The 55,627-nt window shown below is 61.5% G+C and carries 54 protein-coding genes, 1 pseudogene and 1 riboswitch (2 of these 56 only partly in view); of the genes and pseudogenes, 30 read left to right on the top strand and 25 right to left on the bottom strand.

What is annotated here, in order from left to right:
• The 3 genes in view from QMO82_RS15155 to QMO82_RS15145 are tightly spaced (each overlapping or abutting the next) and all read left to right on the top strand, a layout consistent with a single transcriptional unit that may run on beyond the window.
• Positions 1–646: the 3' portion of a metal ABC transporter ATP-binding protein gene (locus tag QMO82_RS15155; protein ID WP_183606773.1), read on the top strand. The gene continues 314 nt to the left of window position 1, outside the view; 646 of the gene's 960 nt are visible here — the last part of the coding sequence; its start codon lies off the left edge, out of view; its stop codon occupies positions 644–646.
• On the top strand, positions 639–1,454 hold the full coding sequence (gene znuB / locus QMO82_RS15150) for a zinc ABC transporter permease subunit ZnuB (RefSeq protein ID WP_183606774.1): 816 nt from the start codon (positions 639–641) through the stop codon (positions 1,452–1,454). The genes QMO82_RS15155 and znuB overlap by 8 nt, the downstream gene beginning before the upstream one ends.
• Positions 1,451–1,849: a Fur family transcriptional regulator gene (locus tag QMO82_RS15145; protein ID WP_003564680.1), complete on the top strand. Its 399-nt coding sequence runs from the start codon at positions 1,451–1,453 to the stop codon at positions 1,847–1,849. Before znuB ends, QMO82_RS15145 begins: the two co-directional genes overlap by 4 nt.
• A 228-nt stretch (positions 1,850–2,077) precedes the next feature.
• On the opposite strand, the gene QMO82_RS15140 is transcribed toward QMO82_RS15145, so the two are convergent.
• Entirely contained in the window at positions 2,078–3,334 is a 1,257-nt protein-coding gene (locus QMO82_RS15140) for a hypothetical protein (protein ID WP_183606775.1), read from the bottom strand.
• A gap of 191 nt (positions 3,335–3,525) precedes the next feature.
• Between QMO82_RS15140 and QMO82_RS15135 the strand changes: the two genes are divergently transcribed.
• The 4 genes from QMO82_RS15135 to QMO82_RS15120 all read left to right on the top strand — a co-directional run bounded on the left by QMO82_RS15135 (position 3,526) and on the right by QMO82_RS15120 (position 5,953).
• Positions 3,526–4,101, top strand: a complete 576-nt coding sequence (locus QMO82_RS15135; protein WP_183606776.1) for a transglutaminase-like cysteine peptidase — start codon at positions 3,526–3,528, stop codon at positions 4,099–4,101.
• A gap of 87 nt (positions 4,102–4,188) precedes the next feature.
• Positions 4,189–4,587, top strand: coding sequence for an ester cyclase (locus QMO82_RS15130; RefSeq protein ID WP_183606777.1), 399 nt, complete (start codon positions 4,189–4,191; stop codon positions 4,585–4,587).
• A gap of 169 nt (positions 4,588–4,756) precedes the next feature.
• Positions 4,757–5,158, top strand: a complete 402-nt coding sequence (locus QMO82_RS15125) for a hypothetical protein (protein ID WP_183606778.1) — start codon at positions 4,757–4,759, stop codon at positions 5,156–5,158.
• A gap of 87 nt (positions 5,159–5,245) precedes the next feature.
• Complete coding sequence (locus tag QMO82_RS15120) at positions 5,246–5,953, top strand: isoprenylcysteine carboxylmethyltransferase family protein (protein ID WP_183606779.1); 708 nt, start codon at positions 5,246–5,248, stop codon at positions 5,951–5,953.
• Positions 5,954–6,191: 238 nt separating this feature from the next.
• On the opposite strand, the gene QMO82_RS15115 is transcribed toward QMO82_RS15120, so the two are convergent.
• A complete protein-coding gene (locus tag QMO82_RS15115; protein ID WP_183606780.1) occupies positions 6,192–6,722 on the bottom strand; it encodes a gamma carbonic anhydrase family protein in 531 nt (176 codons plus the stop codon).
• A 10-nt stretch (positions 6,723–6,732) separates the two neighbouring features.
• Positions 6,733–7,428: a fumarylacetoacetate hydrolase family protein gene (locus QMO82_RS15110; RefSeq protein ID WP_183606781.1), complete on the bottom strand. Its 696-nt coding sequence runs from the start codon at positions 7,426–7,428 to the stop codon at positions 6,733–6,735.
• Between the two features lie 284 nt (positions 7,429–7,712).
• Here QMO82_RS15110 and QMO82_RS15105 point away from each other — a divergent pair, with 284 nt between their 5' ends.
• Positions 7,713–8,465, top strand: coding sequence for a nucleotidyltransferase domain-containing protein (locus QMO82_RS15105; protein WP_183606782.1), 753 nt, complete (start codon positions 7,713–7,715; stop codon positions 8,463–8,465).
• A 41-nt stretch (positions 8,466–8,506) separates the two neighbouring features.
• Complete coding sequence (locus QMO82_RS15100) at positions 8,507–9,046, top strand: GNAT family N-acetyltransferase (protein WP_183606783.1); 540 nt, start codon at positions 8,507–8,509, stop codon at positions 9,044–9,046.
• 114 nt (positions 9,047–9,160) lie between these two features.
• Here QMO82_RS15100 and QMO82_RS15095 read toward each other — a convergent pair whose 3' ends face one another.
• Both QMO82_RS15095 and QMO82_RS15090 read right to left on the bottom strand, forming a co-directional pair.
• Positions 9,161–10,141 carry an SDR family oxidoreductase gene (locus tag QMO82_RS15095; protein ID WP_183606784.1) on the bottom strand — a complete coding sequence of 327 codons (981 nt, stop codon included), beginning with the start codon at positions 10,139–10,141 and terminating at the stop codon, positions 9,161–9,163.
• 156 nt (positions 10,142–10,297) lie between these two features.
• Positions 10,298–10,855, bottom strand: a complete 558-nt coding sequence (locus QMO82_RS15090) for a DUF308 domain-containing protein (protein ID WP_183606785.1) — start codon at positions 10,853–10,855, stop codon at positions 10,298–10,300.
• A gap of 140 nt (positions 10,856–10,995) precedes the next feature.
• Here QMO82_RS15090 and QMO82_RS15085 point away from each other — a divergent pair, with 140 nt between their 5' ends.
• On the top strand, positions 10,996–11,583 hold the full coding sequence (locus QMO82_RS15085) for a TetR/AcrR family transcriptional regulator (protein WP_183606786.1): 588 nt from the start codon (positions 10,996–10,998) through the stop codon (positions 11,581–11,583).
• A 130-nt stretch (positions 11,584–11,713) separates the two neighbouring features.
• Here the strand turns inward: QMO82_RS15085 and QMO82_RS15080 are convergent, their stop codons facing one another.
• Both QMO82_RS15080 and QMO82_RS15075 read right to left on the bottom strand, forming a co-directional pair.
• The gene (locus tag QMO82_RS15080; RefSeq protein ID WP_183606787.1) at positions 11,714–13,678 is read right to left on the bottom strand and encodes a CHASE2 domain-containing protein; all 1,965 of its coding nucleotides are present in this window, start codon (positions 13,676–13,678) and stop codon (positions 11,714–11,716) included.
• A complete protein-coding gene (locus tag QMO82_RS15075) occupies positions 13,678–17,436 on the bottom strand; it encodes a FecR domain-containing protein (protein ID WP_183606788.1) in 3,759 nt (1,252 codons plus the stop codon). The genes QMO82_RS15080 and QMO82_RS15075 overlap by 1 nt, the downstream gene beginning before the upstream one ends.
• A gap of 127 nt (positions 17,437–17,563) precedes the next feature.
• Here QMO82_RS15075 and QMO82_RS15070 point away from each other — a divergent pair, with 127 nt between their 5' ends.
• Complete coding sequence (locus QMO82_RS15070; RefSeq protein ID WP_183606789.1) at positions 17,564–18,103, top strand: Pycsar system effector family protein; 540 nt, start codon at positions 17,564–17,566, stop codon at positions 18,101–18,103.
• Between the two features lie 138 nt (positions 18,104–18,241).
• Here QMO82_RS15070 and QMO82_RS15065 read toward each other — a convergent pair whose 3' ends face one another.
• Positions 18,242–18,730 (bottom strand): RidA family protein, encoded by a 489-nt coding sequence (locus QMO82_RS15065; RefSeq protein WP_183606790.1) that lies wholly within the window; start codon positions 18,728–18,730, stop codon positions 18,242–18,244.
• Positions 18,724–19,449: an SDR family NAD(P)-dependent oxidoreductase gene (locus QMO82_RS15060; protein WP_183606791.1), complete on the bottom strand. Its 726-nt coding sequence runs from the start codon at positions 19,447–19,449 to the stop codon at positions 18,724–18,726. The genes QMO82_RS15065 and QMO82_RS15060 overlap by 7 nt, the downstream gene beginning before the upstream one ends.
• A gap of 188 nt (positions 19,450–19,637) precedes the next feature.
• Between QMO82_RS15060 and QMO82_RS15055 the strand changes: the two genes are divergently transcribed.
• Both QMO82_RS15055 and QMO82_RS15050 read left to right on the top strand, forming a co-directional pair.
• Entirely contained in the window at positions 19,638–20,540 is a 903-nt protein-coding gene (locus QMO82_RS15055; RefSeq protein WP_183606792.1) for a LysR family transcriptional regulator, read from the top strand.
• Between the two features lie 152 nt (positions 20,541–20,692).
• On the top strand, positions 20,693–21,469 hold the full coding sequence (locus tag QMO82_RS15050) for a DUF1194 domain-containing protein (RefSeq protein ID WP_183606793.1): 777 nt from the start codon (positions 20,693–20,695) through the stop codon (positions 21,467–21,469).
• 141 nt (positions 21,470–21,610) lie between these two features.
• Here QMO82_RS15050 and QMO82_RS15045 read toward each other — a convergent pair whose 3' ends face one another.
• The gene (locus QMO82_RS15045; protein ID WP_183606794.1) at positions 21,611–22,300 is read right to left on the bottom strand and encodes a VOC family protein; all 690 of its coding nucleotides are present in this window, start codon (positions 22,298–22,300) and stop codon (positions 21,611–21,613) included.
• Between the two features lie 238 nt (positions 22,301–22,538).
• Complete coding sequence (locus QMO82_RS15040) at positions 22,539–22,973, bottom strand: 6,7-dimethyl-8-ribityllumazine synthase (RefSeq protein ID WP_183606795.1); 435 nt, start codon at positions 22,971–22,973, stop codon at positions 22,539–22,541.
• 79 nt (positions 22,974–23,052) lie between these two features.
• Positions 23,053–23,195: riboswitch (FMN riboswitch) on the bottom strand.
• 305 nt (positions 23,196–23,500) lie between these two features.
• Between QMO82_RS15040 and QMO82_RS15035 the strand changes: the two genes are divergently transcribed.
• Together QMO82_RS15035 and QMO82_RS15030 are read left to right on the top strand one after the other, a co-directional pair.
• Complete coding sequence (locus QMO82_RS15035; RefSeq protein WP_183606796.1) at positions 23,501–23,947, top strand: SRPBCC domain-containing protein; 447 nt, start codon at positions 23,501–23,503, stop codon at positions 23,945–23,947.
• A gap of 183 nt (positions 23,948–24,130) precedes the next feature.
• Positions 24,131–24,439 (top strand): GCG_CRPN prefix-to-repeats domain-containing protein, encoded by a 309-nt coding sequence (locus tag QMO82_RS15030; RefSeq protein ID WP_183606797.1) that lies wholly within the window; start codon positions 24,131–24,133, stop codon positions 24,437–24,439.
• A gap of 87 nt (positions 24,440–24,526) precedes the next feature.
• Here the strand turns inward: QMO82_RS15030 and QMO82_RS15025 are convergent, their stop codons facing one another.
• Entirely contained in the window at positions 24,527–24,733 is a 207-nt protein-coding gene (locus tag QMO82_RS15025; protein ID WP_183606798.1) for a hypothetical protein, read from the bottom strand.
• A 239-nt stretch (positions 24,734–24,972) separates the two neighbouring features.
• Here QMO82_RS15025 and QMO82_RS15020 point away from each other — a divergent pair, with 239 nt between their 5' ends.
• The 3 genes from QMO82_RS15020 (at position 24,973) to QMO82_RS15010 (ending at position 28,037) form a co-directional block, all read left to right on the top strand.
• A complete protein-coding gene (locus tag QMO82_RS15020; protein ID WP_183606799.1) occupies positions 24,973–26,085 on the top strand; it encodes an adenylate/guanylate cyclase domain-containing protein in 1,113 nt (370 codons plus the stop codon).
• 72 nt (positions 26,086–26,157) lie between these two features.
• A complete protein-coding gene (locus QMO82_RS15015) occupies positions 26,158–26,796 on the top strand; it encodes a helix-turn-helix domain-containing protein (RefSeq protein WP_183606800.1) in 639 nt (212 codons plus the stop codon).
• Positions 26,793–28,037 (top strand): MFS transporter, encoded by a 1,245-nt coding sequence (locus QMO82_RS15010; protein ID WP_183606801.1) that lies wholly within the window; start codon positions 26,793–26,795, stop codon positions 28,035–28,037. The genes QMO82_RS15015 and QMO82_RS15010 overlap by 4 nt, the downstream gene beginning before the upstream one ends.
• Here QMO82_RS15010 and QMO82_RS15005 read toward each other — a convergent pair.
• Positions 28,034–28,960 carry a LysR family transcriptional regulator gene (locus QMO82_RS15005; protein ID WP_183607668.1) on the bottom strand — a complete coding sequence of 309 codons (927 nt, stop codon included), beginning with the start codon at positions 28,958–28,960 and terminating at the stop codon, positions 28,034–28,036. The two genes, QMO82_RS15010 and QMO82_RS15005, sit on opposite strands and share 4 nt — an antisense overlap.
• 217 nt (positions 28,961–29,177) lie before the next feature.
• Positions 29,178–30,101, bottom strand: a complete 924-nt coding sequence (locus QMO82_RS15000) for a phytanoyl-CoA dioxygenase family protein (protein WP_183606802.1) — start codon at positions 30,099–30,101, stop codon at positions 29,178–29,180.
• Positions 30,102–30,198: 97 nt separating this feature from the next.
• On the opposite strand from QMO82_RS15000, the gene QMO82_RS14995 reads away from it, so the two are divergent.
• Entirely contained in the window at positions 30,199–31,023 is an 825-nt protein-coding gene (locus tag QMO82_RS14995) for an AraC family transcriptional regulator (RefSeq protein ID WP_183606803.1), read from the top strand.
• A 3-nt stretch (positions 31,024–31,026) separates the two neighbouring features.
• Here the strand turns inward: QMO82_RS14995 and QMO82_RS14990 are convergent, their stop codons facing one another.
• Positions 31,027–32,049, bottom strand: coding sequence for an LLM class flavin-dependent oxidoreductase (locus tag QMO82_RS14990; protein WP_183606804.1), 1,023 nt, complete (start codon positions 32,047–32,049; stop codon positions 31,027–31,029).
• 231 nt (positions 32,050–32,280) lie between these two features.
• Here QMO82_RS14990 and QMO82_RS14985 point away from each other — a divergent pair, with 231 nt between their 5' ends.
• From QMO82_RS14985 to QMO82_RS14970, 4 genes are all read left to right on the top strand, one after another.
• Positions 32,281–33,108, top strand: coding sequence for a class I SAM-dependent methyltransferase (locus QMO82_RS14985; RefSeq protein WP_312863026.1), 828 nt, complete (start codon positions 32,281–32,283; stop codon positions 33,106–33,108).
• 402 nt (positions 33,109–33,510) lie between these two features.
• Positions 33,511–34,332: a FecR domain-containing protein gene (locus tag QMO82_RS14980; RefSeq protein WP_277546197.1), complete on the top strand. Its 822-nt coding sequence runs from the start codon at positions 33,511–33,513 to the stop codon at positions 34,330–34,332.
• Between the two features lie 46 nt (positions 34,333–34,378).
• Positions 34,379–37,159 (top strand): EAL domain-containing protein, encoded by a 2,781-nt coding sequence (locus QMO82_RS14975; protein ID WP_183606807.1) that lies wholly within the window; start codon positions 34,379–34,381, stop codon positions 37,157–37,159.
• A 133-nt stretch (positions 37,160–37,292) separates the two neighbouring features.
• Positions 37,293–37,934 carry a metallophosphoesterase family protein gene (locus QMO82_RS14970; RefSeq protein ID WP_183606808.1) on the top strand — a complete coding sequence of 214 codons (642 nt, stop codon included), beginning with the start codon at positions 37,293–37,295 and terminating at the stop codon, positions 37,932–37,934.
• A gap of 82 nt (positions 37,935–38,016) precedes the next feature.
• Here QMO82_RS14970 and QMO82_RS14965 read toward each other — a convergent pair whose 3' ends face one another.
• Together QMO82_RS14965 and QMO82_RS14960 are read right to left on the bottom strand one after the other, a co-directional pair.
• Entirely contained in the window at positions 38,017–38,379 is a 363-nt protein-coding gene (locus tag QMO82_RS14965; protein WP_183606809.1) for a hypothetical protein, read from the bottom strand.
• A gap of 5 nt (positions 38,380–38,384) precedes the next feature.
• Positions 38,385–39,182: a DUF899 family protein gene (locus tag QMO82_RS14960; RefSeq protein WP_183606810.1), complete on the bottom strand. Its 798-nt coding sequence runs from the start codon at positions 39,180–39,182 to the stop codon at positions 38,385–38,387.
• Positions 39,183–39,299: 117 nt separating this feature from the next.
• Here QMO82_RS14960 and QMO82_RS14955 point away from each other — a divergent pair, with 117 nt between their 5' ends.
• Complete coding sequence (locus QMO82_RS14955) at positions 39,300–40,520, top strand: helix-turn-helix domain-containing protein (protein ID WP_183606811.1); 1,221 nt, start codon at positions 39,300–39,302, stop codon at positions 40,518–40,520.
• Positions 40,521–40,583: 63 nt separating this feature from the next.
• The gene (locus tag QMO82_RS14950; protein WP_183606812.1) at positions 40,584–41,216 is read left to right on the top strand and encodes a PQQ-binding-like beta-propeller repeat protein; all 633 of its coding nucleotides are present in this window, start codon (positions 40,584–40,586) and stop codon (positions 41,214–41,216) included.
• Positions 41,217–41,284: 68 nt separating this feature from the next.
• Here QMO82_RS14950 and QMO82_RS14945 read toward each other — a convergent pair whose 3' ends face one another.
• A complete protein-coding gene (locus QMO82_RS14945) occupies positions 41,285–41,827 on the bottom strand; it encodes a GNAT family N-acetyltransferase (protein WP_183606813.1) in 543 nt (180 codons plus the stop codon).
• Positions 41,828–41,918: 91 nt separating this feature from the next.
• Here QMO82_RS14945 and QMO82_RS14940 point away from each other — a divergent pair, with 91 nt between their 5' ends.
• Together QMO82_RS14940 and QMO82_RS14935 are read left to right on the top strand one after the other, a co-directional pair.
• A complete protein-coding gene (locus QMO82_RS14940) occupies positions 41,919–43,664 on the top strand; it encodes an ATP-binding protein (RefSeq protein WP_183606814.1) in 1,746 nt (581 codons plus the stop codon).
• An 11-nt stretch (positions 43,665–43,675) separates the two neighbouring features.
• Positions 43,676–44,077 carry a response regulator gene (locus tag QMO82_RS14935; protein ID WP_183606815.1) on the top strand — a complete coding sequence of 134 codons (402 nt, stop codon included), beginning with the start codon at positions 43,676–43,678 and terminating at the stop codon, positions 44,075–44,077.
• Between the two features lie 276 nt (positions 44,078–44,353).
• Here QMO82_RS14935 and QMO82_RS14930 read toward each other — a convergent pair whose 3' ends face one another.
• Positions 44,354–45,766, bottom strand: a complete 1,413-nt coding sequence (locus QMO82_RS14930) for a PLP-dependent aminotransferase family protein (RefSeq protein ID WP_183606816.1) — start codon at positions 45,764–45,766, stop codon at positions 44,354–44,356.
• Positions 45,767–45,856: 90 nt separating this feature from the next.
• On the opposite strand from QMO82_RS14930, the gene QMO82_RS14925 reads away from it, so the two are divergent.
• The gene (locus QMO82_RS14925; protein ID WP_183606817.1) at positions 45,857–46,720 is read left to right on the top strand and encodes a DMT family transporter; all 864 of its coding nucleotides are present in this window, start codon (positions 45,857–45,859) and stop codon (positions 46,718–46,720) included.
• Between the two features lie 227 nt (positions 46,721–46,947).
• The gene (locus QMO82_RS14920; RefSeq protein WP_183606818.1) at positions 46,948–47,403 is read left to right on the top strand and encodes a DUF4168 domain-containing protein; all 456 of its coding nucleotides are present in this window, start codon (positions 46,948–46,950) and stop codon (positions 47,401–47,403) included.
• 72 nt (positions 47,404–47,475) lie between these two features.
• Here QMO82_RS14920 and QMO82_RS14915 read toward each other — a convergent pair whose 3' ends face one another.
• The 3 genes from QMO82_RS14915 to QMO82_RS14905 all read right to left on the bottom strand — a co-directional run bounded on the left by QMO82_RS14915 (position 47,476) and on the right by QMO82_RS14905 (position 49,179).
• Entirely contained in the window at positions 47,476–48,090 is a 615-nt protein-coding gene (locus QMO82_RS14915; protein ID WP_183606819.1) for a 3'-5' exonuclease, read from the bottom strand.
• A gap of 286 nt (positions 48,091–48,376) precedes the next feature.
• Positions 48,377–48,763: a cupin domain-containing protein gene (locus QMO82_RS14910; RefSeq protein WP_183606820.1), complete on the bottom strand. Its 387-nt coding sequence runs from the start codon at positions 48,761–48,763 to the stop codon at positions 48,377–48,379.
• 149 nt (positions 48,764–48,912) lie between these two features.
• Entirely contained in the window at positions 48,913–49,179 is a 267-nt protein-coding gene (locus QMO82_RS14905; RefSeq protein ID WP_183607669.1) for a DUF2277 domain-containing protein, read from the bottom strand.
• A gap of 100 nt (positions 49,180–49,279) precedes the next feature.
• Here QMO82_RS14905 and QMO82_RS14900 point away from each other — a divergent pair.
• Positions 49,280–50,573 (top strand): annotated as a pseudogene (locus tag QMO82_RS14900) (beta-galactosidase trimerization domain-containing protein); the annotation flags it as partial.
• 251 nt (positions 50,574–50,824) lie between these two features.
• Here QMO82_RS14900 and QMO82_RS14895 read toward each other — a convergent pair.
• The 3 genes from QMO82_RS14895 to QMO82_RS14885 all read right to left on the bottom strand — a co-directional run.
• Positions 50,825–52,669, bottom strand: a complete 1,845-nt coding sequence (locus QMO82_RS14895; RefSeq protein WP_183606821.1) for a UvrD-helicase domain-containing protein — start codon at positions 52,667–52,669, stop codon at positions 50,825–50,827.
• Entirely contained in the window at positions 52,666–54,795 is a 2,130-nt protein-coding gene (locus QMO82_RS14890; protein WP_183606822.1) for an ATP-dependent endonuclease, read from the bottom strand. The genes QMO82_RS14895 and QMO82_RS14890 overlap by 4 nt, the downstream gene beginning before the upstream one ends.
• Positions 54,796–55,201: 406 nt before the next feature.
• On the bottom strand, positions 55,202–55,627 hold the 3' portion of the coding sequence (locus tag QMO82_RS14885) for a hypothetical protein (protein WP_183607670.1). It continues 177 nt past the right edge of the window; the window shows 426 of its 603 coding nt (coding positions 178–603); its start codon lies beyond the right edge, outside the window — the gene reads right to left on this strand; it ends in the stop codon at positions 55,202–55,204.

Raw genomic sequence — 55,627 nt, 5'->3', positions numbered from 1 at the left:
CGGCCCGCTGCCCGAGCGCGACATGCGCGCCGCCCTCGAAGCCGCCGGCATCGATCATATGCTCGATGCCGAGGTGCAGCACCTCTCCGGCGGCGAATTCCAGCGGGCGCTGATGGCGCGCGCCATTGCCCGCAAACCGGATCTGCTGGTGCTCGACGAGCCGGTGCAGGGGGTGGATTTCTCCGGCGAGATCGCCCTCTACGATCTCATCAAGTCGATCCGCAACGCCAGCGGCTGCGGCATCCTGTTGATCTCGCACGATCTCCACGTCGTCATGGCCGAGACCGACACCGTCATCTGCCTCAATGGTCATGTGTGCTGCCGCGGCACGCCGGAATCCGTCAGCCGCAGCCCGGAATATGTGCGCCTGTTCGGCAGCCGAGCGGCGCAGACGCTGGCCGTCTACAGCCATCATCACGATCATACGCACCTGCCGGATGGGCGCGTGCAGCATGCGGACGGCACGGTCACCGATCATTGTCACGCCGATGATGGGCATCACGCCCATGACGGCAGCATAGCGCACGCTCACGACCATAATCATGAGCATGATCACGATCACGCCGGACATGACCACGGGCATGCCGGACATGACCACGCTCATCCGCACGCCCATGAGCAGACAGCGGGAGATCGCCATGCTTGACGATTTCTTCGTGCGCGCCATCCTTGCCGGTGTCGGGCTGGCGCTGACGACGGGGCCGCTCGGCTGCTTCATCATCTGGCGGCGCATGGCCTATTTCGGCGATACGATCGCCCATTCGGCGCTGCTGGGGGTCGCACTGTCGCTGCTCTTCGAACTGAACCTGACGCTGGCCGTCTTCGCCGTCGCCGCCCTGGTATCGGTGCTGCTGCTTTTCCTGCAGAAGCGCCAGGCACTGTCGGCCGATGCGCTGCTCGGCATCCTCTCGCACGCGACACTGGCGATCGGCCTCGTCATGGTCGCCTTCATGAGCTGGGTGCGGATCGATCTCATCGCCTTCCTGTTCGGCGATATCCTTGCCGTCTCGACGACCGACATTGCGCTGATCTGGGGCGGAGGGCTCTTCGTGCTCGCCGCGATGGCCTGGCTGTGGCGGCCGCTCCTGGCGGCCACAGTCAATGCCGAGCTTGCCGAAGCCGAGGGGCTTAGACCTGAGCGGGCGCGGCTGTTCTTCATGCTTTTGATGGCCGTCGTCATCGCCATCGCCATGAAGATCGTCGGCATCATGCTCATCACCTCGCTGCTGATCATTCCGGCTGCCGCGGCACGCCGCTTTTCGTCGACGCCGGAGATCATGGCGGTGCTCGCCTCGCTGATCGGGGCGGCTGCCGTCGTCGGCGGGCTGTTCGGCTCGCTCACCTACGACACGCCCTCCGGTCCCTCGATTGTGGTCGCGGCGCTGATCCTCTTCATGCTCAGCCTGCTTCCCCTCAGGCGCCATCGCGCGGTCATGCAAGGACAAGGCTCATGACGACACCGCAACTCACCAAGAACCAGTCGTTGGTCTTCGACGTGCTCGAAAAGGCCGAAGGGCCGCTCAGCGCCTACACCATCCTCGACAAGCTGCGCGACCATGGTTTCCGCGCGCCGCTGCAGGTCTACCGGGCGCTGGAAAAGCTGCTCGAATACGGCGTCGTGCACCGGCTCGAAAGCATCAATTCCTTCGTCGCCTGCGCCCATCCGGGCGACGACTGCCACAGCCACGGCATCGTCGCCTTCGCCATCTGCGAAAGCTGCGGTCAGGTGATGGAGTTCCACGACCACGAGGTCGACCACCGGCTGATGGGCTGGGTGCGGGGGCAGAAGTTCAAGCCGGAGAAGACAACAATCGAGATCCGCGGTCTGTGTGAGGCGTGTGCGGCGTAAAGCGCGCGGGCCGGAATGAGGTCGCTTCACCTCCCTCGTTGCTGCGCTTGTCGCAGGAATCCATTCACCGCGCGTCCGCGCGGTGAATGGATTCCATGAATGCAAAGATTATCTTCCTGAAAGCGGTGGAGCCGAGGGAAACGCAACGTGACAAAAAGATGAGGCTGGAAAACCGACCTCATCTTTGCATTCTTTCGCCGGTCGAGTTTAATCCCGGCCAGCGTTAGGTCAGCCCTTGCCCTGGCCGCCGTTGTCGCTCTTGTCCTGGCTACCATTGTCGCTCTTGCCCTGGCCGCCGTTGTCGCTCTTGCCCTGGCCGCCATTGTCGCTCTTGCCCTGGCCGCCATTGTCGCTCTTGCCCTGGCCGCCATTGTCGCTCTTGTCCTGGCTACCATTGTCGCTCTTGCCCTGGCCGCCGTTGTCGCTCTTGCCCTGGCCGCCGTTGTCGCTCTTGCCCTGGCCGCCATTGTCGCTCTTGCCCTGGCCGCCATTGTCGCTCTTGTCCTGGCCACCATTGTCGCTCTTGCCCTGGCCGCCGTTGTCGCTCTTGCCCTGGCCGCCATTGTCACTCTTGCCCTGGCCGCCATTGTCGCTCTTGCCCTGGCCGCCGTTGTCACTTTTGCCCTGGCCGCCATTGTCGCTTTTGCCCTGGCCGCCGTTGTCGCTTTTGCCCTGGCCGCCATTGTCGCTCTTGTCCTGGCCGCCGTTGTCGCTTTTGCCCTGGCCGCCGTTGTCGCTCTTGCCCTGGCCGTCGTTGTCACTCTTGCCCTGGCCGCCATTGTCGCTCTTGCCCTGGCCGTCATTGTCGCTCTTGCCGGGACCGCCGTTGTCGCCTTTGCCGTGGCCGTCGTTGTCACCCTTGCCCTTGCCACCCTTGCCGCCGCCGTGATCATCGCGGTCCTTGCCGCCGTGATCGTCCTTTCCGTGGTGGCCCTTGCCATCCTTGCCGTGGTCGTGGTCTTTTCCGCCCTTGCCGCCGCCGTGATCATCGCGGTCCTTGCCGCCGTGATCGTCCTTTCCGTGGTGGCCCTTGCCATCCTTGCCGTGGTCGCGGTCTTTTCCGCCCTTGCCGCCGCCGTGATCATCGCGATCCTTGCCGCCGTGGTCATCTTTTCCGTGGTGGCCATCCTTGCCGGGGTCTTGATCTTTTCCACCGGTGTCGTCGCCTTGATCTCCACCGGTGTCGTCGCCTTGATCAACGCCTTCGCCGTTGCCACCGCTATTGCCATCATTCCCATTGCTGGCGACCGAGCCGGTGTTGGATGTCTTCTTGCCGCCACCAACGTTTTGGCTGCCGTGATCGCTATCGTTCGGGCTGAACTTGCTATCGGCCTGAATTGCTCTGGTCGGCATGCACAGCCTGTATTCGAGTGTGCCGCGAACCGCGCTGTTGCAATTAACGACTGCCGGCGCGGCCGTTGCCAGACTGCTGCTTGCCAGAAGGGAAGCAACGGCAAGGCCGAATTTCGATGCTCTGCTGATCATTTCACTCATCTCCCAAGGTTAACCGAATGTTAATTGGGAGATCATTTATACTAACGATGAATTAATACGAAGAACAAAGAATGGTTAATCTGTTCAAATCATCTAATACAGTTAAGTTTACAAGTATAAAATTTTAATAAATTTTTATACTGACTGTGTTATTCTCTCGTTACGAACAGAGGGAATCGGCTATGAAGCGTCTCCTTTCTCTTGCTGCCTTTTTGGTGATTATTCCGCATTTTCAAGCAGTTGCCGGATCGTCTCTGCCTGTGACGCGAAGCATCGGAGCGCCGGTGGGATTTGCCGGGGCCTGCGCCAAGTACAAGTGGCTTTGCGGCAGGGTGGCGGTGCAACAGTTGGACGAGCAGGCTGCGATTGCGCTGCTTCAGAAGGTCAATCGTGCCGTAAACGGACGTATCGTTTCGGCAGAAGATCGCTCGTCTTCCGGAAACGGGGATGTCTGGTCTCTGCCGGTTGCCGGCCGTGGCGACTGCGAGGACTACGCCCTCCAGAAGATGAAGGACCTGATCGAGGCTGGTTATCCATCGAACAGGTTGGCGCTCTCCGTGGTCATCGGACCGCATGATCAAAACCACGTCGTTCTCGTTGCTCGGACGGACCGCGGCGATTATGTGCTCGATAATCTGACCGGCGCCGTGAAGCCCTGGCGCATGACTGGCTATACGTTTCTGGCCACCCAGGATTTCCAATCGCGAACGGGTTGGCGCGTGACGCTTGCTGGTCCCCGCGCAGGTGAGTTCTCCTGAAGTAAAACTATCGAGGCGGCGCGCTCGCTGCTGGCAAGTGCAGATCCCGGCGCTATTTTTGCCTGAGAGCCTAGCCAGGACGATCGTGTGACGAAAACCGAACTCGCGGAGATATATCGCGGCTACATCGCCTGCCTGAACAGGCAGGACTGGTCCAATCTCGGGCAGTTCGTCGGCGACGATGCTGTTCATAACAGCCGGCGGCTCGGGCTGTCGGGTTACGTCGCCATGCTCGAGCGGGACTTCGATGATATTCCAGACCTTTATTTCAAAGTGCTGATGCTGATCGCCGACCCGCCTTACGTGGCTTGCCGGTTGGGCTTCGATTGCACGCCGAAGGGAAAGTTCCTCGGCCTCGAGTTGAACGGCAGGCAGATTTCCTTCACTGAGAACGTCATCTACGAATTTCGCGGCGGCAAGATCGTCGAGGTATGGTCGGTCATCGACAAGGCGGCGATCGAAGTCCAGCTTCGTGGCGATCGGTAGCAGGTTGCGGTAAATTCGACGAAGAATTGTGTGCTCGACGGGTGGCTCGGCGAGTGTTTGGTGTAAGAATCGGAAACACTTTGTGACTAAGTGTCTCCAAAAGCTGCGTTTTTCGACTTGCTGCGCGCGACGACATGACGGATATTGTTTAGACGTTGAGGAAGCCGTCATGATCAGAATGATTGAAAACCCTGCCGAGCTGGCTGGCGAAGATATCACCGGCAAATATATTCTCCGGAAGCTGAACTATCATTGGTTCGCTTACGGCAAGGCAGCTATCGTGACCGCTTGCAAGGGAACGATCCTGCATCTCGAGCGGGAAGAGACGGTCCATTCCGAGCGTTGGGGCCGCCGCGCCTATACTGGCACCGGCAAACGTTATCCCGGCGGCATCTGTCCGATTTCGGCGGTCGCCTGCGTTTGCGATACGCCCGACGACGTCAATGCCGTCATCCAGCTGGATGTCGAAGCACAGGACGAATTCTATCAGCTGATCGCCAAGGCCGAAGCCAGGGTTCAGGCGCTTGCCGCTTCCTCACGAAACAGCCAGTTTCTCGAAGCCGCTGAGTAGGGCGGTTTCTTCAATGAAATCCGCCAGGTGCAGCGTCCTTCTGTGCGTCTAAAGACGCGGAGAGCTGTAATGGAACGGAGCGCGATCATGACGCAGCGAGACACTCGGCCCGGTCACGCATTCGCCGCGGCACCATCGCTCGGATCGCTCGCCATCACCATTGCGGTGATGTTTGTCGCGTTGTTCTGGCCAGCCGGCACGCTCGACTGGCCGCGCGGCTGGATCTTTCTCGGCCTGTTCCTTGTGCTGACTGTTGTCGCAGTCATCTGGATCTGGCGGACGAATCCGGAGCTTTTTGCGGCGCGCAGCCGATACCAGAAGGGTACCAAACCCTGGGACGCCGTGGTGGCGACGCTGACGATCATTCTCTTTGCCGCCATTCTTCCGGTCGGCGCATTCGACGACGGGCGTTTCCACTGGGCGCCGCAGCCCGATTGGGTCGTCCTCATCGGTTATCTCCTGATGACATCAGGTTATCTCGGCCTGACCTGGGCGCAATCGGTCAACCGGCATTTCGAGCCGACGGTGCGCATTCAGACCGAGCGCGACCACAAGGTGATCGACACCGGACCCTATGCCGTAATCCGCCATCCCGGATACGCAACCGCCATCGTGCTCAGCGCCGGCATGGCGCTGTCGCTTGGATCGCTCTACGCGCTGATCCCCGCCGGCCTGCTTGTCGTCGTCCTGTTCGGCCGCACACTCGGCGAGGAAGCCGAACTGCGCAAGGGCCTCGAAGGCTATGCGGACTATATGGCGCGTGTGCGCTGGCGCTGGATTCCGGGAGTCTGGTGAGTGGAGAGGGGGCTTCGCCACCCGCCCCGTCCTTCGAGGCTCCGGCCTTTGGCCTATGCGCCTCAGGATGAGGGCCAATCGGAGTGCCGTACGGCTGGGGGCTGATGGATGCGCTGTGTATCTGGCAAGCTGAGGCGTTCGCGACTGTCATCCGCGGCCCTCTCTCCAGCCTCATCCTGAGGCGCCCCGCAGGGGCCTCGAAGGACGGGGCTGGCCACCCGCCTCCGCGTTACCTGTGTTACCCGATCTGCCTGAGATCGCGCGCGAAACGTTGCCAGTTGGCGACGTAGTTTTCCGCTGAGCGGCGAATGCCCTCGACCGCCTTCTCATCCAGCACCCGCACGAGGCGGGCAGGCGCTCCGACGATCAGGGAATTATCAGGGAATTCCTTGCCTTCGGTCACCAGCGCATTGGCTCCAACGAGGCAGTTGTTGCCGATTTTCGCACCGTTCAGGATGGTGGCGCCCATGCCGATCAGCACGTTGTCGCCCAGCGTACAGCCGTGAAGGATGGCATGGTGGCCGATGGTGCAGCTTTTGCCTGTTGTCAGCGGGAAGCCCATGTCGGTATGGGCGATCACGCCTTCCTGGACGTTGGTGCCTTCGCCGATCGTGATCTTTTCATTGTCGCCGCGCAGCACGGCGCCGAACCAGATGCCGACATTCTCGCCGAGTTCGATCTGGCCGATGATGTTGGCATCCGGTGCGATCCAATAGAGGCCGGCGGCGGGCAGTTTCGGCGTTGATCCGCCGAGCGCATAGACGGGCATGGCTCTCTCCTCACACGACCTCGACTGATAGGGTGGCGATACCGTCGATGCCGCAATTGATGCGATCGCCCCGGGCGACGGCCCCGACGCCGGCGGGCGTGCCGGTCATGATGATATCGCCGGGCGTCAGGGTGAAAAGCTTCGACAGCTCGGCGATGATCTCCGGCACCTTCCAGATCATCTGGTTGAGATCCCCGTCCTGAACGCGTTTGCCGTTCTGTTCCAGCCAGATCCTTGCCTGCGTGGGGTGGCCGAGGCTGCTTGCCGGAACGATTGGCGACACAGGGGCCGAATGTTCGAAGGCCTTGCCGATTTCCCAGGGGCGGCCGAGCTTCTTGGCCTCGCCCTGCAAGTCACGACGGGTGAAATCGATGCCGACGGCATAGCCGTAAATGCAGTTGAGCGCGTCTGCAGCCTGAATGTCTGCGCCGCCGGATTTCAACGCCAGCACACATTCGACTTCGTAATGCACGTCTGATGACAGCGGCGGATAGGGAAAGGCGTTGCCTGCCGGCAGCAGGTTATCGGCATTCTTCTGGAAGAAGAATGGCGGCTCGCGGGTGGGATCATGACCCATCTCGATCGCGTGGTCGGCATAGTTGCGCCCGACGCAATAGACGCGGCGCACCGGAAAACGCTCGGCGCTGCCTTCGACCGGCAGCAGTACCGGTGCGGGACGCGGAATGACGGTGGCGGGATGGGGCATGGGCGGCTCTTCCTGTTTTTGAGTCTGGCGTTCATCTTAGACGGAAAACGGCGCGCCGGGGAAGCATCCCCGGCGTTCGGCTTCGGTGTCTTGACGGTGTCACGCTCGCAGGTTAGCGTTTGATATGAGCAGGATTTTTGCAGTTTCGACAAGGTCTACGACCACCGCGCCGCGGTGGGTGGTAGACGCGTGAACTGAATTCCGTTCATCGCTGTCAAGACCAACCCGCCGGAGACGAGCGGGTTTTTTGTTGCCGCCCGTGTCCCGCATTCGAGGACAAGATCGTGGACGATATCCCAAAACATATTCTCGCCGAGCGGGCGCTTGCCGCTGCCCGTCGCTGTGTCGCCAGCCGCTTTGCCGGCGCCGCTTTCGCTTTTGTGACCGGTTCCCTGATACGCGGTGAAGGAACCGCCTTTTCGGATATCGATCTGGTCGTCGTATTCCCGGCGCTGGAAAGAGCCTGGCGGGAATCGTTCACGGAGAAGGGGTTTCCCGTCGAGGCCTTCGTCCATGATCCGCAGACGCTGGCGCATTATCTCCATCGGGACGCCGATAGCGGTTATCCAATCATGGGCAATATGGTCGCGACGGGCAGCATATTGGGGCCGGATCTCGAACGAGCGCGCCTCATCCAGGCGAATGTGGCCGCCACGCTGGCAGCGGGCCCGAAACCGCTTGCCGGCCCGGCCTATGACGCGTTGCGCTATCAGGTCACCGACCTTGCCGACGATCTGCGTGGAACGCGCCCGCCCGAAGAGATCGCCGCGATCGCCGCGCTGCTCTATCAAAAGCTCGCCGATCTGATCCTGCTCGGGCGCGGCGCATGGACCGGCCGAGGCAAGTGGGCTCCCCGTCTGATGAGGGAGCTCGACGTGCAACTGGCAGCCGAATTCGACGTAGCGTTCAGGCTGGCGGCGGCGGGTGACGGCGCCCGATTTCTGGCTTTGGCCGATCGGGAGCTTGCCTCGCACGGCGGTCGCTATTTTGGAGGATACAGGCAGGATGCTCCGCTGGAAGCGCGCCGCCTGGAATAATCTGGTATCGATCACGTTGCCGAGTGAAAATTGGATGGAAGATGCTTGAGAACAAATTCAAGGATGTCCTGCAGTCCGCAGTGAGGCGCACCGCCCGATTGCACCTCAGACCTCCCGCGGAGGGGGATATCGATTTCCTGACGCGACTTTTTTCGCGGCCGGAATTGGTCGCACACCGACCGGTGCCCCGGCCTGATACGCCGGAGGAAAGCGCAGCGCGGCTTGCGCGCGACATTGCCCATTGGAAAGATCATGGCTTTGGGCGTTGGGCGGTCGAGTCAGACGATGCGTTGATAGGATTTGGCGGCGTGACTTTTTCCAAGGAATTCGATGGCCTCAATCTTTCCTATCATCTGCAACCTGAAAGCTGGGGGCAGGGCTATGCCACGGAATTGGTCAGAGAATGCGTGACATTTGCCTTCGATGATCTGCAGGCGGATCGTGTGATCGGATTGGTTCGCACCGCCAACGCCGCTTCGAGGCGCATTCTCGAAAAATGCGGCTTCGTCTTCGAGCGCGAGGTGATGCTGCACGGCGCGCCGACCAATATGTACGTCCTTGGCAAAACGAGCGACGTATAAACGAACATCGCCGGCAGTTGTCGTGCAAGACGAGAAGTCGTCAGCGGGCTTATAGACCGAGGGCAGGTGCGGGCTCTCGATACCGTGGTCCGACGCCAAGCCGAAAAGCCACGCCTAACCGAGAGCGCTTTGCTCCGCACAAATCCTGTCGATCAGCGCATCGAGTTCACCCCTCGGCGGCCGGCTTTTAGCCAGACGCTGTTTGAGGTGCATGATCGAGTCGGCCAGGATTTCATCCAGGCTCTCGGCGCAGGTGAAGTCGCCCGCCACGCGCTTGACCTTCGAATTGTCGAAAATGGCAGTCCAGGCCTTGTCGCCGAGGAGCGGGCCGACCCATTCCGGATTGTATTTGATCAGCGTGTCCGTCGGCACGTGGACGATTTTCGCCTCCACACCCAGCAATCTGGCGATCGCCTTGTGGATATCGTCCCAGATATGGGCGCGGTCGGAGGTGATGTGGAAAATCTCTTTCAGCGCCGCCTGCTTGCCGAAAAGGCCGACGAAGGGCACGGCGAAATCGACCGAGCGGGTCAGTGTCCAGGGCGTGTGGCCGTCGCCCGCCACGATGATGGGGTCGCCATCCAGCATGCGCCTCGCCATGATGTCGCTGTCGCCCATCATGATCGGCAGGCCGGTGCGAACGGTGTGGCTGGGGCGGACGATCGTCCAGGCGAGATTATCGGACGTCTTGAGCAGTTCCTCGCAGGCGATCTTGGCCTGGCTGTAGGGCCAGTGGGGATTGATCGCCGGCGTCTCCTCGGTGATCACGTAATGACGCGGCGGTTTTTCGTAGACCGAGGCCGAGGAGATGAAGATGTATTGGCCGCAATCGCCGGAGAAAACCTCGATGTCGTGCGCCACCTGATCCGGCGTGAAGGCGATGAACTGGCAGACGACATCATAATTGACCCTGGCGAGATCGGCATAGGCGCTCGATCCGAGCTCCCCGACGATCGAGGTCACTCCGTCAGGCAAGGCGGCGCTTTTCAAGCCGCGATTGAAGACGCTGACATGGTGACCCTCGGCAATGGCGCGTTCGACGCATGGATGGGAGATTTGGCCGGTGCCGCCAATGAAAAGAACTTTCAAAGCCATGGGAGTGACCTCGGGGTCTATGGGCGGGAACTGTGATCGCTCTTCATAGCGCGAAAGGAGGTGGTCGTCTCCCGCAAATCTCGTGCTGCCGAGAGTAGCGGTGCCTGGCCTCGGGCGGCAATCGTTTCAGATTGCCGCCATGCGACCGGGCAACGCCTATGCATGTGCCTTGCGAAAGGCTGCGACGACAAGCCAGATCGAGGACAGCAGGAAGTAGAATGCGCCGAACCCGGCATAGGGCACGATATCCAGGATCGTCGGCGCGGCGGCGCCAAACGATTGGCTGATCATGAAGCCGCCGGCAAGGGCCGATTGCGCGCCGCTCAGGATCATGACCCATTGTGCGCCGTTGGTCCGCCAGCGCCTTACGCCGGTATAGAGCTGCAACAGGCCCGAGAGGATCGCCCAAGCTCCGAACACGGCGAGGACGGCGTAGGTGCTATTGCTGATCGCGATGACAACGGCGAGCGCCGTGACCGTGCTGACGGCGACATTCAACGTTTGCGACGGGTTGGCCTGCAGGCCGCCATTGACCCTGGCGTCGATCAGATTGGCCAGCGCGTCCCACAAGGGATAGAGCACCAGCAGAAAGGCTACGGCGCGTGGCTGCCCGGCAAGAAGAATGGCGGCGGCAATCCAGATCATCGAGAAGGCGGCGCGGGTGAAATAATAGGATCGCAGCCAATTGGACTGGAGGGAAGAATGAGTTTGCATCGGAAGATTCCTTTAATGTTGCCTGCCTACTAGTAGGTAGATCAAACATCGGAGTCAACGCATCGCACGCACACCTTCTTGTGAAGGCAGCGATACCGCGACAGGCTTGACAGTCTGTCTACCAGAAGGTAGGCGATGGCATGAAATCAATGGCTTCAACTTCCGACAAAATCCTCGACATCGCGCAGTCGCTCATCGTGGCGGGAGGTTATAACGGCTTCAGCTATGCTGACATCTCGGCCGCGATCGGCATCAGGAAGGCGAGCATCCACCATCATTTTCCGACAAAGGCCGAGCTGGTCTCGGTCCTCGTGGATCGCTATCGGAAGCAGGCGGAGGCAGGTTTGCAGTCTCTGCGCGAGCAGGCCGCAAGCCCTGCCGATCAGCTGCAGTTCTACGTCAACTATTGGCACACATGCATTCGGGATGCCTCGCAGCCCTTCTGCGTCTGCGCGATGCTCGCCAGCGAAATGCAGATGCTACCGGAAGAGGTCGCTTCACGCGTCCGCGCCCATTTCCAGAGTCTTGCTGCATGGCTAAGCTCGGTGCTGCAGGCTGGAGTCGAGCAGGGGTTGTTTCGGTTGGACAAGCGGCCGGAGGAGCGGGCGCAAATGCTGATGGCCTCGGTTCATGGGGCGATGCTCTCGGCGAGGGCTTTCGGCGATCCCGGGCTGTTCATCGCAGTCGTTAAGCCTGAGATCGAGAGGCTGCGGGCAGTGGATCGATAGGGGAATTCTCTGGCCGATAGGAGCGTTGCGCAATCATAAGCTGACGCTCGTTGAGGCGTGACGTCCGCATCGTCACACACCCGGTATCCGGAAATGGATGGAGATGGCGGCTTGTCTCCTGTGGACAACGTCACTCCGTGCCATCGGCGGCCAGCGCATCCCGGACGATCGCGTAATAGCCGGAAAGTTCGGGAATATCGGCGGCCAGAGTGTCGAAGTCGGGGTCGGTTGGCGCAAGCGAACCGGCATATTTGGCGTCGATGAAGGCTTGGTGGGCGGCCAGCGCTGCGGCGTCGGCCCTGTGCACGACGGTGAAGACGGGCGAGGGGACAGTGCGGCCCTTGACGATGATGCGGTCGAGTTCGACGACGATGTAGGTCTCAGTGACCAGTCTGGCCGTCTCCTCGCCGAGCAGCAGTGCCACGCCGTAATTCTTCGAGGCGCCTTCGAGGCGGGAGGCGAGGTTGACGCTGTCGCCGAGGCAGGAATAGTCGAAACGACGGGTCGAGCCCATGTTGCCGACGATGCATTCGCCGGTGTTGATGCCGACGCCCATCTTCAAGACGTGCGGCTTGGCGCCGCGTGTCGCTGCCTCGCGCTCCAGCTGGCTGTTCAGCCTCGATATCGCCGCCTGCATGGCGAGCGAGGCGCGCACGGCATGGAGTGCATGGTCGGGATCGTCGAGCGGCGCGTTCCAGAAGGCCATGATGCAGTCGCCCATATATTTGTCGATCGTGCCGCCGTGATCCATCACCACGTCGGAGAGCGGCGTCAGCAGCCGGTTGATCAGGCCGGTCAGCTGCTCCGGATCGTCCTTCAGGGTTTCGGCGATGGTGGTGAAACCGCGAACATCGGAAAACAACACCGAGAGCGTGCGCCGCTCGCCGCCGAGCTTCAGCTGCGAAGGATCGTTCGACAGGCGCCGGACGAGATCCGGCGAGATATATTGGGCGAAGGCGCGGATGATCTGCCGCTTGTTGCGGCGTTCCTCGGCATAGTCGAAGGCGGCCTGGCCGAAGACGACAGAGATATAGGCGACAACAGGCCCGAGCGGCGACACGAAGACATGGGCAAGCCGGATGCCGGCAAAGCTGACGGCCGCAAAAGCGAGGAGAGCGGATGCGCTGGTGACGATCGTCAGCCAGCCCGTCGAACGCCAGACGGTGGCGGCGGCCAGCAGCACCGCTATCAGGATGCAGGCGGCAACCGTGGGCAGGCGGGCTTCGGCAATCGACAGGCCGCGGCGGATATTGTCGTAGATCGTCGCCTGGACCTCGACGCCGGAAACGAGCTTGCCGGTGTGAACCGTATAGGGGGTGGCGAAGGCGTCGACGCCGCCCTTGTCGATGGCTGGCGCATTCTGCAGGCTGAGGCCGACCAGCACGACGCGGTCCTTGAAATAATCCGGCGGCAGCAAATTCTCCGGGTCGAGCGCCTGGTAATAGGAAACCGTGGGATAGCTGCGGGCCGGGCCGAAGGATTGAATTAGCTGGCCGGCCGGCAAGGATGCGTGTGCTGCTCCCGACGCCTTCGCCAGCATGGCGGCAAAGCCGTCCTCATAGCCCGGAATGCGCCGGAAGATGCCGTCGCCGCTGAGATCGATCGAGGCGATGCCTGTCACGGCACCCGCTTCGGTCAACTGCGGCAGCGGTGTCGCGCGGATCAGTTGCGAGGCCTGCGGCGTCTCGATCAGCGTTTCGTCGCCGGCGAGCACGATATCGGGACCGACGGCTTGCGTGATCGCCGCGTCGTTGCCGGGGTTCGAGGGCTCGGCCATGATGATGTCGAGGCCGATGACGCGGGCGCCGGCGGCGCGCAGCCGGGTGACGAGTTCGGCGTGCAGGCTGCGCGGCCAGGGCCATTGCGCGTTGATATCGGCAAGCGAGGGCTCGTCGATCGCGACGATGACAGGCCCTCCCGCCGGCGGACGGGGATCGTCGAGGGTCGAGAGGTAGTCGAAACTTCTGAGCTCCAGCAGCGACCAGGCGGGCAGGCGCGACAGGAGCGAGATGGCGATCAGTGTGGTCAGGGATAGCACCAGCAGCCTGAGATGGCGGCTCGTGATCTGCCTGGCCTGCTTGTCCCGCACCCGCATCAGAAGCGGACTTTGAGCGTGCCCTTGAAGGCGCGGCCCCAGCCGGGCACGCCGGGCGTGATCTCGAAGTCCTCGTCGAGCAGGTTATAGGCGGCCGCTTCCAGCTCGATGCGCTTGTCGAACGGTTCCCAGACCAGGTGGGCGTCGAGGCTCCAATAGTCGTCGAGCTTGGTGCCAACCCGATCGCCGTCACGCTCGCCGATATAGTTGGCGGCAACCGTTGCCTTGACCTTGGCTTCGTTGACCCAGGTCAGCGCAATCTGCCCCGAATTTTGCGGTATGAAGGGAAGAGGGCCGCCATAGATCGGCTCAAGCGGATCCCTGTTTTCCGAATCCATATAGGCATAGGTGGCCGAAAGGCCGAAACCGTTGCCAAGCGCGACGTTGGCAGTGACGGCAGCGCGATCGATGCTGCCGCGCGAGATCGGCAGGCTGGTATCCGATGGAAGCGAGATCAGCGGTAGATCGATCGAGAAATCGTGCAGTTCCTGATGCTGGTACTCGACCGATGTGAAGAAGCGGTCGGTCCATTCGGCATCCCACTGCAGGGCGACCGTATCCGTATAGCCCTGCGGATTGGCGGAAAACTGGTTGGCCTGCAGCCCGAGTATGCCGATCGGCGCAAGGGTCGGCACGGTGGTATCAAAGCTTTGCCGCATAAAGGCGGCCCGTAGCCAGTGGCCTTGAACCGGCGTCCAGGCGAGGCCGAAGCGCGGCTCCAGCCGGCTGATATCGATGCCGTCGCCTTCCAGGCGTGTGGCAAACAAGGCGTATTCGCCCTTGAGGTCCGGCGTGATCTCATGCAGCACATCGACATAGGCGCGACCGATATTGACGGTGTTGCTCGTAGTGGTCGGACCTTCGTTTATTTCCGGGATGAGTGGGACGAGAGGAACGAGTTCATAAAGGCGGGAGGAGGTCGTCGTGCTGGTATCGATCCAGCCGCCTTCGATACCGTATCGCCATGTCAGCGGGCCGCTGCCGATGGAATGGTTGAGAGCACCGATGTAGGTTTTGGAGGTCGTGTTCTCGCCCGTATCCAGAACAGGAATGATGTCCGGGTCGGGCAGGGGTAAAACCGGAGCATCGTCGACCTGAAGAGAGATTGCCGTTCGCGACTTGATATCCGAATAGAAGAATGCGCCGTTCAATATGTTTTCATAGGCAAAGGTGTGGCTCCAGCCAATGCCGGCGTTGGTTATCTCGTTTTCAACATCGCGGCCGACAAATTCCGGCAATACCGTCGTCCTGATCGGAAAGCCTGCCAGATTGAACAGGTCCGTCAGTGTCGTGCCCTGCGTCTGCGCACTCAGTGTTCCATCGTTCTTGGCATGGTTGACGAAGGCTACCACGCGATCGTCAGGCGTGACGGTTGCCGTGAGATAGCCGTTGGCGCTCAGCAGCTTGTTGTCTGTCTGAACCCCGCCGAAATCCCGGTAGTCGCGATCAAGCGCCAGCTCTTCCCAGCCCAGATTGCCATAAAAGCTGATCGGGATGGTTTCGTTGGAATAGCCTTGGATATCGGCCTCGCCGATCCGCCTTGTATGGCCGTCGACGCTATTGATGCCGCCACCGAGCGAGCCTTCGATGAAGGGGACATCGAAGAGCGATGCCGAGCGGGAACGGCCGGAGAGCATGTGCGGAGAAATCAGCAAGCCCTGGATGAAGGATGAGTAGCTCGACGCGTTGCCGCGGTTCTGAATGATATTGTCGTCGCTGAAGTTCGTTGCGTTGACGAAAGGAAGGATGCTGCCCTTGATCGACTGATCGACATAACCGCTGCCTTTGAAAGGATCGAAAACCGCATCGCCATAATATCGGCCCCAGGCATCCAGACCTTGCAGCCGGAAGGCGTTGTTCAGTGTCGAGCCGGCGCTCGCATTGGCGCCGAGCCCACTATAATCACCGCCACGGGCGCGCGAGCGGCGCAGGAATTCCTGCGCATCGCGGATCGCGCCATCTGAATCGTAATCGTCGATATCGATCGCCGTACGGAAGGCCGAGATGACCGGATCGTCGTCGTCGAGACGGTTGGCGTTGTCGAGCGCCTGCTCGGATGGCAGCCGGTCGCCCTTTTCGTAATGGGCGGCGGCCAGCATGAACTGCGACTGCGAATGCGCGGGATTGGCGGTGCTGGCGGCGAGCAGGTCTTGCAGCGCCTTGTCGCGCTCTCCGGATTGCAGGTAGTAGCGGCCGCGGGCAAGCAGGGCGAGATCGAAGGAGGGATCGAGGGCGATCGCGGTGTCGATCTCGCGCTTGGCCTCCTTCATGCGCGCCTGATCGAGATAGAGGATTGCGAGGTTCGCGTGCAGCAGCGGGTCCTGCGGATCGAGCGCGATCGCCCTCTTGAAGGCCTTTTCCGCTTCGCCGTTGGCATCGCGAGAACTCTGCAGCAGGCCGAGCGAATTCAGCGTGCTCGACCCGCCGGGCGCGAGTTCGATCGCACGATTGAGGTCGGCGAGCGCGCCGTTGATGTCGCTCTCATAGTTTGCCTTGTAGCCTGCGCGGGCGGCGAGCGCCATCGGATGATCAGGGTCGAGCGCCAGTGAGCGTTCGATTGCTTCCTTCATCTGCTCACGGTCATCGACGAGCTCCGCCAGTTGGGCGCGCACGGCCGGCAGGGTCGGATCATCAGGATAGCGCTGTTCCGCTTTCTTTATGATCTCGAGCGCCACGCGCGGGTTCTCCAGGAAGCCCGCCGTATAGGCCTGCATGATTGCGCCATAGGGGCCGGTGGTGCTGGCCGGCGGTGGTTCGGCATGGGTGGGGTCGGCAAGCGAACGGGCAAAATAGCCGCCATATTGGGCCATGTTGCGGCGTGTCGGGTCGAGATGCGGCAGGGCCTTCTGGAAAAGCTTGGCGGCATCGCCATAGCGCTTTTCGGAGCCGGCGATGGTGGCGTCGATCAGATCGACGCGCGCCTGCTGGGCTGCCGTCAGCTTGCGGCCGCGGATGTTCTCAAGCGTTGCGGCAGCGGCCTGGCGTCCATCGAAGGCGCTCTGCACTTCGGCCAGTTCCAGCCAGTCTTCGGTGGTGCGGCGCTCCGGCGGCAGCGCCAGCAGGCGGCGGCGCTCCGTCGCCATGCGGTCGGCACGCAGCGGCGAAGTCGGCATCAGATCGAAGCCGTCGCGCAGATCCAGATAGAAGAGCATCTGCTCGCGGTCGTCAGGATTGACGCTGATGATCTTGTGCGGTGCCTGGCCGATCGTGGCGACCGCCCCTTCGCCCTCGTTCACATCGACGCTGCCCTGCGGGTTGCTAAGCGCCACGCGGCCTTCGAGCACGATCATCGAGGTCTTGGCGCCTTCGACGGTCATGGTCCAGTCCGTGCCGCGGATAGCGGCGGCGGCGGCCGGTGTTTCCACCGTCAGGCCCTGGCCGCCGCGCTCGGCGCGTGCCCAGATGGTGCCGGACTGGAGGTTGAGCACAGTGTCACCGCTCGCGGCCATCTTCTTGACCTGCAGCGAGGAATTGCGGCCGAGGCGGACCTGCGTGTGGTCGGAAAAGACGATGGCGAGCTGGCCGTTGGCATTGGTGCGCAGCACATCGCCGGTCAGGAGATCCTGATTGATGTCGACGATGCGCCAGTTCGACACGTCGATGAAGCGGACCTCCTCGCCGGTCTTGCGGGCGATGACGGATCCGGCGACCGGGGTTGCGCGCTGCACGGGATCGGCCATTGCCGGCGACCCGAAAGCAGGCAGAGCAAGCGCCAACGCTACCCCTGCGTGAAAGATGTGTTTGGAATGCCCCCGCATGACCTCAACCCCATACCCCACTCCCCTTTGTCCGTGTAGAAAAGAAAAGTCAAGCGCGCTGCACACGTGTTCTTGCTTTCCTATCCAAGTGTAATATCAGGGAAACACTTGAGGGTGGAGTAATCACGTGAGCGACTTCGAAAGTGCAACTGAGATCATGCTGAGTAAGCCGTCGAGCATGGATATTGGTGTCGAGTATTTCGACCATATCAAGAAAATCAATGACATATTCTATGATCAGATCAAGATTTCTGATCAGAAGGCTGCCTATATCTTTACTTTTATGCTCGCCTTCCTGGTGAGCTCAAGCGAGGTGAGGGCGGTCTTCAACCCGGCACGTTATATCGGCGGGACGCCGGGCGGCATGTTGTTCTCGGGCCTGCTTGCCGCAGCTTCGGTCTTTTCAATCCTGTCGGCCATTCTCGTCGTGCTGCCGCGCCGTTTGGACAGCTCGACCTCGCTGTTCTGGGGCGCCTGGCCCGGCCATCGCGACATGTTCTTCGAGGCGGCACTCAGGCGCGACGAGCGTTACCTCTTCGACCAATATCTCGAAAACGCCAACATCCTCTCCACCATCGCCCGCAACAAATATCGCTGCGTCACCTTTGCGTTTCGTGGGCTGATGGTGAGCGTGATTGCCTATGTGCTGCTGTTGGTGGCGATGTGAGAGTGGGTTGTTAACACCCTCATTTGCTTTTCGCTTGCCGCTCAAGGCGTTCGTCGCTGGCGCGAATGCGCTGAGCGCAAGCGAAGCCAAGAATGCAGGGGCGGTGAGCAGGGCGGGCCGGAGCGCGCCCGGCTATTGTCAATCCTCGACTTCGAGGACCAGTTCAAGTTCGATCGGCAGGCCGAGGGGCAGGCTGGCGACGCCGAGCACGACGCGGCCTGAGAGCTTTTCCTCGCCGAAGACCGCAAGCAGCATTTCAGATGCTCCGTCCGCAACCTTCGGATGGTCGCGGAAATCGCCTTCGGTCGCGATATAGACGCCGAGCTTGACGACCCTGACGACCCTGTCCAGTGAACCGAGATGGTCCCTGGCGGCTGCGAGCGCGCTCAGCGTTGCCGTTTCGGCCGCCTTCCTGCCGTCTTCGGCCGTCAGAACACCGCCGACGCGGCCGATATAGCGCGGCTCATGGCCGACGACCGGCAGCATCCCGCTGAAGAAGACCAGATTGCCGGTCCTTATCGCTTCGACATAGGCCCCAAAGGGTGTCGGCGGCGGGGGAAGCGCAATGCCAAGTTCCTGCAGCCGCCGTTCCGCGCCGGCTGCCTGCGCTTTCGCATGGTCTACCATCTGCCCAGATGTGCGCCGCCGTCGACGTGCAGCACCTCCCCGGTTACGCGCGGCGCTTCGGTGAGAAAGACGACTGCGTCGACGATCTCCTCGACATTTGATATGCCCACCATCGGCGACAGCGTCGTCAGGAAGTCCTTCGGATTGTCCTTGTGCAGCGGCGTGTCCACCACACCTGGAGCCACAATATTGAAGCGAATTTTCTCGTTCGCATATTCCATCGCCAGGTTCTTGGAGATTGCGTTGATGCCGCCCTTCGTCATCATCGATACCGAAGCGGAGAAGCCGGCGATCGGATGATCGGTCAATGGCGTGGTGATGCTGACGACGCTGCCGCCTGACTTCTGCGTGAGCATCTGCCTGACGACCAGTTGGGTCAGATGGATGAAGCCTTCGAGATTGGTCGAGGACAATTTCCGGAAGTCTGCCATCGTGAAATCGACGAACGGCTTGGCCAAGAAAATGCCGGCATTGTTGACGAGGCCGTCAATCGAACCGAACCGGCCGATTGCTGCCCTTGTCACCCGCGCTGCGGTTTCGGCATCGCCGATGTCGCCATCAACGAGCGCCAGCTTGTCCGAGGCCTTGAAGGCATCCGAAGCGCTGACCTGGCGTGAGGTGGCGACGACATTATAGCCGCGCTCGACGAAGGCGTTGACGAGGCCTGCTCCGATACCCTGGGAGGCGCCCGTGACGATCACTGTTTTTGCCGTACTCATGTTGATCTCCAAAAGATTGGTTCGGGCAACGGGCCTTGCTTGTGAAGGACGGGTCGCTCGAGATGGGGCTGCTGCGAATGCGCCTCCATCGGGTTGTCTGTGTTCGCAAGGTGAATATGGCGAAAGCGCCATTCCTCGATTAGATGGAAATATCTGGATTCTCTTTTGCGCCTGTGCAAAAATCAGCCATGGCCGATCTCAACGATATCGCCGTGTTCGTGAAGGTGGCGCAGTACGGCAGCTTCAGCCGCGCCGCCCATTCGCTTGGTATGCCGGTATCGACGGTCAGCCGGAAGGTGACGTCGCTGGAGGAGCAGCTTGGGGTGACGCTGCTGCAGCGGACGACCCGCAAGCTCAGCCTGACCGCGCAGGGCCGCGCCTATTACGATCAATGCCGCGAGCCGCTCGCCCATATCCTCGATGCCGAGCAGGTGCTCACGCAAACGCAGAGAAAACCCGAAGGCCTGCTGAAGATTTCCGTGCCGGTCATTTTCGGGCAGGAGGTGTTTTACGAATTTGTCTCTGCCTTCCTGAAGACATATCCCGATATCCAGATCGATCTCTTCGTCACCAACCTGTTCCTCGATCTCATCGCGGAGAATGTCGATCTCGGCATCCGTTTCGGCGAACTCAAAGATTCGAGCATCGTTGCGCAGCGGTTCGGCAAGAGCGTGCGCTACCTGGTCGCCACACCGGACTATCTGAAAGGTCGGGTGCTCCCGTTAAAGCCCGAAGACCTGAAGGACCATCGGTGCGTTCTGCTGAACGGCCGCAACGGTGAGGCGGAATGGCATCTGGTGAGCGGGCGCAAAACGGTTCGCCTGCACGTGTCGGGGCCGGTATCGAGCCGGGATTTCGATACGGTGAGCGCCTTCACCTATCGCGGACACGGGATCGGATTGTTGCCTTCGACCTATTGCGACGAGCAGATCAAACGAGGCGAACTCATCCGCCTGCTGCCGGACTGGTCGTCCGAGGAAATCTTTGTACATGCCGTCTATCCCACACGGCGTTTCCTGCCCGCGAGATTGCAGGTCTTTCTTGAGGCGCTGAAGGCTTGGAAGAACCCGTTGTGGCTTCCCTTGCATTGAGTTCCTTCGAAGGGCGGGGCGGGTGCTCCAGCCGCCACGGAAACGTTCCGGACATCACCGAAAATTGAAGCCGTATGTGCGGGCGGGGGGCCTGCGTCGGCCAAGCTGTGTTAGAGTTTGCCGGCTTGGATGGCGCGGGGATTGGATTGCCAATGCTGACGACGCTTGCGGTGCTTATCGGTCTTTCCGGCCTCGTCCCGGCAGCGCGGGCGGGGGGAGATGAGGTCGACGTGACCCTCGTGCTTGCCGTCGACACCTCGCGGTCGATGGATTTCGAGGAGATCGGCATCCAGCGCGAGGGGTATGTCGAAGCACTCAAGCACAAGGAATTCATCGATGCGGTGAAGGGCGGGCTCACCGGCCGCATCGCCATCAGCTATTTCGAATGGGCAGGCTATGTCGTCCAGGATTCGGTGATCGACTGGCAGGTGATCGAGACGGAAGAGGACGCGATTGCTTTTGCCGGCAAGCTCGAAGCCCGGCCGATCGCCACGCAGCGGCGCACATCGATCTCCACCGCGATCGCCCAGGGCGCCAGCATGATTGTTTCCAGTCCCTTTCTGTCCAGGCGACAGGTGATCGACGTTTCCGGCGACGGCCCGAACAACTCAGGCAATCCCGTCACACCGACCCGCGACAAGGCGGTAGAGGCCGGTATGATCATCAATGGCCTTGCTATCATGCTGCGGCCTTCCGATGCGCCCAATGGGCTCGACAAATATTACGAGGATTGCGTCATCGGCGGTCCCGGCGCCTTCGTGCTGCCGGTCCGCAAGATCGAGGATTTCGCCGTTGCCGTGCGCCGCAAGCTGGTGCTGGAGATCAGCGGCCTTTCCACGCCGGCAACGGTGCAGAAGACAGCCGGCGCGCCGCCGGCGACCGACTGTCTGATCGGGGAAAAGCAGTGGCGGGACATGTTCGACCGCTGATGCCCGGCGGGTTACCGCGCCGAAATTATATCAGTCAGTACTTGGTAAGCAGCAGAGACGCGATCATCGTTGGGATAGTTTTTATTGGCCGAGATGCTTTTCAGCTGGTGTTGCGGTCTGCGATGACGCCGCAGCCTTTGCCTACAACGGCAACGCTCTGCCGGCCTGCTCGCTGACCATGTATTCGGCATACCAGTCCGGCCAGCCTTCGTCATGCTTGCCGCCGTTTCGCTTCTCGTGTTCGCCGTGGGCGATTGCCGCGCGGCGCAGTGCTGACGCAAGCTCGTTTGACGTCGTGAATTTCGTCTCGTCGGCGTCGATGCGTCCGGGTAGTCGTGTGGTGACTTCCTGGAACAGCCAGCCGTTGCCGTCCGGATCCTTGAACGAGGCGAAGGAGCGATAGCTGCGGTGCTCGGGATCGCGGCCGGCGACGCGCAGCCGTCCGAAGAGATAGGGTTCGTCTTTGCCGGCATAGACGCCGGCAGCGTCATGGAACACTTCGCTCACTTCGATGCCGCGAGCGATGAGATCGCGGCGGGCTGCCTCGATGTCGGAGACGACCAGGTAGAGCCCCTGGGCGGAGCCCGGTGCCGCCGCGGTGACATTCTTGCCGAAGATGATCGCGCAGCCGGAGCCCGGCGGGGTAAACTGGATCACGCGGAAATCGGCGTCATTGGCAAAGTCGGCGTCGAGCCGCCAGCCCAGACCGTCATAAAAACGTTTGGCGCGGTCGACGTCGGCAACGGGGATGACGACCACTTCGAGCTTGGTGTCGACGGACCGTGTATTCGGGGTCTGGATGGGGGCTTCACTGCGCATTGCATTGCTCATCTTCAGCTCCTTGAGGTTTGGACGCATTAAGAATGGCGATACATGTCGGCGGTCAGTGGACCACAGCGTGGCAAGGGCGTCGAATCAATTATTCTGTCGGTATTGAGTGGTTTGGCGCATTCCGCTGCAACACTAGGCGTCGCTCGTCTGCCGATCCGACGAGGCGGCGGGATCCGCTCCCGCCGTCTTCGTCTGTCATTCTGCGGCCCGTCGAGCCGGCGCAGGGAAATGAATACCCTTACGCGGCGAGAGCAGCGCGGGTTTTGCCGATCGTCAAAGCCGCCTTTGCAGCCTCGCGCCCTTTCTCGACGAAATGCGCGCGGTAGATCTGTTTGTGGTGTTCGGTTTCCTGATATTGATGCGGCGTCAGCGAAACCGACAGCACTGGTACGCCGGTATCCATGCCGGCGCGCATCAGCCCATCGACGACGGCCTGGGCGACGAATTCATGGCGGTAAATTCCGCCGTCGACGACGAAAGCGGCAGCAACGACGGCACCGTAGCGCCCGGTTGCGGCAAGGTCGCGCGATAGCAGCGGCATTTCGAATGCGCCGGGAACATCGAACACATCGACCTGCTCGGCCGGAATGAGCTGGTAGAAGCCGTCAAGGGCACGGTCGACGATGTCGGCGTGCCAGCTGGCTTTGATAAAGGCATAACGGGTGGGTGTCACGGTAATCTCCTTTGGCGAACAGACACATCACCCAAGGCGATCACGAGCGTCCCCGACAGCCCGCAAGGGCGGCAGGAACGCACGTTCTCTTTCATCCGGACTATGACCGTCGGCTCAGGCATCTCACCTGATCTGCTGACCCTTCCGAAGAAGGCGCTCGCGGGCTCGCAACTGGAATTGCATACCGCCGGTAGGGACTTTCACCCCGCCCTGAGAACGGCGGGGACAATAGGGGGAAGACGAGGGGCTGGCAATAGGGGAAATGCTTTAGCAGCGACCACTTGTTTTCCATGCATTTCATTAGCGGCACGGCATCCTCCATGGTTCCTCATCCTGAGGCTCTCTTCGGCATTTGTGCTCCGGGCGCTGGCGAGCGCCCGTCGATCGCGACAGCCGTTCCCTCTTGCTGAGGATGGGCGCGCGCCTACATGCTCGGGTGAGGACATCCACGTCAGGACAACAGGACGGAACAGGATACGGCGTCTTCGCCCGAGGCGGGCAGACGACAGTCACCATGGGAGGGAGTGATGCCAGAAGCTTTCGTCGTTCACCGCGAAGCGCATATCGCAGCACCGCCGGCTGCCGTGTTTGCGCTGATGACCGACCCGGAGAAGATCCTGCGCTGGATGGGAACGGAGGCGCAGGTCGAGCCGCAGCCGGGCGGGCTCTATCTCGTTAACGTCACCGGCGCCCGCTTTGCGCGCGGTTCGTTTCGCGAGGTGGTGCCGGTTCATCGCCTTGCCTACAGCTTCGGCTGGGACGGCAGCGAGGTCGTGCCACCGGGATCCAGCCTGGTCGAGATCGACCTGATCGAGCAGGGGGGCGGAACGCTGCTGCGGCTCACGCATAGCGGCCTGCCGAGCGCCGATCAATGCGCCGGCCATGCGGAAGGCTGGGCCCATTATCTCGGGCGGCTGACCGAGGTCGCCGCCGGGCGTGATCCAGGTCCCGACCCTTTTTACGGTAGGACATGAACGGTTTTCCGCCGTAAGAAGGGTACCCGGAAGCGCTTGCCGGAGGGGGAAAACTGCCGGCTGGCGCTCCGATCGGTCGACCGAAAGCGTTTCTTTTTCTCCCGCAAACATGAACGCGTAGTTCATCTCCAGTTCAATTTGGCGCTCCTAAAGTGATTGCGGCTGGATGAAATGGAGTTTTCGATGAAGGCACTTTCTATCGCGGCTGCCTTGCTCGCTGGCAGCCTCTCGATCGGCACAGCTGAGGCGATGCCGGTTGGGACAATCAAGGTTGAGAGCACTGTCACAAAGGTTGACTACGCCTGCGGTCGCGGCTGGCACCTGACGCGCTGGGGCGAATGCCGGCGAAACTGGCGCCGGCCGCCGCCGGTCGCTTTCTACGGTGGTCCGCCCCGTTGGGGCTGGGAGCGGCGTCACCGGGATTGGGATGGCCCGCGCTGGCGCGATGAGCGGCGCTGGGATCGCGAGCGCCGCTGGCGGGATGACTACTAAGGGCCTCATTCAGAGGCAAGCATGGAGAGGCCGGTGCGATGTTTCGCCCGGCCTTTTCGCATGAAAGCTGGCAATTGTGCGCTTCGGTCAGATCTTCCCGTCGATGAGTTCTTCGAGCTCGATTGGATCCTTGACGCCGAATTCATACCATTCGACAAGTTCCTTCGCCTTGCGGCTGCTCTCTTCCGCTGTCAGCTCGACCTGATACCTTTCGCACCACCGCCGAAGGACCGACGTCAGCAGTGCCATGTCATTCCCATCCAGCGGATCTTTCGGCCAGAATATCGTGCCCATCGTACCCCTCAATCACACGATGACGAAGGGCTGCATAATGGAATTAAAACTGCGCAATTTTAAAGTGTTTATTTTTTGTTTCCCACCGCGGTGAGCGTTTTTGACATGGGATGTGGGCATCCTCTGCGGAGAGTCCCTTCCGTTGAGAGGGATGTCATCACGGACATGCGGGGATTCCAGGCAGTACCCCTGGGGAGGTCGGCTTGCGGATGTCCCGAGGGGCATGCCATGATCGCGATATGGATCTGCCATCTCCCCTTGCCTGGCTGGTTGACGAGGCCGGTGCTTCGCCTGGTCCCGAACGGTTTCTGGCCGAGCTCGGGCGCCGGCTGCTGGCTGACGGCCTGCCGCTTTCGGGCGGTGCGCTGACGCTTTCGGTGCCGCATCCGATCATCGCGCGGCGCACCTGGCTGTGGCGAGCCGAGACCGGGGCCGTCATCGAGGCGTTGGCCTTTGCTGCTGATCCGCAGAGCGAGGCCGGGGGCGAGTGGCTGGCCGGGCTCGGGCCGGTGTGGAAGGCCAGGATCGGGTGGGATAATCGGGCATCGGATAGCCCGCAGCTCGGCTGGGCGGGAGTTGCCAACGCGGCGGGGACCGGCGCATTCAGCTCGTCCGAGGCCAGCCTGCTCTGCGACGTCACGCGTTTTGCGGCAGCGCCGCTCGCCGCTTTGGCGGCGCGGGAGGCGCGGGCCGCGTTGCTCGAAGCCTATCTCGGTCGGCGCAGCGCTGCCCGGGTGCAGGCCGGCGCGCTTGCCCGCGGCACCGGCGAGATCATCCGAGCGGCCCTTCTCTGCGCCGATCTGCGCGACTTCACCGCGCTCTCCGAGGTGACCGAGCCTCACGTGATGATCTCAGCACTGGACGCCTGGTTCGACCGTGTCGCCGGCGCCGTGCACGCCTTCGGCGGCGAGGTGCTGAAATTCATCGGCGACGGCGTGCTGGCGATCTTTCCGGTCACGGCGGCGTCGGGCGAGGGCGAAGCAGCCCGAGGGGATCGCGAGGCCTGCGAGGCCGCCCTTCGCGCGGTCGCCGCCAGCCGTGCCGGCATGGTCCATCTCGACCAGGTGCGCCAGGCGCAGGGGCTGGCCCCGCTGCCCTTCGGCGCAGCACTTCATTTCGGCGAGATCCTGTGGGGCAATATCGGCGCTGCCGACCGGCTGGACTTTACCGCCATCGGCCCCGCGGTCAATCTCGTCAGCCGGCTGGAAGGGCTGTGCAAGCCGCTCGGCCGAAGCGTGCTGATCTCGGGTGCGGTTGCAGCGAATACGACGACGAAGCTCACGGCGCTGGGGGAGCACAGCCTGCGCGGCATCGCCGTCCCTTGCGCGGTGTTCACGCTGCCGGCGGATTGAGCCACGAGCAAAGGCACTCACTATTGCAAAGAAAAATTTGCAAAGATGTCTTTGCAATACTAAGCTTCGAGCATGAAAACACGGCGCCCGCAGCCTGCTCAATCCGTCACCGCACCCCGCACCGTCAGCCGCGTCGTGCCGGATCCAAATGCGCTGAAAGCGCTGGCGCATCCGGTCCGGTTGCGCATGCTCGGCATGCTGCGGGTCGATGGACCCGCCACGGCGACGCAGCTGGCCGCGCGGCTCGGGCTGAACAGCGGCGCCACCAGCTATCACCTGCGCCAGCTCGCGCAATACGGCTTCATCGAGGAGGCGCCGCATGCTTCGCGGCGTGATCGCTGGTGGCGCGCCAGTCACGAGCTCACCTCGGTGCCGGCAAGCGAGACCGAGGGCGAAGGACTCGATCTCGCCTTCAACCAGGCGGTGCTCTCCCTGCAGGTCGGCCAGATGCAGCAGGCGCTGGAGGAATATGCAGAACTGCCGGCGGAATGGCGCAAGGCGAGCGCTGCCAACGACATCATCATCCCGATGACGGCGAAGCAGGCGGAGGCCCTGACCAGGCAGTTGACCGACATCATCCTCGAAGCCATGCGGGTGGCTCCGCCTTTGGGCGAGGCGGCCGCTCCGGGCATGGTGCCTTTCTCGATCATGCTGCACGCCTTTCCCTATCCGGGCCGGCTCCCGCATCACAAGGAGGATGGTGGGTCATGAGGAGGGGTGGGCCTTTCCTGGCGCTTGCCGCAGCCGAAACGCTTTCGCTTTCCGGCACGCGCCTGTCGACCATCGCCATTCCCTGGCTGGTGCTGGTCGCCACGGGCAGCCCGGTTTTAACAGGGCTGACGGCGATGATGGAAATGCTGCCCTATGTCGTCGCCAAAGCGCTCGGCGGGCCGCTGATCGACCGCGTCGGCCCGAAGCGCATCGCCGTTGTTTGCGACACCGCCTCGGTGGCCGTGGTGATGCTGGTGCCGCTGCTCGACCGGCTCGGCTTGCTTGGCATGCCGGTGCTGCTGCCGATCGTCTTTGTCATGGGTGTGCTGCGCGGTCCATCCGATGCCGCCAAACAGGCGATGGTGCCCGATGTCGCCGAATTGGCGGCTGTGCCGCTCGAGCGGGTGACCGGGCTCATTGGCGCCATCGAGCGGCTGGCCTCGACGGCGGGTGCGGCCGGCGCCGGTGCGCTGATCGGCCTGATCGGCCCGGGCCAGGCGCTCGTTGTCAATGCCGTCACCTTCGCCGCCGCCGTGCTGATCGTGGGCGTAGGCATCCCCAGGCTGCGAAGCATACCGGAGCCGCGCAGCACTCCCGAGGCCCAGCCGGACTGGATATCCTCCTATCTCGGCGATCTCAGGGAAGGCTGGGGCTTTCTGCGCGGTGATGCGGTGCTCGTCAGCATCATCGTCATGGTGGCGACCACCAACCTGCTGGACCAGGCCTATGGGGCGGTGCTGCTGCCCGTCTGGACGCAGAGCTCGGGCCATGGCCCGGAACTGCTGGGGGCGATGTTTGCGGCTTTCACCGGCGCATCGATCGTCGGCGCGGCGATTGCCGCTGCGATCGGCGAACGGATGCCGCGCCTGATGGTCTTTACCGTGGCCTTCCTGCTGACCGGATTTCCGCGCTTTTTCATCCTTGCGCTGGATGCGCCGCTCATCCTCATCTTCGTCACCCTGGCAATCGCAGGATTCGCCTCGGGCTTCCTCAATCCGATCCTGTCGGCGGTGATCTTCGAGCGCATCCCCAAGCCGCTGACCGGCCGCGTCACCGCGATGAACGCCGCCCTGTGCTTTGCCCTCATCCCCTTCGGAGGCCTCGTCGGCGGCGCGCTGATCACCACGATCGGCCTTGCCTCAGCGCTGCTGTTCACCGGGCTCGCCTATCTCGCTGCAACGCTCTTTCCTCTTGCGCTGAAAAGTTTCCGCGGCTTCGACAAAGCTTTCACCGAGAGCTAGCCAGCGTCGCGGTGGCGTGTGTCGTCCCGGCGCCCAAGCTCCTCGACCATCAGGTCGATGAAGCGACGGACGCGCGATTCCAACGGGCGCTTGTCGGGATAGAGCGTGACGATCTTGGCGTCATCAGTTTCGAGGTCGGGCAGGATCTGCCGCAGGCGGCCGGCGGCGAGGTCGTCGGCGACGAGAAAATCGGGCAGCAGCGCGATGCCCAGCCCCGCCAGGGTGGCGTCGCGGATCGCTTCTGCGCTGTCGAGCCTCAGCCGGCTGCGGCCTTGCGCTGCGATCCAGGAACTGCCTTTGCCGCGAAAGCGCCAGCCCTGCCTTTGATTGCGGCTGGCGAAAATCAGGCAGTCGTGGGCTGCGAGATCGTCGATATCACGCGGCTCGCCGCGCTCAGTGAGGTAGGACGGCGAGGCGCAGAGCCGTGTCCTATAGGTGGCGATCACGCGCGAGATCAGCCGGGTGTCCGACGCCGTCGGGCCGACCCGGATCGCCAGATCGAAGCCTTCCACGACGATGTCGGCGAAGCGATCGGTGGAGCTCATCTCCACCTGGATGTCGGGCCAGGCCCGAAGATATTCTTCAAGCAGCGGCAGCACGACGAGGCGTCCGATGGCATCGGGAACGCTGAGCCTGAGAATGCCCCGTGGCGTACCGCTTCGGCCGGCCACGCTCGCCTCCGCCTCGTCGACGGATGCGAGGATCTGCAAGCCGCGCTCGTAGAACACGCGCCCTTCGTCGGTCAGGTTCAGCGTCCTCGTCGTACGGTTGAGCAGGCGCGCGCCGAGCCGTTCTTCCAGGCGGATGACGGCCTTTCCCGCTGCCGAACGGGAGAGGCCCATGGCTTGGCCGCCGGCGATAAAGCTTCCGGCATCGACGACGGCCATGAAAATCAGGATATCGTTCAGGTTCGTGCGCGGCATCAGGCAACTCGAGCGTTCGGCGACATGAATAAGTCGATCAGTCATGGGATCGATTCAAGGCTCGGACCATCAACGCTCACCCAAGGCGAAAGGTCCGTGCGCGTCGCTTTATCGAGTTGGGGCTCGGCCCTCGCGCATCAGCTCATCGAGATCCGCGCCGTCGCCGGCACCGGCCGACGATGGCCCGGGCTTTGCCGAAGGGGCATGAAAAAGCCGGCTACAGCATGTCGCCGAGACTCCAGTGGTTGTTCCATCGGATATCGATCTCGTCGTCGACATTCTGATATCTGATGTCGGTGGAGAGGCGCAGCCGCCCGCCGCGGTCCTGGTTGGTAGTCGAGGCGTGGATCATATAGGGCGAGTGAAGCACCACGTCACCGGCCTGATAATCGGCGGCGAGCCAGCGGGTGTCGAAGCGCTCCGCCATATCGGGGAGATCCTTCGAAACCCAGCCGCCTTCGGCCATGTGGCGGTTATAGGCGCTGATCCGCTCTTCCGGAGAAAGATCGCCGCTTGCGGCCTGGAACTCGGCCTCCATCCTGACGCCCAGCGTGTGCGAGCCCTCGAGGTAGACAAGGCCGCCCATCTCGGCGGAGATGTCGCCGATCGGAATCCAGGCGGTCACCAGGCGGCTGGTGCCGCCGCGAAGATAGACGAGATCATAATGGGCCGGCGTGGCCGTCGGAGATCCGGGCTGGACGAAACGCATGATCTTGCGCTTGTGCAGATAGGAGATGCCCTGCAGGAAATCGTCCATGAAGCCGGCGAGCGGCGGTTGCGCGCAAAAACCTTCATAGGCGGCAGAGCGGACGAGAGACATCAGGCGCCGGTCGGCCAAGTTCCTGTCGAAGCCGGCGGCAGACGCGATGCCCAGAGAAAAATCATTGCCGGGCTCGACCAGTCCGGTTTCGGCGAGATGTTCGAAAACCCAGTGGCGGAAATCGATGACATCGGCCCGCGGCAGAAGGCCTTTCAGCCAGACATAGCCATCGTCCTGGTAGCGGCGGCGGATGGCGTCGACGCCGATGGCGGGATCGGTCGGCGTGAGCCAGCCCGTCCGCTCCGCAGGCAAGGTCTTGCCATGGGCGGCAAGGGGAAATTCCGGCTTTCGGGCTTGCATGGTCTGGGCAGCAATTGACATTTCGGCCCTCCCTAGTTTGACTTGATTTGCCGCTATTTAGCTGATCTGCAGGGGCAGCCGACATAGAGGAAAGCCATAGCTGGACTTTTCGCTCATCATGAAAGACGTCGAGGCCATCTATCGATCACCGCTTGGCGCTGCCGGCGGACTTGCGGTCACCGGCAGCGGCAGGCAGCATGCCCGCCATGCGGTGACGGAGCGAAAACTTCCGAGTTTCGCCGTCGTTCTGGTGGAGCGCGGGCAGGGCTGGCTGGAAACCGCTGCCAGCGGCCGCTTGAGCTTGGCGGGGCCGGCCCTCTTCTGGCTGTTTCCCAACCGCGTGCATTCCTATGGCCCCGACGAAGGCGGCTGGGACGAGCGCTGGGCACTTTTCGAAGGATCCTTCACGCGGGACTTCGTCAGGCTGAGGCTCATGGCCGAGCGGCACCCGGTCGTCGCCCTGGATCATCTCGATGACGTCGCGCGGCTCTTCGCCAAGCTTCATGCCGATCTGCTTGACGATAGCAACCTCGGACAAGCGGCGGCGGCTTTGATGCTGCATCGCATCGTCATCTCAGCCGCCGGACAGGCAAGCGGCGTGGCCGATCGACGCCGGGAAAGGCCCGATATGGCCGACATCGTGGAAAGGCTGCGGCGGCGGGCGATGCAGCCACTGAATCTCGCCGCCTTCGCCAACGAGCACGGCATGTCGCCGGCCACGCTGCGCCGGCGGTTCACGCTCGAAACCGGATTGCCTCCCAAGGCATTTCAGCTTCGGGCGCGCATGGACCATGCCAAACAGCTATTGGCAACCACCGACGAGAAGATCGAAACGGTTGCTGCCATGATCGGCCTGGATGACGCGTTTTATTTTTCGCGGGTCTTTCACGAGCGTGAAGGCTGCAGTCCTCGCGAATTCCGCGCGAGATACAGGCGGGTTTGAGCGTCAGCGCCAGCCGAGCGCCGGGGCGACATGGGTCAGGATCGCCTCGATGACATGGGCGTTGTATTCGACGCCGAGCTGGTTGGGGACGGTGAGCAGCAGCGTGTCGGCCTCGGCGATCGCCTCGTCTTCGGCGAGCTGCTTGATCAGCGCATCGGGTTCGGCGGCGTAGCTGCGTCCGAAAATCGCCCGGGTCTTCTCGTCGATGAAACCGATCTTGTCACCCTCGTCGTTGCCGTAGCCGAAATAGGCGCGGTCGCGGTCATCGACCAGCGCGAAGATGCTGCGGCTGACCGAGACGCGCGGCTGGCGCGTGTGACCGGCTTCTTTCCAGGCCGCGCGATAGGCGCGGATCTGATCGGCCTGCTGGACGTGGAATGGCTCTCCTGTTTCGTCGTCCTTCAGCGTCGAGCTCTGCAGGTTCATGCCAAGCTTGGCTGCCCAGACGGCGGTGGCGTTGGAGCTGGCGCCCCACCAGATCCTCTCGCGCAGGCCCTCCGAATGCGGCTCGAGGCGAAGCAGGCCGGGCGGGTTCGGAAACATCGGCCGCGGGTTCGGCTTGGCAAAACCTTCGCCGAGCAGCACTTCGAGGAAGACTTCGGCGTGATGGCGGGCCATGTCGGCCTCGCTCTGGCCCTCGGGCGGGGCATAGCCGAAATGACGCCAGCCATCGATTACCTGCTCGGGCGAACCGCGGCTGATGCCGAGCTGCAGTCGGCCGCCGGCAATGAGGTCGGCTGCACCGGCATCCTCGGCCATATAGAGCGGATTCTCGTAGCGCATATCGATGACGGCGGTGCCGATCTCGATCCGGCTGGTTCTCGCGCCGACAGCTGACAGCAGCGGGAAGGGGGCCGCCAGTTGGCGGGCAAAGTGATGCACGCGAAAATACGCCCCGTCGGCTCCGAGCTCCTCGGCCGCGACGGCAAGGTCGATCGACTGCAGCAGCGCATCGGCCGCCGAGCGCGTCTGCGATTGAGGCGAGGGCGTCCAGTGCCCGAACGAGAGGAAACCGATCTTCTTCATGCCACGCCTTTTCCGTTGCATCTCATGGTGGATGGGTCATGGCATAGTTTCGGGCCGGAAGACAATCGGAACTGGGTGGGTGTGGCGTATCACTTATCCGGCATTTGGCGCGCTATCTTGCGCTAAGCCGTGATGTTCGCGCCTTGATCAGTTGTGTCCGCGCCAAGAAGAAACTCACCCGGTTGACCACGAGGGTGGATCACTAGATGGCGCTAAATCCTTGACATAAACATGTGTTACAGCCTCCGCTCACCGCGGTGTGAGCATGGAGTTTCGATGGATCAGCGCAGAGGCTCTGCCTTTTCGGAAACCGACGTTGTCGCAAATTACCGGTATCGTCCACCTTACCCCGATGACGTCTTTCGAAAGCTTCTGGCAATCGCCCCGCGGACAGGAAATCTCCTGGATATCGGCTGCGGGCCGGGGAAAATCTCCCGCCCACTGGCAGGTTGGTTTGCAAGCGTCACGGCGGTCGATCCTTCCGAGCATATGATCGCTCTCGGCCGGTCGCTGCCGGGCGGTAACGCGCAGAATATCCGGTGGATAGACAGCTTTGCCGAGGATTTCCCGATCAACGGCGGACCTTTCGATCTGACGGTCGCAGCGGCAAGCATCCACTGGATGGATCACAGCAGGCTGTTTCCGCATCTTTTGGCAAATGCCGCGCCAGGCCATGTCATGGCGGTGATTTCCGGAGACTACCCGTTCGAGCCTCCATGGCAATCCGATTGGCATTCTTTCCTGGTGAAGTGGGTGCCAGCGGTGACGGGGCAGCCTTTCGATCACGACAAAAGGTCCGAGGGCATGCGAAGCTACCAGAAGTATCTGAACCTCTATGGCAGCGAACACTTCGTATCGGAGCATCCCTTTCAGCAGAGCGTCGAAGATTTCGTCTCCTGCCAGCATTCGCGGGACACTTTCGCGCCGTCTAAACTTGGCGACCGCATCGCAAGCTTTGACGCGGAACTCGCGGAGCTGCTGCGCTTCTATGCGGATGATAATCAGTTAAGTTTCGTTGTGGGTACCAGGATTGCCTGGGGTGAAATCAAGCTGATCTGACAAGAGCTGTTATTTGGGAAGCGGTTCCGCATCCCTCCTTAGGCCAGGTGCTCGAACAGTTGGTTCGGTGCCAGGTAGCCCTGCATGACGTCTGCTTTTCCCGATGGAGGGGGAGGCAGGGGCTGCGCCTGGATCAAATCATAGCGCGGGGACCGATCCGCCGAAAATCACCCGCATTGTCTCCGGGCAAAAAATACGCTGCCACCCGCATTTTGCTGCCGGTGAAGGTCGGGAATTGCCGGGTTCGCGAGAGTTTTTCTGGAATCATTCAAATGAAATTAAGGAGAGAGTGGTTTTATCAGCTGGTATTTAGGAGATTATATGTTTCGCGTTTTTTCTTTTTTTTTGGTGCTTTTCTTTTTTGCGATAGGATCTGCGAATGCCGCTGAGGGTGACTGGCAAGTGGCCAAGGCCAGCCAGCAGGTGAATTTCACCGTCGACAAGCGCAACTGGGTGGCGGTTCGAGCGGGAGACATCATCCCCAACACCGCCTGGATCTCGACGGGGCCGAGGGGACGCGTCCAGCTGGTGCGCGGCGTCGAAAGCCTTTCGTTTCAGCCCAACACCGTCGCGGGCATCTACACTTCGGGCTTTGGCGAAAGGAAGACGGAGGTCGTCGAGCAGACGGGCGTGCTCGATCTGGAGATCGAGAAGCGCAGCAAGCCGCATACAACAGTCCAGACGCCTTTCCTGGCGGCCGTGGTGAAGGGCACGAATTTCCGCGTCTCCGTCTCGAAATCTGCGGCTGAGGTTACTGTCAACCGCGGCCTGGTGCAGGTGACCTCGTTTGCGAGCGGTCAAAGGGCGAATGTCGGGCCGGGGCAGGGCGCATCCGTCGACGGCGTGAAAGGCATGACGGTTTCCGGCGACGTTTCGACGCCTGAGGTGACCGCGGTCGCCCCGTCAGTGGCAAGAGTACCTGCCGTCGGCGCAACGACGCTCAACGGGCAGACCGAGACAGAGAGCTCGAAGCCATCCGGCACGTCTTCATCAGTTTCCAATAGTGCCGGCTCGGGCGGCCGAGATAGTGCATCCGGCTCCTTCGGCAGCGAGGGCCGCAACGGCAATCACTACGGTGTCGATAATGGCTCCAGCAATGGCAGCATGAATGCCGCCAGCAACGGCGGCGCGCAGGGAGAGGCTGTCGGGAAGGATAAGGATAAGCAAGATAAGAAAGATAAAAAGGACAAAAAGGATAAGGACAAAGGCAAGGGGAAACGATGACGATTGAGGTTTCCCGGCCGGCCAAGGTGAGAGGTTTCCATCCTTGATGAAGGGCGGTCGTGGTTTTCGGCTGTCGGGCTTGCGCCCCGTCAGGCTGTTCTTCATCCTGATGATGATCGGCCTGCCGCTCTCGGCGCAAGTCCTGCCCTTCGTGAACTATCTCGACAATGCCCTGGTGAGCTGGCGCTTCAGCGCAGCACCACGCGTGGCGTCCGGAAATATCGTCTATGTCGCGATCGATAAGCGCAGCCTCGATGCCGTCGGCACCTGGCCGTGGCCCCGCAGCCTCTATGCCGAGCTCATCGACAAGCTGACTGCGGCAGGCGCCGGTGACATCTTTATCGACGTCGATTTCAGCACGCCCTCGATCTCTGCCGAGGATGGCCGGCTGGCCAAGGCGCTGCGTGAGGCCGGAGGCGGCGTGATCCTGCCGGTCTTCAAGCAATATCTCGGCGCCGAGACCGGATCGCAGACGGTGGTGACGCGGCCGATTCCCGATCTCGCCGGCAATGCCTGGCTTTCCCTCGCCAATGTCAGCCTCGACGGCGATGGCACGGTCAGGCGGTTTGCGCTCGGCGATAGTCTCGACAATCAGCCGACGCAGAGCGTTGCCGCGGTGCTGGCGAAATTCGACAGGGCGGCCGGCTCCTATCCGATCGATTATTCGATCGCCCCGGCGAGCGTCCCGACATTCTCGCTGTCGGATGTTCTTGCGGGGACGGTCGGCAGGCCCGATCTGGAAGGGCGCTCGGTGGTCGTTGGCGCCTATGCGACCGAGCTGAAGGATATTTTCCCCGTTCCGGTCTATGGCGCGCTGCCCGGCGCGATGCTTCATATCCTCGCTTCCGAAACGATCCTGCAGAAGCGGCTGCTCGAAGAAGTCGACCAGATGCCGCTGGAGCTTCTCTTTGCCGCAGCTATTATCGCGCTCGCCCTTGGAATGCGCAGCCGGCCCGCAGCCCATGCCGTGGCGTTTGCGCTTGCCATCGTCGTCGCCGGCGAAGTGACGGCCTTCTTTCTGCAGAAGGATCATGCTCTCATCATCCACACGGTCCGGCCGTGGATCATTCTTCTTGTCGGTCTCGTGATGTTGTTGAACGAGAGGGTCGATTTTGGCCGGTTTCTGGTCGAGCTTGCCAATGCCGAGCAGCGCAACACGCGCCGGCTGCTCGAGAGGATCGTGGCTGACAGCGCCGACGCGGTCATCGCCTTCGACGATCAGTTCCGCATTCTCAACGAAAGCGCCTCGGCTGCGGCGATGCTGGCTTTGGAGCCACAGGCAGACAGGTGCAGAACGCTTGACGCGCTGATCCCGTCCTCTCTCGTTCATCGCATCGTCAAGCTTGTTTCGGATTATATGGCGCAGCCGGGCACGATCCACGCCTGTACCGCGCGTTTTTCGCTTCAAACCGAGCGAGGGACAAAGCACCTTGAGGCAGCGATCACCATTTCGCCTGTCGAACGACCCGGCGAATCCGGCATCGTCGCCACGAAATCCTTCATCGGCAGCCTGATCGTCAGGGATATGACCGCCCGCCGGCGTTACGAAGACAAGCTTCAGCGTCTGTCCGAGTTCGACGAGTTGACCGGTCTGATGAACAGGCGCGAATTCCGCCGTCGCCTCGATCGGCTCGAGGGCGAATGCCATGTGATCGCGCTGGGGCTGCATCGTTTCTCCGTACTGAATACGGCGATGGGACGGGATGTCGGGGATGAGCTTTTGAGGGCCGTCGCTACGCGCATGGAGGAAATGGGCGCAATCAGCTTCGTCGGACGGCTGGGGGGCGATGTCTTCACGGCCGTCATTCCGGCGTCCGAGGAATGCGGTCAAGAGCGGTGCGCGCAGTTCATCCTTGACCTTTTCAGAGAGCCGTTTGAGCTTGGCGGTTCGATGATCCACGTCGCCGCCCGGCTCGGGATCTGCACCAGCCCGGCGCGCAACGGCGACGCCGACATTTGGATTCAGAACGCCGAAATTGCGCTCGACGACGCCAAGCGGGTGGCTGGCAGCGGGTGGCGCGCACATGATCCAGTAACCGCTTTGCGGCAGCATCAATCGCGGCTGCTCGAGCGGCAGATGCGCGCTGCTCTCGATCATCGCGAATTCTTCCTGTTGTATCAGCCGCAGGTGGATCTCAAGACAGGCAAACTGGTCGGCGCCGAAGCCCTTTTGCGATGGAAGCATCCTGAGTTCGGGCTGGTTTCGCCTGCAGACTTCATTCCCGTTGCCGAAGCCAGCGGCTTCATCTGTGATCTCGGCTGCTGGGCGCTTGCCGAAGCATGCCGGGCGGCGTCCGAGTGGCCTGATGGACTCAATCTCGCCGTCAACGTATCGCCGATCCAGTTTTCCCGGCCGGAGCTGGTTGCAGAGGTCAAGGCTGCGTTGGCGACAAGCGGCCTGCCGGCCTCGCGACTGCATCTCGAAATTACCGAATCCGCCTTTGTCGATGGCAGCGAGCAGGTCATGTCGGTCATCTCAGAGCTTAGAGCGCTTGGCATTGCCGTCGCGCTCGACGATTTCGGAACCGGCTATTCGTCGCTGAGCTATATGGCCGGCTTTCCCCTCGACAAGCTCAAGATCGACCAATCCTTCGTCAGGAAGATCGCTGATGATCCAAAGATCCTCGCGATCGTCGCGACGGTCGGCTCACTTGCCCACGGGCTGGGACTCAAGGTCGTGGCAGAGGGGATAGAGACAGAGACGGAATGGCAGATGCTGGCGCAGATGGGCTGCGAGGAGGGGCAGGGCTACTTCTTCGGTAAGCCGCAATCGTCCGCCGCGCTGATTACGCTTTCGCGCGAGCCGAACTGGACCCTTGCTGCATGACCGATCCCGCCGACTGATTTCTTCAAGCGGAAGCAGAAGGAATTGCCGTAAGCGGCTGAGACTGAGTCGGATTTTCTGGCGGCATCGGTGGTGCGGACTTCACCTGGCCCTCGACAGGCGTTAAAAATGCGACATGCGCTACACATTCGCGATAGGCGATATTCATGGCTGCATCGATCCGTTGAACAGGATGATCGATCAGGTCGAGGCTTATGCGCCTGAAGGCACGGTCGTCTTCCTTGGCGACTATGTCGATCGCGGGCCTGACAGTAAAAGTGTCCTCGATCGGATCATTGCCGGTCCATCGGGCCAGTGGTCGTGGATCTGCCTCAAAGGCAATCATGAGGACATGATGGTCGCTGCCTATGCCGACAGCGACAGCAGAGACGTGTGGATGAGCAACGGCGGGCTGGAGACCGAAATGTCCTATGACGGCAGGGTTCCGTCTCAGCATTTGCAATGGGCTACCGATCGTCCTCTCATGCACGTCGACCGGCATCGCATCTTTGTCCATGCCGGTGTTGTTCCGGAATTTCCGCTGGAACGGCAGACCAAGCGCGATCTTCTCTGGCTACGGTTCCCTCCCGGTGAGTCCAGCGACTATTGGGGCAAGCACCTGGTCCACGGCCATACGCCGTCGCTGTCCAACCCGGTGACGACGGGAAACCGCACCAACATCGACAGCGCCTGCGTCTTCGGCGGCAAGCTTTCATGCGCGGTCTTCGACGACGATGCTCCCGGCGGGCCGATCGATTTTATCGAGGTGAAAGCATGAACTTGGCCGCGCCGGTAAAGGTGTAAAGCCGGAGACGGCGGTGCAAGACTGCTGGGCGGCGATGCGGCGGTGCTTGCCACCATCACCTCCGCCTCCGACCCTGCCAGGCGGCGATGAGCCGCAGCCAGGGCGCTAGATGGAAGCCGCCCATTAGCAGGTACATCGGCACCATTCCCCCGCTCGGGAAGGCATCAGTCGTCGTCATGCACATCACCTCGGTGCTGCCGGTTGCTGCCGTCAGCAATGCCATGAGCGCGAATGTCGGGGCGGCGGCGTACGCCAGCCAGTCGGCGGCGTGGGCGGCCAGGCGGCCGGCGGCGCGCGCCACACGGTTGCTCGGCTTGTCAGCTGATCCGTCTGCGGCGGCGGCCAGCGAGAGCCTTTCTGCGGCGTTAAGGGCGGCGTTGCCGTCGCCTCTCTCCGGGGTGGGAGCGGAAAGCAGCATCGGCGTCACTCCTTGCCGTAGCGGTCGTGGTGGCGCCACCAGATGCCGGTTTCGTTGCGGCCCTTCGGGGCGCGGTCGAGCCATTGGTACATGCCCCATAACCCATCCAGCCCGCGGGCATAGCTGGAATAGCTATGATAGACCGTGCCGTCGACGAGTTCGAAGGCGCTGACGCCCGGACGGTCGCGGGTGTAGGTGGCGACATCAGTGCCGGTCATGGCGGCGATCTCGGCGACCGGGCCCTCGCTGCTCGGCGACTGCCATTCCTGCACGGTCTTGCCGGCAAGCGGTTCGGGAGCGGCGGGCTCGCGGCGGTAGTTGTATTCGATGCCGCCCCGGCGCTGCTCCTCAGCGGAGAACCAGACGCTGAAATCGCCGTTGAACTCGCTGCCGAAGGACGAGGCCCAGGGAAAGCTCCAATCCATGCGCTGTTTGAAGGCCTCAAGCTTTGCAAGCGGCGCGCGCGAGACCGCCCAAAAGGCGACGTCGTGGTTTTCGAGATGGACGAAGACGCCGTTGAAACCGTCGGCGATCGACGAGCAGGAGGGGCATCCCGCGCTATAATCCGGCCCGAACATGAAGTGATAGACGAGAAGCTGTGAACGGCCGCCGAAGAGATCTTTGAGCGAGACGTTGCCGCCTTCGGTGTCGAAGCGGTATTCCTTGTCGATCCTGACACGGGGCAACTGCTGGCGCTTGAGCGCCAGCGCATCGCTCCGCCGCGTCAGTTCCTTCTCCTCCTCGAGCAGATCGAGCCTTGCTGCCAGCCAATGTTGTCGTGTTGCGTTCAGCTGTGCCGTCATGGGACTTCTCCTTTGCCTGTCTATCGTCGTAGCATCCGGCGCGGGATGGCTGCCGGTCCTGAGCAGATTACGGCCGGGCAGGGGAATGGCGGGAGTGACAAGTGTGACGGGATTTGAATGGACTCGCTGATCACAGCCGCGGCGCGGGCGCTGGCAATGGGGGACGCACTCGGCGCGCTGAAGCGGGTGGCGCTGCGCGACGATGCGCCGGCGCTGGCGCTGCGCGGCATCGCCATGGCGCAGCTCGGCGATCTCGTTCGCGCCAAGGCGCTGCTGAAGAGTGCGGCGCGCGCCTTCGGCCCGCGGGAAGCGGTGGCGCGAGCCCGCTGCGTGGTCGCCGAGGCCGAGATCGCGCTCGCCTCGCGCGATCTCATCTGGCCGCCGAAGGCGCTGGAAGCGGCGCGCATGGTGCTGGAAGCGCATGGCGACAGGGTCAATGCCGCCCATGCGGGCAATGTCGCCATTCGCAGGCTGGTGCTGATCGGCCGCCTCGACGAGGCCGAGCGCGCGCTCGCGGCCCTCGACCCGACGCCGCTGCCGCCGGCTCTGCGGACCGCCCACGAGCTGGTGGCATCAGGTATCGCCGTCCGGCGCCTGCAGACGCAGGCGGCGCGTGCGGCGCTTGACCGGGCAAGGCTTGCGGCGCGCGCGGCCAATATCCCGGCTTTGACGGCGGAGGTCGAAGCTGCCGCCCTCGTGCTCGACACGCCGGCGGCGCGGCTGATGTCGCGAGGGTGGGAGCGCCCGCTGCTGCTCGGCGAGGTGGAAGCACTGCTCGGTTCGGACGCGCTCGTCATCGACGCCTGCCGCCATGTGGTTTGGAACGCCGGCACGGCCGTCTCGCTGGCGACGCGGCCGGTGCTGTTTGCGCTTGCCCGCTCGCTTGCCGAAGCCTGGCCGGGGGATGTGGCAAGGGGCACGCTGATTGGGCGCGCCTTCCGCGGCAAATACGCCGATGAATCGCATCGTGCCCGGCTGCGGGTCGAGATCGGCCGGCTGCGTGCCGAACTGCGGGGGGTGGCGGAGGTTTCGGCAACGAAGCGCGGCTTTGCGCTTTCGCCGCGCGCCGCCGGCGATATCGCCGTGCTGGCGCCGCTTCTCGAAGGCCAGCATGGGGCGGTGCTCGCGCTGCTGGCCGATGGCGAGGCGTGGTCGAGTTCGGCTTTGGCGATTGCGCTCGCAACCAGCCCGCGCACCGTGCAGCGGGCGCTGGATTCGCTTGCCGGTGACGGCAAGGTGCAATCGCTGGGGCGCGGGCGGGCGCGGCGCTGGATGAGCCCGCCGCTATCGGCTTTCCCGACGATCTTGTTACTCCCTGGACCTTTGCCAAGTGATTAGGGTGGGCCGAGCGATTAGTATGGCTGACTGATTGTGATGGCCCGAACGACAGGGATGGAAGAGATGAAGAAATCGGCTGCAACTATCATCCGCGAATATGGACCCTTTCCCGGTGCCGAGCGTGTCAACGGCGTCACCTTCGACGGTGAGCACGTCTGGTTCGCCTCGGGCGACAGGCTGAATGCGCTCGATCCCGCAAGTGGCGAGGTGGTGCGCGTGATCGAGGTCGCATCCCATGCCGGAACGGCCTTCGACGGCGAGTTTCTCTACCAGATCGCCGAGGATGTCATTCACAAGATCGATCCGAAGACCGGCCGCATCCTTGCCACCATCCCGGCGCCCGGCAATGGCGGCGATTCCGGCCTTGCCTGGGCCGAAGGTACGCTCTGGGTCGGCCAGCACCGCGGCCGCAAAATCCATCAGATCGATCCGGAGACCGGCAAAATTCTTCGCACCATCGAATCCAACCGCGTCGTGACGGGCGTCACCTGGGTCGACGGCCAGCTCTGGCACGGGACCTGGGAGGGCGACGATAGCGATGTCAGGCGCATCGACCCGAATACGGGAGAGGTGCTGGAACGGCTCGATATGCCCGAAGGCACCGGCGTCTCCGGCCTCGAATCCGACGGTGCAGACCGCTTCTTCTGCGGAGGCGGCGGCAGTGGCAAGATCCGCGCGGTGCGCCGGCCGGGGTGAATTGTGAACGTCGGCGCACCCGCCTCGCCCTTCGGGGCCCCTGCGGGGCGCCTCAGGATGAGGCTTTCTTAGAGGCTGCGCGCCCCATTCTCATCGAACAAAATCGCCATGCTGACCGCATCGATGAACCGGCCGTCGATACGCGCCGCACGTCGGACTATTCCCTCGCGGGTAAATCCGACTTTTTCGTAGAGAGCGATCGCACGGGCGTTGTCTTCGTAAACATCGAGTTCGACCCGCATGAAGCCGGCGTTCTGCGCCGCTTTCAATGTCGTCTCGATCAGAATTTGTCCCAGGCCCTTGCCCCGATAGGCGGGAATGATCCCCATTCCGAGCTTTCCGCGGTGGGCATGCGAGCGGAAGAAGTGCCGGCTGATGTCGCACCAGCCGACGACCTCGTCTCCAGCGGCGGCGACGAATTGAGGATTGCCTTTTTCGATCATGCCCATGATGAAATCACGCGTCTGCGGCAGGGGTGTTGCCTCAAGCATCGACAGGTATTTTTTCTCCCGCGCGACCACGTCGAGCGCATAGTGAAAGCTGTCGATATGGGCGGCAGCGATCGGTTCGATCCTGATGCCTGACCTATCCGGCGATGCTGAAGCCTTCATGCTCTCCTCCTTCCATGGCGGCTGAGAATATCAATTTGTGACTGAGCATGGAGGTAAGCAAGCGCAAGCGCAATTCACAATCCGTCAACCTTTGCGTGTCAATTTCTCGGCAGCGGGCGCCATCAAAAGGTTGCAGGTATTGAAGGTCGGGCTCACATCCCACATTACATTCGTCCTGGTGACGCTCACCTGCGCGGCGGCTGTGTTGCTGTGTGGATTTGCGTGGCTCGCCGCGATGAAGGTCGATGACCTCTCGCTGCGCCGGCAGGCCGATTTCGTCGGCCAAGGATTGGAAGAGCAGATCGCAGCGCTTCCCCGGGAACAGGAAAGCGTTACGAAGTGGGACGATGCCTTCCTTTATGCCAAGCAGCGGAACCATGAATGGCTACTCGATAATGTCGGTCGGTGGACGAGCCAGTATTTTGGGCACGACAGGACCTACATTTTCGACGATGCCAATCGCCTGATGTTTGCGTTTCGCGACGGCTCGGACGCCATGCCGCCCCGGCTCGCGAACGACGACGGCCTGGAAATGACCGCTCTCGCCGGAGAGATGCGCGTCGTTCTCACCGAGCGGGCTGCAAAGCCCGGCGCCGAAGCGCTTGGTCTACTGGCTACGGTTCGCACGATCATGATCGGCAACAGGCCGGCAACTGCCAGCGCACGCCCGATTCTGCCGAGTTCGGCCAGGATGCAGGTCGAGGCGGGCCAGGAATTCATCGCCATCTCGGTCAAGTTCATCGATGGAAAGGTTGCTGAAAGTATCGCCCATCATGCGCGGCTCGAAGGATTGCATTTCGCGCCTTCGAAAGGTGAGGACGAGCGGGCGCAAGTGCCGGTGTCGTCGCATGACGGCGGCACCATCGGCTATTTCGTGTGGCCGCCCATCCTGCCCGGTTTCATGCTGCTTAAACAGATTGCGCCGGCAGGGCTCGGTTGCCTGGCGCTGCTGATCACCGTCGTATTCTGGCTCGGACGCGGTCTGCATCGCACCTCGCTGACCCTGCTGGACAGCCAGGCTGAGCTCACCCACCACCGCAACCATCTGGAAGACATGGTCGCCGATCGAACAGCCGAAATCGAAAGGCAGAGAGAGGAACTGGACCGGCTGCTGGTGCACGAACGCCAGGTGAATGCGCTCCAGCGACAGTTCGTCGCCATGGCCTCGCACGAGTTTCGCACGCCGCTCGCCATCATCGACGCCGCTGCCCAGCGGCTCTGCCGCTCGATCACCAACGTCAGCGGCGATTACGTTCACGAAAAAGCCGGCGTGATCCGTAGTGCGGTGGTGCGCATGGTCGATCTGATGGAGAGCATTCTCGCCAGCGGCCGGCTTGAAACCGGGCAGATCACACTGAAGCGGAGCGAAGGCGATCTGAAAGCCGTGCTCGTCAGCTGCTGCGACAGGCAGCGCCACCTCAGCCGCTCGCATCAGTTTCATCTCGCTCTCGAGCCCATACCCGATATATTGACGTTCGACCGCAGCGCGATGGAACAGGTCTTCACCAATCTGATTTCGAACGCCGTCAAATATTCGCCCAAAGCGCCCGACATTCATGTTCGCGCCCGGGCCGACGAGAAGACGGTGGAGATCGCCATCTCCGACAGCGGCATCGGCATGGATGCGGACGATCTGCCGAAACTGTTCCAGCCCTATTACCGCGCCCGCAGCGCCACGGGCATTGCTGGAACCGGCATCGGCTTGAACGTCGTCAAGCAGGTCGTCGAACTGCACGGCGGCACCGTCGAGGTGGCGAGCGCGCTCGGCCAGGGCACAACTTTTACCATTCTTCTGCCAATAGAATTTCTGTTGTCGGATCAACATGTTGCAGCTTAAGGGAAGAGCTCATGGTTACAGTTCTGTGCGTGGAAGACGAAGTCGAGATTCGCAACCTCCTTGTCGAGGAGTTGAACGAAGCCGGCTATAAAACGATCGAGGCCTCGAACGGCGCCGAGGGACTGGAAATGATCCTGTCGAAATGGCCCGACATCGTCATCAGCGATATTTCGATGCCTGTTATGGATGGGCACCAGCTTCTGGCGGAAATTCAGATCAACCACCCCGAGCTCTCCAATATCCCCTTCATCCTGCTGACGGCGCTGACCGACCGGGAGAACACGCTCGCCGGCCTGCGCGGCGGGGCGGCCGACTATCTGACCAAGCCGCTCGACTTCGATCTGCTGCTCGCCAAGCTCGAAGGCTGCGTGACGCGTCTTGCCAATGACAAGGCGGTCAATCGATCGTTTTGAGGTGTGCATTGCGCCACGGTGAGTGCCCAGAGGTGGCTCACGGCTGGCATGCGCAGCCTCCAAGAGAGCCTCATCCCCGAGGTGCCCCGCAGGGGCCTCGAAGGACGAGGCGGGTGTTCCCACGTTCGACGAATGCAAGAAACGGCGTTGAGCGTGTCCTTCGAGGCTTCGCCCTCTCGGGCTACGCACCTACAAGGATGAGGAGCGTCGGAGGATGCCGCGCGTCGGAGAACCGCCGCACCGCCAATAATGCTGGCCGCAGCCACGGCTCGTTTCTTATTTCCTGTCCCTCGCCAACACATCCCCCAACACCTCGAACACCCGCGCATCCAGCGTCTGAGCCACATTGAACCGCATGAAATTCGTTGCCGATTGCGATAGGCTGAAGGCGTTTCCCGGCGCCAACACGATCCTCTTTTCCAGTCCGGCCCGCGCCACGTCAGCGGCATCGATGCCGTCGGGCAGCCGGCACCAAAGAAACATTCCGGCCTGCGGCTCCAGCCAGGGCGTTATCCCCAAGCCCTTCAGCCGGACCGAGACGTCGCTCATCGCCTGGGAGAGGCGGTGTCTCAGCGTCTCCATGTGTTTGCGATAGCTGCCGTCGCTCAAGACGGTCAGCACCAGTTCCGCCGTCAGCCGGCCGCCGCCGAAGGAGGTGGCGATCTTGAGGTCGGTCAGGCCGTCGATCCATTCGGGTTTCGCCGCGACGAAGCCGCAGCGGGCCGAGGCCGACAGAGTTTTTGAAAAACTGCCGATATGGATGACCCGCTCCAGCCCGTCGAAGGCGGCAAGGCGGGGCGCCGGCGTATATTCGAAATCGGCGAAGATATCGTCCTCGATGATGGTCAGATCGAACTGGTCGGCGAGTTTTAGAACGCGGTGGGCCGCAACAGGAGACAACGTTGCGCCTGTGGGATTGTGGATGGCGGAGTTGGTGATGTAGAGCCGCGGCCGCTCATCGGCGACCACTTGCGCAAACCGCTCGATATCGGGACCGGACGGGGTGTAGGGCACACCGACGATCTTTGCCCGATGGGCGCGCAGCAGCGCATGGAAATTGAAATAGCAGGGGTCGTCGACCAGTACCGTGTCGCCGGGTTCCAGCAGGAAACGGCAGAGCAGATCGATTGCCTGCGTGCCGGAATCGGCCAGCATGATTTGTTCAGGGGAGGCTTCTATCCCCCGTTCGCCCATGCGCCGCGAAATCAGCTGGCGCAGTTGCGGCAGGCCGAGCGGCGAGCTGTAATCGGCAAGTGCTGCCCCGTCGGCGCGGGCAAGCGTCCTCAGCCCGCGGCGTATGCCCTCTCCCGGCAGCCAGGAGGGCGGCAGCCAGCCGCAGCCGGGCTTCAGGTCGGTTTCATCAGCCTCCAGCGATTGCCGCGATATCCAGAACGGATCGACGGCGCGGTCGAGCCTCGGCCCGGCCTCGGCAAGCGCAAAGGGGGCTGCCTGATTGGCGACATAGAACCCCGAGCCCGGTCTTGCCAGGATGGCGCCTTCGGCGACCAACCGCTCATAGGCGTCGACGACGGTCGATGTCGACAGCTTCAACGTCGCCGCCAGTCCCCGGACCGAAGGCAGCTTGGCGCCCGGCGTCAGGCTGCGCCCGGCGATGCGTTGTCTGATCGTCGCGACGACCATCTCCACGCGGGTGCGTCCTTCGTTCATCTGTATTGCATTCCGAACCATTACAGTTTTGCAAAATCGTATCAGACTGTCACTGTCATGGCCATCGCTGTTGGCCGATAAGGGCTAGATATTGAAGGAGCGCAGCGCATCATGGACCGCATGGCATCGGGATGGATCAATGGTTTTATCGGGGTGGTGATCTTCAGCGGATCACTGCCGGCGACGCGGGTGGCGGTGATGCAGTTCGATCCGGTCTTCCTGACCGTGGCGCGCGCGGCGATTGCCGGCATTCTGGCGCTTGGCCTGCTGATCATCTTCAGGGAGAAGCGGCCGAGCGGGCGCGATCTGCTCTCGCTTGTCGTCGTCGCGCTCGGCGTCGTCGTCGGCTTCCCCCTGCTGACGGCGCTGGCGCTGCAGCACGTCACCTCAGCCCATTCGATCGTCTTCGTCGGTCTCCTGCCGCTGGCAACGGCGATCTTCGGCGTGGTCCGCGGCGGAGAACGGCCGAAGCCGGCATTCTGGCTGTTTTCCATCCTGGGCAGCGCGCTGGTGGCCGGCTTCGCACTGACACAAGGGCTGACGGCATCACCGGTCGGCGACCTGTTGATGCTGGCGGCGATCATCGTCTGCGGCCTCGGTTATGCCGAGGGCGGCCGGCTTTCGCGCACACTCGGCGGCTGGCAGGTGATTTCCTGGGCGCTGGTGCTGTCGCTGCCGGTGATGGTCGCGGTTGCGCTTTTGCATCGGCCGGCGAGCTTTTCCGGCATTGAAACACCGGCGCTGCTCGGCCTTGCCTATGTCTCGCTGTTTTCGATGCTGATCGGCTTCATCTTCTGGTATCGCGGCCTGTCGCAGGGCGGCATCGCCGCCGTCGGCCAGCTGCAGCTGCTCCAGCCGTTCTTCGGCCTGGCGCTTGCCGCCACCCTGCTGCACGAGCCCGTGACCTGGGCCATGCTCGCCGTCACCGTCGCCGTCATCCTATGCGTGGCCGGCGCCCGGCGGTTCGCGAAATAGGGTGGTTGACCCGGTCGCGCCAGGCGTTGGGGTGGAGGCGCGCTGACCACCAGCCGACATCTCGACGGTCACAAAGCCGCCGCTCAATCGTCAGCAAATCGCCCCGTTACCGCCGCACCGTGCCCTCTTCAAGGTTCATCGTCGCGACCTCGCCAGCCCCAGCGGCTGAGCGATCGACCGAGGCGGTCCTGCTGCCGCTCAAATCATGCACGTGAAAAGGAACGAATATGATCACTCGTTACACACCCGTCGCAACGATGACCGCTGCGGTCTTCAGCCTGCTTGCTTTCAGCCCGGCATCCGCTCAGCAGCAGCCGGCACAAGCGCAACCGCCGGCACAAGGCCAGGCGCCGATGCAGGGACAGAGCGGTGGCAACGGTGCGGCCGCTCCCGTCAGCGATCAGAAAATCGAGGCCTTTGCCGTTGCCTATCTGCAGGTCGACAAGGTCCGCCAGGAATATTCTGCCAAGATCGGCGCGACGAAGGACGAGGCTGCCAAGCAAAAGCTGCAGCAAGAAGCCAAGAAGCAGATGGTCGACACCGTCGAAGCCTCTAACGGCATCTCCGTCGAGGAATATTCCTCGATCCTGACCGCCGCGCAGAGCGACCCGGCTCTGGCCAAGAAGGTTCTGGAAAAGATCGGCACTCCGCCGCCGGCGGCGCCAGCGCAACAGCAGCAATAAGCCGCCCGCCCCAAGGAAGCAGTGCCCGCCGTTTGGCCGGGCGCTGCTTCAAGCCTTGCTTGTGTCGTGCCTTCAGAGCCGATCGAAAACCTCGGGCTGCAATTGCCCGATCTTCATCAGATGCTGCAGCGTGTATGATAGCGACAGAGCGTCGTCCAGCCCATCATGCGCCTGCAAGGGAGGATGGTCGACGTTGTAGTAGTCGGCCAGCTTGTTGCTGGGCGTCTTTGCCAAATCCTCGATCGGCATGCCTGCAGCAATGAGAAGCTTGACGGCATTATCGAACCGGCGGGCCGGGATGGAAGGCTGGACGCCTGCGACATAGCAGCTGACGGCCACCATGTTCATCTCATCCTTGCCCCAGGACCAGAACCGGGCGCCGCCCGAGAAGCTGTCGACATCGGAAAGGGCATCCTCCAGCGCCACGCCATGAGCGTCGATATCCTCGTCGGTGATGCCGGTCAGATGGGTGAAGTAAGGATCGAGCGGATACCGCTTGCCGAAGCGATCGATGGGTCTGATATAGGATTTGTACGTACCAAGGATCGGAAACTCGCCTTCGAGGCCGAGCTTGACGGCTCCGATCTGCGCGATCACGGGATCGGGATCATGGGCCGCGCACCAAAACCTGCGCTGCGAGCCTTCGAGGCAAAGAAATTCACAGTCGAATATGATGGCGGTCTTCATGGTCGACGTTACCCTCACCAATTTGGTCGATAAGTTCGAGGAAGTATCCAACGCATCGAGCACTCCAATGAAGACTATGAGCCAAGCAACGCCGCCGTCGACAAGGGCAAGGCTCGCCGAGGCCGTTTCATCCCGGTTGTCGATCCCCATATTGCCTGACCTCACGCAAGCGGCCGGGCATCTCCGCAGGCCTCCATCTCGGCTCCCAGCGCAATCGCGTGGCTGGCCGCCGGAGGTCGCTCCTGCCGCGGCTGCCCCGATCCGAGTGAGCATTTCTACCAATGGCTCACTTGGCAGGCACGACGAGCGCCTCGCCCTTGCGGACGATGTAGGTCGCCAATTCCGACGCCTTGCCGCTGCCGACGTTCTTCGCCGAGTGAACGGTGCCGGAGGGAATGAACAGGGATTGGCCGGCCTTGAGGATCACCGGTTGCCTGCCTTCGAGTTGGTATTCCAGCGTGCCCTCGATGACGAAGGCAACTTCCTCGCCGGGATGCGAATGGTTCGGTGCGAGAACGCCTGGGGCGATATCGACGCGGACTTGGACGACCTCGTGGCCGGGGACGTCGATATCGTTCTTGATGAGATCGGTGCGCTCTATCGGCTGTTCCGCATGCGCTGCTGCTGCCCCACCGAGAACAAAAGCGAGCGCCATAGCCTGGATCATTTTCATAGTGTCATCCTTCCTGAATTGACCATTTGTCGGCGCATGGCCGCACCGGTATTTCAGTCGATGATTGAACCAGGGATGTGTCCGGAACCCCCCATTTTTGTAAGCGAGTGTATCTGCGGACCTGACTCTCCTGCGAGGATCGGCTTTTCTTACGCGAACCGGATCGCGCTTTTCGCGCGCGCCTTCGCCGCTGCTTCCTCGCGGTCGCGAGGCGGTTGAGACGTCTCCAGTGAATCGAGCAGTTCGCGAGCGCAGGCAGCGATCGAACTGACCGCACGTTCGAACGCGGCCTCATTGCGCTTCGATGGCTTGGTCGCTCCGCTCAGCTTGCGCACGAACTGGAGCGCGGCATCGTGAATCTCTTCGTCCGTCGCTGGCGGATCGAAATTGAACAGAGGTTTTATGTTTCGGCACATGGCTTGCTCACGGTCGTTTATCTTTGCCACTGAGGGGAGAGCGGCCTCGTATGAAAGGTAGTCGCGTGAGCGCGAAATGCAACGGCCCGCGGAAGTGGCCTACGACATCTATCCCTTGCTCTATGACGAGTTCCAGCGGCTCGGAAATCACGCCAAGGTGCAGGCGCTGCACCTCGACATCTGCCGCGGCTTCTCCGGCAATTACATCGTGCCCGAGCAGCAATCGGGCTTCGGCAGCCAGCCGGCTTCTGCACGCTGACGCCGGAGCCGGGGGAACTGCGCCGCAGGGCGCTCTCCTCGGTCGCCCACGGTGCTGACGGCCTGATGTTCTTCCGCTGGCGTCCGGCCCATTTCGGCGCCGAGATCTACTGGATGGGCATCATCGACCATGACGATATTGGCCGCCATCGCTATGAGGAGGCCAAGCGCTTCGCGACCGAGATGATCGCGCTGGCGCCGAAGATCCTCGGCACTTATGTGCGCATGGACGTCGGCATCGCCGGTTCCGATTTCGACCATCAGGAGGCCCACAAGACCTATCCAATCGGCCTGCCTAGCCCGCAGGGCGATGCGATCCTGCTGCATCAGTACTGCTACGATCGCGGCATCGCCTGCGGCTTCATCCATCCCGAGGACGATCTTTCCAGGCTGAAGCTCTTCTATGTCCCCCATTGGGTGATGTGGAAGGATGAATGGACGGCCAAGCTCGAAGCCTTCGCTGAAGCAGGCGGCACCGTCGTCATCGGCGCACGCACCGGCACGCGCACTGGGGATAACCACGTCATCCGAGAGACCGCGCCGGGCACTGCGCTTTCGAAGCTGACGGGCGTGCGCGTCGAAGATTTCGGCCGTCTCACCGCCCCCGGCGCCAACGGGCTCTTCGACGTGATGGAGCGCTCCGGCGGCCTGGTCATTCCGCCGAACAAACCGGCCGAAAGCAACCGCCGCCAGCGCCGCTTCAAGATCGGCAACCGCGAAATGACGGCCGGCCATTTCTACGAGAACCTCATCATCGAGCCGACGTCGAAGTGATCGCCGCCTGGTCCAACCGCTATGCCGAAGGCCAGCCGATGGCGACCTCCCGCAAACTCGGCAAGGGGCAGGTGGTCTATCTCGGCACCTATCTCAAGCCTGATCTAACCGAGGCGCTGACCGAACGCCTGTTCGCCCCCGCCGGCATCGAGCCGCTGGTCGGCGGGCTGCCGGAGGGTGTGGAGGTGACGATGCGGATGAACGAGGAGCGGCGGCTGCTGTTCGTGCAGAATTATACGGATCAGGCGGTGGCGGTGGGCGGCGTGCCGGCCGGGCGGGATCTGCTGGATGGGGAGAAGATCTTGAGGGGGAGGCTGGAGCTGGAGGGGTATGGGTGTGCGATTGTTGAGTTGGAGGGGTGAGGGGTGCGGTAAATGACGGCCTATGTGCTCTCGCTGCGGGAGAGAGTTAAGCGCGGGTCGACAAGCTGTCACGGCTGACGTCCGATCCAGAATAGGAAAAGCTGCGGTGTTTTATGTCAACATTGCGCGGCTGCCGGCTTTCAACTAGGCGGCGGGTGAGAAATCGCCCGCCCAGTCAGCCCTATAGCACTTGGCGTGGCGCTTCTTGGAAATCGTCAGCGTTCTATCGTCGCGCCAGTGGCTGCATTTTCTTATGCAGATGTTACTACTTCGATTTGTTCGGAGGTGACAAGCCTCTTGTCGATCAGTTCCTGCCGGGCGGCGGTTGGATCTGCTGTGAAGAAAAGAACGCGCAGATCTTCCAACGCGCGAGAGAAAGAAACGTAGGCAAGCCTTTGCCCGCGGCTATGTTGTCCGTCTGTCGGCTTGCCCGCGGTCAGTGGCGTCAGTGTCTTACTGAAATTGTAGTGGTTCCACGCCGCTTCGACATCGTCGTAGACGACCATAACTTTGTTATATTCCTCACCCTTCACGCCGTGCTGCGTGCTGTACGCAGAGTTCCTTGCGATAAAAGACGTGTAGGGCACTATTTCCTCAGTAGTCATCCCGAATAACGCATCTGCAAGCCAATCGCCCTTGTCAAGGCTGTAGACCGCCTCGTCATACGCCTCTTTTCGGGGCGCGCGTACCAAATGCCCCTGAAGGTTGTTTGATACCGCGATGATTTGCTTGTCTGCACAGAAGCGCAGGACGTCACCAATAGTGCCCGATTTCCAGAGGTTGCTGAGTTGCCCGACCAGCCCCACCGATGTGTCAACCATCGACTTCAGGGTGTTTGTCGCGTTAATACCATCAACCGCAAAGGCTGGGCTATTACGCCGCAGAATATCGATAATGGCACGGCTATTATTTATTTCCTGGGCCTTGATTAACGGATAGACTATTGAGGTCAACGGCTTCAGCAGAAGGTGCTCGCCTGCCTCAAACGCCTCCTCGGCGCGCGAGGAGGCATATTCGCCGCTGAATAGGCGATTGAGTTCAGTGAATCCCATGCGTCGAGCAATCATCTGATTGGCTAAGAACAGTTTGATGACGTCCTCCCGATCGGCCCAGCCCCAGCCTGCCAGCGCAGCATCCATTTGCCCCAAAGCGCGCGAAATCTGGGCGTCCGAATACCGATTGCGTGGCATCTCGGGCTTCTCGGTCTGTACCAGGCGAAATCGTACGCTGCCCTCACGCCCCTTGTTTTCGCCTGCGGCGTATTGTTCAACATCGCCGCGAAAAGCGTTGAGGAGCCTAATGACGCTTTCGGAGCATCGAAAGTTCTCGGTCTTGGTGATATGCTTGCCGTTCGCCGGGGGGGCAAAATCCCCCGCGCTACCATCATAGATCTGCTGCCAAGGATCGCCGAAATAGCCAACGATCGGCAGCCCTTCGTTTTCACATACTCGGTTTAAACCGGCCACAATACCGGGAAACGTATCCTGCGCCTCATCGACGAAGATGTAGGGGAAACGCAAACCAGCAATACGGCGGAATGTTGCGTTATGCTCGAATAAATATGCGGCGATTTCAATCACGTCATCATGCCCAAGTCGTCCGACGGAATAGTCACCCCATCTCGCGTCGTCATATTTGAACGTCGCGACGCTATCGAGGGCGGCCAGCTCTTGTTCATAGCGAACTGCTTTTACACGGGCCTCTTTGACAGTACGGCTGTTGCCTCCATCATCCTTTTCGCGTTCCTTTTGGATAAGGGCCGGCAGCCGTCCAAGCCGTAGGGCTTCGCGAATATCGGAGTGAAAATGGCTGATTTGCTCCCATAGGAAGCTGTGCAGAGTTGATACCACGTAGAGCTGGTCGAACCCCAGCCGAGTGGCGATAATTTGCACAGCGCGTTTGGTGAAAGTGATGCAGGCTACGCGCTGGCCATTCTGTCGAAGTTGCTTACCCTCTTGATCGCGCACGCGCTCAAGCGCCTCGATCAAGGATGTTGTCTTGCCCGATCCCGCACCGGCAACGAGGGCAAAGCTGTAATGCGCATCGAGGCAAGCACGAACATCGATGTCGGCTTTCGTTTCAACTTTTTCGATCATGCCGCGGCTTCTCCCGCAGACTTCAGCGCTGGGGCCGCACCATCCGTGTCTTTTAGGGTTGGCGGCTCTTTTGGCGCAGGCCCGCACAGGCGAAGCTCAAGCCAACGTAGGCCATCGGCAATATATGCCGGCACTGTCCAAATTGCCGTATTCGCTAGCAAATTCATAGCGAAGTCGGTTTTCTTGAACTCGCTCGATTTGATTCGTTCGTAGATTTGCTCATAGGCTTCGGCCAGTGCTTCCGGGATAGCGACACCGATCGAAAGCGAGCCCGAGCGTACCATCGCGAAATTTTCATAGGCAATAGCTTCCTCAAGTGTGCGAGGACGCATGGCAAATTGGTTCGCTCCCTCGATCACCAGCACGTCGCCCTCAAACGCTATGCACCGATCTTTTGCCTCGTCGATCTTGTCGGCAGACTGTAAGGAGATCAGTTCGCCGACAGTTTCCTTGCCGCAAAGTTTTTTGAGCGACGCGTTCGAAGTTCGCGCGCCCGCAACGTCTGCTCGGCATATGCTCGGGTAACCGGCCGGCTGAACCGAATCGAGATCGGTGATGACAAGATAGGGAATGCGGAGGAACGCGAGCAGCCCTTCAAATCTATGGGCATAAGCGCCACCAACTTCCAGTACCGTGAGATAGCAGGTGCGTAGCCGCTTTGCTGCCTGCTCGATCATCGAAGGCAACAGGAGCTTCTCGGCGGCGCCTTCGACCAGTATCGCGGCGTCGGCGAAAAACAAGTCACAATGGGTAAGTCTCAAATAGCGCTTTAAGAACGCAAGCGTATCCGATGGCGGAATGGCGACGCCTTCGACTATGTCCGCTTCGGGACTGAAAGCCCGCAAGCTGAGGACGTCCGACGCGTTTCGAATACCCGCTTTTACGGTTTCCCCGGCAAGATAGGAGCGCTGAAAGTAACGCACTTTCTCGAAATCCACGGCGTCAAGAATGTGTGAGGAATGGGTAGTTACGACGAGTTGCGGAGTGAACTCGGGCTTCCCCGCCGCCGATTGATTGATCACGCTCCAGATATTGGTGATAAAGGTCTGCTGGACCTGCGCATGAAGATGGACTTCAGGCTCCTCGATGAAGATGAGCAGGCACAGCGGTCGGTTTTCGGCGGTTTCCTGCCACTGCGAATGGAAGTGGCGTGCCTGGATCGCCATGTAGATCAGATTCTTGAAGCCGAGCCCGTTATAGAGTTCGGGAAGCTCGTGCTGGCGGTTCGGATCGATGTAGAGCAGCTCGGTGTTGCCTCTCAGCGCAGTCTCCGGAGTGAGGGACGAAATAATCCGCAACTCGCGATCGTTCACTGAGGGTACTCCCAATCCCTTAATCAGGCTGATCAGGGGTGCGAACTGTACCTCGTAGTGGCTCGTCAACTGTGCGTTGTTTTCATCGATCACCCGATGAGCTTCGGCAGCAGATTCGGCCTGTTCAAGGTTCTTGCGATAGTATGAAGCGAATGCGGCGGACAGCCGGTTGCTGCGGCTGTTGTCGTCGTCGTTAATGTTGCGCTGTGCATCGACGAATTCGACACGGATCAATTGCTTCACTAGACGCTTGCCTTCTTCAGGCTCCACTGGCGTGGCTACGATCGCGACGCCATCATTCTCGTCCTTGGCTTCTTCCAAAGAAGCGTATCGGACGGCCGAATGGCGGGCTAAATTGGCGTCCGTAGCAAGATATTCGAACAGCGTTTGGCTGCGTTTGCCGTTCTCATCGCTAGGATAAGCCGCGAAATATTGCTCACGTAACTTCTTGACATCATTGATTCCGTAGGTGAGGCGAAAGCCAACCCGCGTGAAATCTGACAGCTTGGGCAGCAGGCTAAACACGCGGCCGAAGGCAATGGTGTTTGGGTCGATCTCAAACCAGAGGTCAAGACTGATCTCAGGCGGGCCAGATGCTTCGTTCTCAACAAGGGTCTCGAAATCGGCGATCCTTGCGACCGAAAAATCGTGGATTTTGAAGTCGCGGCCGCCAAGAAAGCAGCGAAAGATCGCGGTTGCTGATGTCTTGCCGCTGTTGTTTGGGCCGACAAATATCGTCTCTTTTTCTTCAACATCGATCGTCACGTTCTCAAGGCGCCGAAAATTTCGGATCGCAATATGCTTTAATTTCATGCCCCTCCCCATCAACATCAATACTGCCGCCGATTGACACTCTATCTTCTGGCGGATGCAATTTCTACGTTGATTTTGGTAATCAAACAACTCTATTCATGGTTGCTTGACTTGCAGCTTGCTTGGGTCACCGAGCGGGGATGCGATAAGCGCGCTGGCAATGTACTCGTGCGGATTCGAGCGCCTTCCGAAACTACCAAAACGCCCAATTTTGATATAAGCCAGTTGATCTCGCCCATAGCTGATTGCATGATGCAATCGGATTCCCCCAATATGCCACTGGGAAGGAAGCCGACATGGCCCAGCTCATCCACATGGTCTCATCGACCCGCGACGACAGAGTGGTAGGTAGGGAGGGAGCGCCCAGCGGGCTTTCTGGGATGATAGAGGGGACACAATGTGCCCTCTAGTTGCCCCAGCCAATTTGCAACCGATCAAATCGAATCTCGCTCAACGGCTGGTTGGAGGGGCCCAGCCTTACCGAACGAAGAACGAGATGAAGCTCGGGGGAATAGTATTGTTCGAAAATAATCGGAGGCAATCCCGTCAGTTCCAGACGGCTTTTGATGGCCCAAACTTTGTACGAACAAGATGCAATAGTTTCCTCTCCCAAGCCGTCGAACCTAATAAAAGTAGTGCCCGAAACGGATTTTTTGCCATTGATGAAAAGCGTCGTGTCGGATCGCCAGTTCTTCTTCTGTGGTAGATCGTCTAGCGCAATCGCATTCGTGTATTTCAGCTCATGCGTCCCGTTGGGACCAACTCTCTTTTCGACGAGCAAGGGGTGCAAATATACAGCCGATACCGGCTGCAGCGAACGGTTACGCTCCAC

The sequence above is a fragment of the Rhizobium sp. BT04 genome (assembly GCF_030053135.1).
In the GTDB taxonomy this organism is placed as follows: domain Bacteria; phylum Pseudomonadota; class Alphaproteobacteria; order Rhizobiales; family Rhizobiaceae; genus Rhizobium; species Rhizobium binxianense.
Note: the sequence above shows the minus strand (reverse complement) of the source record. Positions and strands in the feature narration are given on the sequence as shown.

Bases quoted from the DNA above. Each gene is read 5' to 3' on its own strand.
- znuB (WP_183606774.1), top strand. From the start codon at position 639: ATGCTTGACGATTTCTTCGTGCGCGCCATCCTTGCCGGTGTCGGGCTG.
- QMO82_RS15145 (WP_003564680.1), top strand. From the start codon at position 1,451: ATGACGACACCGCAACTCACCAAGAACCAGTCGTTGGTCTTCGACGTG.
- QMO82_RS15140 (WP_183606775.1), bottom strand. From the start codon at position 3,334: ATGATCAGCAGAGCATCGAAATTCGGCCTTGCCGTTGCTTCCCTTCTG.
- QMO82_RS15135 (WP_183606776.1), top strand. From the start codon at position 3,526: ATGAAGCGTCTCCTTTCTCTTGCTGCCTTTTTGGTGATTATTCCGCAT.
- QMO82_RS15125 (WP_183606778.1), top strand. From the start codon at position 4,757: ATGATCAGAATGATTGAAAACCCTGCCGAGCTGGCTGGCGAAGATATC.
- QMO82_RS15120 (WP_183606779.1), top strand. From the start codon at position 5,246: ATGACGCAGCGAGACACTCGGCCCGGTCACGCATTCGCCGCGGCACCA.
- QMO82_RS15115 (WP_183606780.1), bottom strand. From the start codon at position 6,722: ATGCCCGTCTATGCGCTCGGCGGATCAACGCCGAAACTGCCCGCCGCC.
- QMO82_RS15110 (WP_183606781.1), bottom strand. From the start codon at position 7,428: ATGCCCCATCCCGCCACCGTCATTCCGCGTCCCGCACCGGTACTGCTG.
- QMO82_RS15100 (WP_183606783.1), top strand. From the start codon at position 8,507: ATGCTTGAGAACAAATTCAAGGATGTCCTGCAGTCCGCAGTGAGGCGC.
- QMO82_RS15095 (WP_183606784.1), bottom strand. From the start codon at position 10,141: ATGGCTTTGAAAGTTCTTTTCATTGGCGGCACCGGCCAAATCTCCCAT.
- QMO82_RS15090 (WP_183606785.1), bottom strand. From the start codon at position 10,855: ATGCAAACTCATTCTTCCCTCCAGTCCAATTGGCTGCGATCCTATTAT.
- QMO82_RS15085 (WP_183606786.1), top strand. From the start codon at position 10,996: ATGAAATCAATGGCTTCAACTTCCGACAAAATCCTCGACATCGCGCAG.
- QMO82_RS15080 (WP_183606787.1), bottom strand. From the start codon at position 13,678: ATGCGGGTGCGGGACAAGCAGGCCAGGCAGATCACGAGCCGCCATCTC.
- QMO82_RS15075 (WP_183606788.1), bottom strand. From the start codon at position 17,436: ATGCGGGGGCATTCCAAACACATCTTTCACGCAGGGGTAGCGTTGGCG.
- QMO82_RS15065 (WP_183606790.1), bottom strand. From the start codon at position 18,730: ATGGTAGACCATGCGAAAGCGCAGGCAGCCGGCGCGGAACGGCGGCTG.
- QMO82_RS15060 (WP_183606791.1), bottom strand. From the start codon at position 19,449: ATGAGTACGGCAAAAACAGTGATCGTCACGGGCGCCTCCCAGGGTATC.
- QMO82_RS15055 (WP_183606792.1), top strand. From the start codon at position 19,638: ATGGCCGATCTCAACGATATCGCCGTGTTCGTGAAGGTGGCGCAGTAC.
- QMO82_RS15050 (WP_183606793.1), top strand. From the start codon at position 20,693: ATGCTGACGACGCTTGCGGTGCTTATCGGTCTTTCCGGCCTCGTCCCG.
- QMO82_RS15045 (WP_183606794.1), bottom strand. From the start codon at position 22,300: ATGAGCAATGCAATGCGCAGTGAAGCCCCCATCCAGACCCCGAATACA.
- QMO82_RS15035 (WP_183606796.1), top strand. From the start codon at position 23,501: ATGCCAGAAGCTTTCGTCGTTCACCGCGAAGCGCATATCGCAGCACCG.
- QMO82_RS15030 (WP_183606797.1), top strand. From the start codon at position 24,131: ATGAAGGCACTTTCTATCGCGGCTGCCTTGCTCGCTGGCAGCCTCTCG.
- QMO82_RS15025 (WP_183606798.1), bottom strand. From the start codon at position 24,733: ATGGGCACGATATTCTGGCCGAAAGATCCGCTGGATGGGAATGACATG.
- QMO82_RS15020 (WP_183606799.1), top strand. From the start codon at position 24,973: ATGGATCTGCCATCTCCCCTTGCCTGGCTGGTTGACGAGGCCGGTGCT.
- QMO82_RS15015 (WP_183606800.1), top strand. From the start codon at position 26,158: ATGAAAACACGGCGCCCGCAGCCTGCTCAATCCGTCACCGCACCCCGC.
- QMO82_RS15010 (WP_183606801.1), top strand. From the start codon at position 26,793: ATGAGGAGGGGTGGGCCTTTCCTGGCGCTTGCCGCAGCCGAAACGCTT.
- QMO82_RS15005 (WP_183607668.1), bottom strand. From the start codon at position 28,960: ATGCCGCGCACGAACCTGAACGATATCCTGATTTTCATGGCCGTCGTC.
- QMO82_RS15000 (WP_183606802.1), bottom strand. From the start codon at position 30,101: ATGTCAATTGCTGCCCAGACCATGCAAGCCCGAAAGCCGGAATTTCCC.
- QMO82_RS14995 (WP_183606803.1), top strand. From the start codon at position 30,199: ATGAAAGACGTCGAGGCCATCTATCGATCACCGCTTGGCGCTGCCGGC.
- QMO82_RS14990 (WP_183606804.1), bottom strand. From the start codon at position 32,049: ATGAAGAAGATCGGTTTCCTCTCGTTCGGGCACTGGACGCCCTCGCCT.
- QMO82_RS14985 (WP_312863026.1), top strand. From the start codon at position 32,281: ATGTGTTACAGCCTCCGCTCACCGCGGTGTGAGCATGGAGTTTCGATG.
- QMO82_RS14975 (WP_183606807.1), top strand. From the start codon at position 34,379: ATGAAGGGCGGTCGTGGTTTTCGGCTGTCGGGCTTGCGCCCCGTCAGG.
- QMO82_RS14970 (WP_183606808.1), top strand. From the start codon at position 37,293: ATGCGCTACACATTCGCGATAGGCGATATTCATGGCTGCATCGATCCG.
- QMO82_RS14965 (WP_183606809.1), bottom strand. From the start codon at position 38,379: ATGCTGCTTTCCGCTCCCACCCCGGAGAGAGGCGACGGCAACGCCGCC.
- QMO82_RS14960 (WP_183606810.1), bottom strand. From the start codon at position 39,182: ATGACGGCACAGCTGAACGCAACACGACAACATTGGCTGGCAGCAAGG.
- QMO82_RS14955 (WP_183606811.1), top strand. From the start codon at position 39,300: ATGGACTCGCTGATCACAGCCGCGGCGCGGGCGCTGGCAATGGGGGAC.
- QMO82_RS14950 (WP_183606812.1), top strand. From the start codon at position 40,584: ATGAAGAAATCGGCTGCAACTATCATCCGCGAATATGGACCCTTTCCC.
- QMO82_RS14945 (WP_183606813.1), bottom strand. From the start codon at position 41,827: ATGAAGGCTTCAGCATCGCCGGATAGGTCAGGCATCAGGATCGAACCG.
- QMO82_RS14935 (WP_183606815.1), top strand. From the start codon at position 43,676: ATGGTTACAGTTCTGTGCGTGGAAGACGAAGTCGAGATTCGCAACCTC.
- QMO82_RS14930 (WP_183606816.1), bottom strand. From the start codon at position 45,766: ATGGTTCGGAATGCAATACAGATGAACGAAGGACGCACCCGCGTGGAG.
- QMO82_RS14925 (WP_183606817.1), top strand. From the start codon at position 45,857: ATGGACCGCATGGCATCGGGATGGATCAATGGTTTTATCGGGGTGGTG.
- QMO82_RS14920 (WP_183606818.1), top strand. From the start codon at position 46,948: ATGATCACTCGTTACACACCCGTCGCAACGATGACCGCTGCGGTCTTC.
- QMO82_RS14915 (WP_183606819.1), bottom strand. From the start codon at position 48,090: ATGAAGACCGCCATCATATTCGACTGTGAATTTCTTTGCCTCGAAGGC.
- QMO82_RS14910 (WP_183606820.1), bottom strand. From the start codon at position 48,763: ATGAAAATGATCCAGGCTATGGCGCTCGCTTTTGTTCTCGGTGGGGCA.
- QMO82_RS14905 (WP_183607669.1), bottom strand. From the start codon at position 49,179: ATGTGCCGAAACATAAAACCTCTGTTCAATTTCGATCCGCCAGCGACG.
- QMO82_RS14895 (WP_183606821.1), bottom strand. From the start codon at position 52,669: ATGATCGAAAAAGTTGAAACGAAAGCCGACATCGATGTTCGTGCTTGC.
- QMO82_RS14890 (WP_183606822.1), bottom strand. From the start codon at position 54,795: ATGAAATTAAAGCATATTGCGATCCGAAATTTTCGGCGCCTTGAGAAC.